Source organism: Aquimarina discodermiae, assembly GCF_040786235.1.
Lineage (GTDB): Bacteria > Bacteroidota > Bacteroidia > Flavobacteriales > Flavobacteriaceae > Aquimarina.
On record NZ_JBFMKP010000026.1, the window covers coordinates 1 to 57671 of the forward strand.

The 57671-nt window shown below is 31.6% G+C and carries 50 protein-coding genes (1 of these 50 running past the window's edge); 30 read left to right on the top strand and 20 right to left on the bottom strand.

Annotation, left to right across the window (positions count from 1 at the left end):
- Nucleotides 1-105 precede the first annotated feature (105 nt).
- The 3 genes from ABW636_RS16470 to ABW636_RS16480 are packed head-to-tail and all read left to right on the top strand — an operon-like array spanning nt 106 to nt 3936.
- A complete protein-coding gene (locus ABW636_RS16470) occupies nt 106-2091 on the top strand; it encodes a hypothetical protein (RefSeq protein WP_367591162.1) in 1986 nt (661 codons plus the stop codon).
- Nucleotides 2092-2096: 5 nt separating this feature from the next.
- Nucleotides 2097-3122 carry a hypothetical protein gene (locus tag ABW636_RS16475; RefSeq protein WP_367591163.1) on the top strand — a complete coding sequence of 342 codons (1026 nt, stop codon included), beginning with the start codon at nt 2097-2099 and terminating at the stop codon, nt 3120-3122.
- Nucleotides 3112-3936, top strand: coding sequence for a hypothetical protein (locus tag ABW636_RS16480; protein WP_367591164.1), 825 nt, complete (start codon nt 3112-3114; stop codon nt 3934-3936). The genes ABW636_RS16475 and ABW636_RS16480 overlap by 11 nt, the downstream gene beginning before the upstream one ends.
- Before the next feature lie 214 nt (nt 3937-4150).
- Here ABW636_RS16480 and ABW636_RS16485 read toward each other — a convergent pair whose 3' ends face one another.
- Both ABW636_RS16485 and ABW636_RS16490 read right to left on the bottom strand, forming a co-directional pair.
- Nucleotides 4151-5191 carry an alpha/beta fold hydrolase gene (locus ABW636_RS16485; RefSeq protein WP_367591165.1) on the bottom strand — a complete coding sequence of 347 codons (1041 nt, stop codon included), beginning with the start codon at nt 5189-5191 and terminating at the stop codon, nt 4151-4153.
- Nucleotides 5181-5804, bottom strand: a complete 624-nt coding sequence (locus ABW636_RS16490) for a hypothetical protein (RefSeq protein ID WP_367591166.1) — start codon at nt 5802-5804, stop codon at nt 5181-5183. Before ABW636_RS16490 ends, ABW636_RS16485 begins: the two co-directional genes overlap by 11 nt.
- Nucleotides 5805-5952: 148 nt before the next feature.
- On the opposite strand from ABW636_RS16490, the gene ABW636_RS16495 reads away from it, so the two are divergent.
- The 3 genes from ABW636_RS16495 (at nt 5953) to ABW636_RS16505 (ending at nt 11184) form a co-directional block, all read left to right on the top strand.
- Nucleotides 5953-6978 carry a sensor histidine kinase gene (locus ABW636_RS16495; RefSeq protein WP_367591167.1) on the top strand — a complete coding sequence of 342 codons (1026 nt, stop codon included), beginning with the start codon at nt 5953-5955 and terminating at the stop codon, nt 6976-6978.
- Between the two features lie 7 nt (nt 6979-6985).
- Entirely contained in the window at nt 6986-7663 is a 678-nt protein-coding gene (locus ABW636_RS16500; RefSeq protein WP_367591168.1) for a LytR/AlgR family response regulator transcription factor, read from the top strand.
- A 260-nt stretch (nt 7664-7923) separates the two neighbouring features.
- A complete protein-coding gene (locus ABW636_RS16505) occupies nt 7924-11184 on the top strand; it encodes a WD40/YVTN/BNR-like repeat-containing protein (protein WP_367591169.1) in 3261 nt (1086 codons plus the stop codon).
- Nucleotides 11185-11244: 60 nt separating this feature from the next.
- On the opposite strand, the gene ABW636_RS16510 is transcribed toward ABW636_RS16505, so the two are convergent.
- A complete protein-coding gene (locus ABW636_RS16510; RefSeq protein WP_367591170.1) occupies nt 11245-12003 on the bottom strand; it encodes a helix-turn-helix domain-containing protein in 759 nt (252 codons plus the stop codon).
- Between the two features lie 167 nt (nt 12004-12170).
- Between ABW636_RS16510 and ABW636_RS16515 the strand changes: the two genes are divergently transcribed.
- From ABW636_RS16515 to ABW636_RS16530, 4 genes are all read left to right on the top strand, one after another.
- Entirely contained in the window at nt 12171-12350 is a 180-nt protein-coding gene (locus tag ABW636_RS16515) for a hypothetical protein (protein WP_367591171.1), read from the top strand.
- A gap of 485 nt (nt 12351-12835) precedes the next feature.
- Entirely contained in the window at nt 12836-13663 is an 828-nt protein-coding gene (locus ABW636_RS16520) for a helix-turn-helix domain-containing protein (protein WP_367591172.1), read from the top strand.
- 158 nt (nt 13664-13821) lie between these two features.
- A complete protein-coding gene (locus ABW636_RS16525) occupies nt 13822-14664 on the top strand; it encodes a serine hydrolase domain-containing protein (RefSeq protein WP_367591173.1) in 843 nt (280 codons plus the stop codon).
- A 3-nt stretch (nt 14665-14667) separates the two neighbouring features.
- A complete protein-coding gene (locus tag ABW636_RS16530) occupies nt 14668-14895 on the top strand; it encodes a hypothetical protein (protein ID WP_367591174.1) in 228 nt (75 codons plus the stop codon).
- A gap of 84 nt (nt 14896-14979) precedes the next feature.
- On the opposite strand, the gene ABW636_RS16535 is transcribed toward ABW636_RS16530, so the two are convergent.
- Entirely contained in the window at nt 14980-15981 is a 1002-nt protein-coding gene (locus ABW636_RS16535; protein WP_367591175.1) for a CE1 family esterase, read from the bottom strand.
- A gap of 505 nt (nt 15982-16486) precedes the next feature.
- On the opposite strand from ABW636_RS16535, the gene ABW636_RS16540 reads away from it, so the two are divergent.
- Nucleotides 16487-19777 carry a VPS10 domain-containing protein gene (locus ABW636_RS16540; RefSeq protein WP_367591176.1) on the top strand — a complete coding sequence of 1097 codons (3291 nt, stop codon included), beginning with the start codon at nt 16487-16489 and terminating at the stop codon, nt 19775-19777.
- 14 nt (nt 19778-19791) lie between these two features.
- Nucleotides 19792-22572: a S9 family peptidase gene (locus tag ABW636_RS16545; protein WP_367591177.1), complete on the top strand. Its 2781-nt coding sequence runs from the start codon at nt 19792-19794 to the stop codon at nt 22570-22572.
- A 285-nt stretch (nt 22573-22857) separates the two neighbouring features.
- Here ABW636_RS16545 and ABW636_RS16550 read toward each other — a convergent pair whose 3' ends face one another.
- Nucleotides 22858-24258 (bottom strand): S41 family peptidase, encoded by a 1401-nt coding sequence (locus ABW636_RS16550; RefSeq protein WP_367591178.1) that lies wholly within the window; start codon nt 24256-24258, stop codon nt 22858-22860.
- 100 nt (nt 24259-24358) lie between these two features.
- Nucleotides 24359-25450 carry a helix-turn-helix domain-containing protein gene (locus tag ABW636_RS16555; protein ID WP_367591179.1) on the bottom strand — a complete coding sequence of 364 codons (1092 nt, stop codon included), beginning with the start codon at nt 25448-25450 and terminating at the stop codon, nt 24359-24361.
- Nucleotides 25451-26049: 599 nt separating this feature from the next.
- Here ABW636_RS16555 and ABW636_RS16560 point away from each other — a divergent pair.
- The gene (locus ABW636_RS16560; RefSeq protein ID WP_367591180.1) at nt 26050-26262 is read left to right on the top strand and encodes a hypothetical protein; all 213 of its coding nucleotides are present in this window, start codon (nt 26050-26052) and stop codon (nt 26260-26262) included.
- Nucleotides 26263-26406: 144 nt separating this feature from the next.
- On the opposite strand, the gene ABW636_RS16565 is transcribed toward ABW636_RS16560, so the two are convergent.
- Nucleotides 26407-27027, bottom strand: a complete 621-nt coding sequence (locus ABW636_RS16565) for an ISAs1 family transposase (RefSeq protein ID WP_367591181.1) — start codon at nt 27025-27027, stop codon at nt 26407-26409.
- A 235-nt stretch (nt 27028-27262) separates the two neighbouring features.
- On the opposite strand from ABW636_RS16565, the gene ABW636_RS16570 reads away from it, so the two are divergent.
- From ABW636_RS16570 to ABW636_RS16595, 6 genes are all read left to right on the top strand, one after another.
- The gene (locus ABW636_RS16570; RefSeq protein ID WP_367591182.1) at nt 27263-27679 is read left to right on the top strand and encodes an ABA4-like family protein; all 417 of its coding nucleotides are present in this window, start codon (nt 27263-27265) and stop codon (nt 27677-27679) included.
- A gap of 2 nt (nt 27680-27681) precedes the next feature.
- Nucleotides 27682-28485 (top strand): hypothetical protein, encoded by an 804-nt coding sequence (locus tag ABW636_RS16575; protein ID WP_367591183.1) that lies wholly within the window; start codon nt 27682-27684, stop codon nt 28483-28485.
- A 13-nt stretch (nt 28486-28498) separates the two neighbouring features.
- On the top strand, nt 28499-29581 hold the full coding sequence (locus ABW636_RS16580; protein ID WP_367591184.1) for a sensor histidine kinase: 1083 nt from the start codon (nt 28499-28501) through the stop codon (nt 29579-29581).
- Nucleotides 29582-29602: 21 nt separating this feature from the next.
- Nucleotides 29603-30349, top strand: coding sequence for a LytR/AlgR family response regulator transcription factor (locus ABW636_RS16585; protein WP_367591185.1), 747 nt, complete (start codon nt 29603-29605; stop codon nt 30347-30349).
- Between the two features lie 213 nt (nt 30350-30562).
- On the top strand, nt 30563-31513 hold the full coding sequence (locus ABW636_RS16590; protein ID WP_367591186.1) for a hypothetical protein: 951 nt from the start codon (nt 30563-30565) through the stop codon (nt 31511-31513).
- Between the two features lie 402 nt (nt 31514-31915).
- Nucleotides 31916-32695 carry an HNH endonuclease gene (locus tag ABW636_RS16595; RefSeq protein WP_367591187.1) on the top strand — a complete coding sequence of 260 codons (780 nt, stop codon included), beginning with the start codon at nt 31916-31918 and terminating at the stop codon, nt 32693-32695.
- Between the two features lie 73 nt (nt 32696-32768).
- Here ABW636_RS16595 and ABW636_RS16600 read toward each other — a convergent pair whose 3' ends face one another.
- Complete coding sequence (locus ABW636_RS16600) at nt 32769-33770, bottom strand: hypothetical protein (RefSeq protein ID WP_367591188.1); 1002 nt, start codon at nt 33768-33770, stop codon at nt 32769-32771.
- Between the two features lie 176 nt (nt 33771-33946).
- On the opposite strand from ABW636_RS16600, the gene lexA reads away from it, so the two are divergent.
- The 8 genes from lexA (at nt 33947) to ABW636_RS16640 (ending at nt 42102) form a co-directional block, all read left to right on the top strand.
- Nucleotides 33947-34588 carry a transcriptional repressor LexA gene (gene lexA, locus ABW636_RS16605; protein WP_367591189.1) on the top strand — a complete coding sequence of 214 codons (642 nt, stop codon included), beginning with the start codon at nt 33947-33949 and terminating at the stop codon, nt 34586-34588.
- Between the two features lie 141 nt (nt 34589-34729).
- Nucleotides 34730-35977, top strand: a complete 1248-nt coding sequence (locus ABW636_RS16610) for a nucleotidyltransferase domain-containing protein (protein WP_367591190.1) — start codon at nt 34730-34732, stop codon at nt 35975-35977.
- The gene (locus tag ABW636_RS16615) at nt 35970-36440 is read left to right on the top strand and encodes a type II CBASS E2 protein (protein WP_508093820.1); all 471 of its coding nucleotides are present in this window, start codon (nt 35970-35972) and stop codon (nt 36438-36440) included. Before ABW636_RS16610 ends, ABW636_RS16615 begins: the two co-directional genes overlap by 8 nt.
- Nucleotides 36441-36467: 27 nt before the next feature.
- Nucleotides 36468-37628 carry an SAVED domain-containing protein gene (locus ABW636_RS16620; RefSeq protein WP_367591192.1) on the top strand — a complete coding sequence of 387 codons (1161 nt, stop codon included), beginning with the start codon at nt 36468-36470 and terminating at the stop codon, nt 37626-37628.
- An 899-nt stretch (nt 37629-38527) separates the two neighbouring features.
- On the top strand, nt 38528-39187 hold the full coding sequence (locus tag ABW636_RS16625; RefSeq protein WP_367591193.1) for a sugar transferase: 660 nt from the start codon (nt 38528-38530) through the stop codon (nt 39185-39187).
- Between the two features lie 15 nt (nt 39188-39202).
- On the top strand, nt 39203-39952 hold the full coding sequence (locus ABW636_RS16630) for a phosphorylase family protein (protein ID WP_367591194.1): 750 nt from the start codon (nt 39203-39205) through the stop codon (nt 39950-39952).
- Nucleotides 39940-40977, top strand: a complete 1038-nt coding sequence (locus ABW636_RS16635; protein ID WP_367591195.1) for a glycosyltransferase family 2 protein — start codon at nt 39940-39942, stop codon at nt 40975-40977. Before ABW636_RS16630 ends, ABW636_RS16635 begins: the two co-directional genes overlap by 13 nt.
- Before the next feature lie 3 nt (nt 40978-40980).
- Nucleotides 40981-42102 carry a glycosyltransferase family 4 protein gene (locus tag ABW636_RS16640; RefSeq protein WP_367591196.1) on the top strand — a complete coding sequence of 374 codons (1122 nt, stop codon included), beginning with the start codon at nt 40981-40983 and terminating at the stop codon, nt 42100-42102.
- Here ABW636_RS16640 and ABW636_RS16645 read toward each other — a convergent pair.
- From ABW636_RS16645 to ABW636_RS16685, 9 genes are all read right to left on the bottom strand, one after another.
- A complete protein-coding gene (locus ABW636_RS16645) occupies nt 42088-43137 on the bottom strand; it encodes a glycosyltransferase (RefSeq protein WP_367591197.1) in 1050 nt (349 codons plus the stop codon). The two genes, ABW636_RS16640 and ABW636_RS16645, sit on opposite strands and share 15 nt — an antisense overlap.
- Entirely contained in the window at nt 43130-44809 is a 1680-nt protein-coding gene (locus tag ABW636_RS16650; RefSeq protein WP_367591198.1) for an ATP-binding cassette domain-containing protein, read from the bottom strand. Before ABW636_RS16650 ends, ABW636_RS16645 begins: the two co-directional genes overlap by 8 nt.
- Nucleotides 44810-45574: a class I SAM-dependent methyltransferase gene (locus ABW636_RS16655; protein WP_367591199.1), complete on the bottom strand. Its 765-nt coding sequence runs from the start codon at nt 45572-45574 to the stop codon at nt 44810-44812. It lies immediately after the preceding gene.
- A gap of 4 nt (nt 45575-45578) precedes the next feature.
- Nucleotides 45579-46964 (bottom strand): B12-binding domain-containing radical SAM protein, encoded by a 1386-nt coding sequence (locus ABW636_RS16660; RefSeq protein WP_367591200.1) that lies wholly within the window; start codon nt 46962-46964, stop codon nt 45579-45581.
- Complete coding sequence (locus ABW636_RS16665) at nt 46961-47776, bottom strand: class I SAM-dependent methyltransferase (protein WP_367591201.1); 816 nt, start codon at nt 47774-47776, stop codon at nt 46961-46963. The genes ABW636_RS16660 and ABW636_RS16665 overlap by 4 nt, the downstream gene beginning before the upstream one ends.
- A complete protein-coding gene (locus tag ABW636_RS16670; protein ID WP_367591202.1) occupies nt 47743-49209 on the bottom strand; it encodes a B12-binding domain-containing radical SAM protein in 1467 nt (488 codons plus the stop codon). The genes ABW636_RS16665 and ABW636_RS16670 overlap by 34 nt, the downstream gene beginning before the upstream one ends.
- Nucleotides 49202-50107 (bottom strand): nucleotidyltransferase domain-containing protein, encoded by a 906-nt coding sequence (locus ABW636_RS16675; protein ID WP_367591203.1) that lies wholly within the window; start codon nt 50105-50107, stop codon nt 49202-49204. The genes ABW636_RS16670 and ABW636_RS16675 overlap by 8 nt, the downstream gene beginning before the upstream one ends.
- Nucleotides 50104-51006, bottom strand: a complete 903-nt coding sequence (locus ABW636_RS16680; RefSeq protein ID WP_367591204.1) for a glycosyltransferase family 2 protein — start codon at nt 51004-51006, stop codon at nt 50104-50106. The genes ABW636_RS16675 and ABW636_RS16680 overlap by 4 nt, the downstream gene beginning before the upstream one ends.
- 291 nt (nt 51007-51297) lie before the next feature.
- Complete coding sequence (locus ABW636_RS16685; protein WP_367591205.1) at nt 51298-52179, bottom strand: M28 family metallopeptidase; 882 nt, start codon at nt 52177-52179, stop codon at nt 51298-51300.
- Nucleotides 52180-52277: 98 nt separating this feature from the next.
- Here ABW636_RS16685 and ABW636_RS16690 point away from each other — a divergent pair, with 98 nt between their 5' ends.
- From ABW636_RS16690 to ABW636_RS16700, 3 genes are all read left to right on the top strand, one after another.
- Nucleotides 52278-52829 carry a hypothetical protein gene (locus ABW636_RS16690; RefSeq protein ID WP_367591206.1) on the top strand — a complete coding sequence of 184 codons (552 nt, stop codon included), beginning with the start codon at nt 52278-52280 and terminating at the stop codon, nt 52827-52829.
- 410 nt (nt 52830-53239) lie between these two features.
- Nucleotides 53240-54322 carry a glycine cleavage system aminomethyltransferase GcvT gene (gene gcvT, locus ABW636_RS16695; RefSeq protein ID WP_367591207.1) on the top strand — a complete coding sequence of 361 codons (1083 nt, stop codon included), beginning with the start codon at nt 53240-53242 and terminating at the stop codon, nt 54320-54322.
- An 85-nt stretch (nt 54323-54407) separates the two neighbouring features.
- Nucleotides 54408-55223 carry a sugar nucleotide-binding protein gene (locus ABW636_RS16700; protein ID WP_367591208.1) on the top strand — a complete coding sequence of 272 codons (816 nt, stop codon included), beginning with the start codon at nt 54408-54410 and terminating at the stop codon, nt 55221-55223.
- Between the two features lie 18 nt (nt 55224-55241).
- Here the strand turns inward: ABW636_RS16700 and ABW636_RS16705 are convergent, their stop codons facing one another.
- The 3 genes from ABW636_RS16705 to ABW636_RS16715 all read right to left on the bottom strand — a co-directional run.
- Nucleotides 55242-56357: an AMP-binding protein gene (locus tag ABW636_RS16705; RefSeq protein ID WP_367591209.1), complete on the bottom strand. Its 1116-nt coding sequence runs from the start codon at nt 56355-56357 to the stop codon at nt 55242-55244.
- 77 nt (nt 56358-56434) lie between these two features.
- Nucleotides 56435-57328: a CPBP family intramembrane glutamic endopeptidase gene (locus ABW636_RS16710; RefSeq protein WP_367591210.1), complete on the bottom strand. Its 894-nt coding sequence runs from the start codon at nt 57326-57328 to the stop codon at nt 56435-56437.
- Between the two features lie 13 nt (nt 57329-57341).
- Nucleotides 57342-57671, bottom strand: partial view of an o-succinylbenzoate synthase gene (locus ABW636_RS16715; protein WP_367591211.1) — the final stretch only. 705 nt of this gene lie beyond the right edge of the window; 330 of the gene's 1035 nt are visible here — the last part of the coding sequence; its start codon lies off the right edge, out of view; its stop codon occupies nt 57342-57344.

Below are 57671 nucleotides of genomic sequence, written 5' to 3' on the forward strand. Positions count from 1 at the left end.
ATCTGTAAACACCTGCCTGTCAAGTGATTTTAATATCTTCATCTTTTGTGTATTTACATACAATTTACAAAATAACATACTCATTTACAATAATTTGAGACTTATATGGGTAACCCTATTAAACAAATAAAGTGTTTTGAAAATGAAGATTGGCTTGGGGATGATGAAATACGCTTAGAAATCAGAGCAGATGGTAATGCTACAGATACGCTATACAATGATGATTTTGATGATGGCGAAACATGGACATTAAATAAATCCTATAACTTCACTAATTCTATACAGCTAAAGATGATGGAAGGGGATTGGCCAGATCCAGATGATCATTTGGGTACACATGATATTAACGCAAATACTTCTCTTATTAATGCAGCGGTGTCCTTTACAAAAGACGATGCCGATTATGAATTACTATTTGATTTGATTGTTCAAAATACAAGCGATCCTCAGGATACCACAGATCCTGCAATAGGCCCTGTTAACATTCGTCCATTTTTTAGTAGAATGGGAAAAGGTCTAATAACACAAGGTCAATATGATAGCCATATCAATGATAATAGATTATATAGAGTCGGTAATGAGGTGATTAGCATACGAGATGATTTTCAACGTCATAGTGCTCAAGATGGTAATAAAAGTAATACAAGATCGGTACGTAATTGGATCCAGACACATTGTAACTTTAGAAGTCCTGATACCTATATAGATGATAAGCCAGAAGTATCCTTAGGGATAAGCATTTTTTTTACAGGAAAGAATTGGAAAACCGTAAATAATGAAAAAAGCATCCAACTTTCCGGTTTTCAGGATTATAGTAGGGTAACTTATACAGATAACCCATTTACACACGAAACTCGGGATTGGAACTGGGACATGGTTCCTGATCCTCAATTTATGTATTTATTAGGTGAAGGATACAAGGGTAAAGGGAGCGGAACCAATAGAGTACCTATTATTCATAACGAATGGGAAACAGGTTCGTTTCCCCTACAGTGGCGCCCATTTTGGGGAGAATATATTACCTGTTGGGGGCGTCATATATGGGATGTTGGACATGCACCAACCGTTACAGAAATTCATCCTGCACATACTATTATAAGAGAACATACTACTGCAGCTTCAATAGGAACCAATAATGCAGTAGTACCTGTAAACGAAGCTTATATTGGTATAGGTTTGTCTGGTGGATATCCAGGGCACAGTGATGGTAGGTGGAATGCAGAGTTTGGTGGTATTCCTAATGGTGTATGGGGAGACACAACAGATTGTTGGGCTACAAACCTAAAAAAACATCCTGTAAAATTTAAGTTTTACCCTCCTGTTAAACGTCCGAACAATAGCGCTACCTTAAAATTTAGGGTAAAACTCTGTCAACACATTCGGGTAGACGACAATGATGAATTAGATGAGTTTTTAGAGCTTACTCAAAATGATGATCCTGCAGATGGTGGAGCAGATCTGGCATTTAGAGATTGGAATACCACTGTTGGATTTAGTAGAGAAAATACTAGCAATCAGTTTAAGCCATCTTTTACAGTAAAAGATGGTCCAGACGGTTTACTTGCTTATTATGATGTTGAAATAGACTTGAGTGAAATGTCTAAAATTCCTGTAGGGTATTATGCAATCATTCAATGTGGATGGAATATCCCAGGAAATGTCACTTTACAGAAATATGAAGTTACTTTTAAAACTATTAAAGCATTATCAACAGACGAATGGTATGACGATTGGCATTTATACTATGGGGTTAATGGTTTATGGAGCGCCTGGTGGACAGATGATTTTATAGAAGAAGGACATACGTATACTCGTAATAAAAAATTCAGTTTTTGGACTGTAGATGATATGCCCCTTGCCATACGTGATACTGGTGTAGAATGGGATGGAACAGATTATGCCAACGAAAAACTGGACACTGTAGATCTGGTATTAAATGGACCCAATCATCTAGCTAGTTTACGAAACAAGGCGATTTCGGATAGTCATTTAACCATACTAACCGATACCACCAATAGTATCGAGTTTAATGTGACAGGAAAAGGTGGAGATACTTCACATCGATGGAAGATAAAAATTGAAAAAAAATAGATCGTATGATGAATATAATACCACAAACAGAATTGGCAATTACTCATGGAGAGTTACAAAAAAGGCCAAAAGACACAAAGGGTTCTCATTTTTATACGAATCCTATAGAATTAGCAATTCCTGCATTACTTTCTGTATCAGGAGGACCAAAAGAAACCGTTCCGTATTATCAAAATACTATTCAAAATATAAGCGATGTTAAAAGGGCTTTTAAAGGAACCCTATATCATACAGCCAATGCAATGCTAATGCATAACGAAAAATTAAGTGAGATGGCACTGAATCATCCTGCAATAAAGAGCAAACTTAATATTGGGCCATTAGCACGATTAGCGTATCATGAAAAAGTAACTCGAGCCTTAGGGTTATTACTAGTAGATATATCAACTTATCTTGGTTTAAGTACTAAAGGGTATATGGATTGGGATGATGGTACTTATGAAACTGCAATGGCAATAAGCTATGTATGGCGAAGAACAATGATTGATAAGTTTAAGTTAACACAATCACATACTCTAGTTCATTTTGAATCGAGAACATATCTTAAAAGCTTACTAAAAAAATATCCAAACCAACCTTTTGCTCGATTTGCAGAAGAACGATATAAAATGGCCTGGTATTTAAAAAATGAGGCTCAAAAAAAACAAGCAAAAGATTATTTCTCAACACTTTCTAAAACCAAAGGTACAGATGAAACATCTAGATTATGGCGTTTATTAGGAAACTCATCTCTTATTGACTTTGGTTTGCGTTACTCTAATCCAAAGGTACTACAACAAAGCTTTGAAAATTTGTCATCAGATTTAACACAAAAGGAAAAAGAACAACCTGCAATACAACTAGCCAAAGCAAAAATGTTTGTACAAATGAAAGATACAACTTCAGTCAAAAAAATTGCTTCAAAATTATCTAAGTACAATAGTATCTTCTATAAAAAAGAAGCTATAGATCTATATACTATAATTGGAGACACAAAAAAATCAACACTTTTAGAAAAACAACTTTTAAAAACACAAAATTATGGCAACTGATATCAGATTAGACAATACTGTAGTAGAAGTAATAGGTAATTTTACGAATTTCAAAAAAACAAAAACCAGTAATACTTCGGTACAAATTGATTCCAGGTATGGTAACATTACTTTGGGGGGCAATAATCAGGATGGTGATTTTGCGGTAAAGAGTAAGAACGGTGAAAATACGTTAACGATTAACGGTGATACTGCAAATATGGTGCTAGGAGGAGGAGGACAACATGGTGATTTTTATGTAAAAGATAAACAAGGAAAAAATACAATTCATATCAATGGCAGATATGGTAATATTGCCTTGGGAGGTAATGGGCAAGATGGTGATTTTGTGGCGCTCAACAGAGAAGGAAAGAATACAGTGAATATTAATGGTTTACATGGTAATATTATCTTAGGGGGTAATGGACAAGATGGCGATGTGCTGGTAAAAGATAAAAATGGAAATACAACTATTCACTTGGATGGAACATCCAAAAGTGCAAGAATAGACAACAACCTTACGGTAGGTAGTAATGGATCAGGAGGAGATATATATGTAAAAAATAATGAAGGTAAAAAGACTATTTCTTTAAACGGAGATCAACATAAAATTACCATAGGAGCAATAGCTAACAGCGGAAAATTAGATCTTAAAAATGCTGAGAATGCTAGCATAGTCTTTATGGATGCAGAAAATAAAGTAGTAAACATTGATGGTGAAATATTCCTAAAAACTGCAGATAATACGATGTTGGGAGTATTAGCAGAACTACAGGCATTACGTCAGGAGTTAGACGCTTTAAAAATTAGAGTTGATGACTTAGAAACACCTTAATCTAAAAATACACCTATAAAAGCTACTTTTAGTTTTTGGATTAAATTAATATCGAATAATCTGAATAATCCGAGTTAAATAATAATGGAAGAAACTATTAAATGCGTTACTGAGGATAAGTAAATTGACCAAAAACCTATGGGTATAATCTCACATAGGTTTTTCATTGTTAAAGACCTATAATTAATTTAGGTTAATCGTACACTTTTGGGTATTATTTATTCTGATTCATAAACTGAATAACTTCCTCTGCAAATTGATCTGGTTCACTTGCAATTGGAGAGTGTCCTGATCTTTCAAAAATCACCAAATTTTTGGAATTTGAACCTATATTTTCGAAGATCGAAGTCCCAAAGGTTACTGGCACTACCATATCATATTTTCCCCAAAGTAATAAAGTAGGTATCGTGATTTCTGAAAGCCTATTTGTATAATTTATGTCTCCAAAAAATCGTCGTTCTATCGATTGAATGGTATTTGTATTCCAATATGCTGTTAAAAGGTTATACTCAAAAGTAATATCAGATAAGTTATTTGCTCTGTTTATAATGCCATCGCTTGCAAGCCTGTTTTCAGCTTTAAAAGCTTCGATATTTAGTTTTCTACTATCATCATCATTTCTTGTAGTAGTATCCATACCAAGAACGAGATGGTTTACAGATTTCCAATAATCAATACTATTTCCTAATGCAATTTGTTCATTAGCAACAAGAGCATGATTTGTCAAGTTTGCAAAATATACTCCATATGGATTATTAGAGCTCCCTATTTCAATCCACCCTAAAAAATCATCTTGATTTTTTAATAGTGTAGCGGTACCTACAGTGCCCCCATAACTATGCCCTAATAAGAAAAAACGAGCATCACTACCGTATTTTGCCTTAAGCACTTTAACCAAAGCAAGAACATCTTCGGCAATGAGATCGATTGTTAATTCTTCTTCAGAATAACTTCCTTGGGACATTCCAGAACCTCGTTGATCAAAATAAACAACAGCGCAGGTTTTTTCTATACGATCAAAGGCTTTGCCTTTAAAACCTAAGCCTAAACCTCCAGGACCCCCGTGTAATGTAATTAGAAATATTTTTTCAGAACCATTCCCATGAATATATGCAGGCATATCGGCATTTTTATGGCGAACAAAAATGGTGTCACTTAAATTACCTAAATCATCATCGCTTGAACAGGAAGAAATACTAAAAAGCATTAGTAGTATATATACTATTCTTAATATATTGAAAATTCTATTTTGCATTATTTTTTATTTTAAAATTAAAACGATATCCGTATTGAAATGAAAGGGAAGGAAGCGTCCCAGAATTAAACGGTGTTCTAAGCATTAGATTCATGTTTAAATACCATGCAGTAAGCTTTTTACTATTTCTTTGTTTACCTATACCTACAGAGAGAGAAGGCGCATAATAGCCTCTGCTAGGTAAAAAAGATTTCTTTACATCATTTCCTTTTACCTTATAGGTTTCAGGTAAAAAAGAACGATAATATCCCAATGGATTCAGTTCTATACTAAATTGTTTTTTTTTCTTATTGGTTCTTCTCCAGATAAGCCCATAATAAGTATATACTCCTGTATCTGTTTTAGTAGTAAAATTAGTAGTAAAACCAAGGTTTCCATTTATAAGAAACTGATGTATGTTTGTTCTTTTACCTCTTTTTGGATTTTTAGTTTTTATAATTTCTTTCCATAGATATTCTGCGCCAAAATTCAATCCGTTATTCCATACAAAATTACCCGAATAACTAATCTTAAATTCTGTTTTGTTTAAGAAAGTAGAAGTACTCTCTTTTTTATCTTGTGCACAAATAGATATAGCAAAGAATAATAGAAGAATGGAAACATATTTTCTCATTTTTTACATTTATAATTCTGGTCAAATAAAAAGAAATGAAAGCTTTTAAAAATAATAATTTGATAACCGTTGAATAATTGATGATGAACGTAAAAAAACGCATTATCTCAAATAAATTATGCTTTCCTTTGTTTTTAAAATATTCAAGATGAATAGATCCAAAATAGTAGTAATTGTTGCAGGGCATATAGTGTTCTGGTTATTAAACTATTGGATTATTGCGATTGATTCACGACTTAATTGGAATGGTTTTACTTATGCTTCAGGTAGTTTTGCTCATGCCTATATCTACGGTCTTTTTTTTAATGTCTTTTTGTTTTATACACAGATTTTTTGGTTATTCCCCAAAATTTATGCTCATAATAAAAAAGTGAAGTTTTATATACTATCTATTTTTATAGTTATTATAATTTCTCTAATTGAAACCTATTGCGATTATGTACTGTATAATAAATATAACATAAATAATGAACGAATATCAGGAAGTTTCATTACTAATTCTATATTTCACATATTGTATAGTATAGCTGGTTTTTACTATATTCTTAAATTTGAACACAAAAAAGCTAAAATAGTTAATCAAAAACTTTTAGAGGAAACGTATAGAACAGAATTAAAATATCTAAAAGCACAGTTAAATCCTCATTTTTTATTTAACGGTTTAAATAGTATTTACCATCTGATTGGCAAAGATGATACTTTGGCTAAGCAAACATTACTTCAGTTTTCTGGATTATTACGCTATCAATTGTATGAAAGCAGTACTCATATTTCATTAGAAAAAGAATTGGATTACGTACTAAAATATATCAATATCGAAGAAACTAGAAAGGGCTCAGATATACAATTAGATTATGATATTAAGTTAGAAAATCCAACAATGAAAATAGCACCTTTGTTATTAATTCCTTTTGTAGAGAATGCTTTTAAACATTGCAGTAACTATGAGAATAGTAGTAAGAATACCATTGAAGTAATCATTGATGAAACAGGAGGAGAGCTTACCTTAAATATTGCAAATAGTTATGATGAGCTAATCAATCAAAAAGTTGCAGGAGGAATTGGATTGGTCAATGTGCAAAAAAGATTAACTTTATTGTATCCAGATGCCTATAAACTTAAAATTAATAAAGAAACATCCCAATATATAGTTAATCTATCTATTAGTTTATAAAGTTAAAATGAGACCACTTAACAGCTTAATTATTGATGATGAACCTATAGCACGAGAAGGTATAGCTGACTATTGCAAAGAGATATCGTTTTTAAATGTTGTCGCATTATGCAAAAATGCGTTGCAGGCAAATCATTATCTACATACATATCAAATAGATTTGATCTTTTTAGATATCAATATGCCCTTAATATCAGGTATCGATTGGTTAAAAGGTATAAAAGATTCTCCATCAATAATTATGACAACTGCATATGAAGAATATGCTTTAGAAAGCTTTTCGTATAATGTAATAGACTATTTGGTAAAGCCCATTTCGTTTGAACGTTTTTTACAATCTATTAATAAAGTAAGTAGATATTGTGGAAATGAAGCTTCAAAAAAAGTCATTTTTGTTAAAAGTGACAAACAGCTTAAAAAGATTACAATGGATAGTATTTTATTTATAGAAGCAATGCAAAATTACATCAAAATTGTAACTGTTTACCAATCAATAACCACTCAAATGTCTTTAAAAACAATAAAAGATATATTACCCGATGATTTTATACAAACTCATAAGTCATATATAGTATCTAAATATATGGTCGATGAAATTATAGGAAATCAAGTTGTTATTAAAAAACACAAAATTCCAATAAGTGTTCGTCTTAAAAAAACAGTATTAAGTAACCTAAATATGTAGTTTTGTATTGTTTATAAAACACATTTTGAAGTTAGCTCACAGGGTATTTAAACAAAAATAGTTTTAAGAGTTTCTGAGCAATTCTCAATATGTTAAAACCCATATCCAACTAAAAACGGGATTAATCCAATTAACAGTAATAGATTTTTCTTTTCATGTGCTATCATTGTAAGTTCATAGGATATTTTAGCTTTTTTTTATAATAAAAGGACACATGATTAATTAAATTACAATGCGAATTAATTAAAAAAAACTCTTCTATGAAAATATTCTCTTCTCACACTTTAACCATCTTATTTTCACTATTTTTTTTATATACAGGTATTGCTCAAGATAAAGATACAAAGGAAAATATCTATGGGGGGCTTGCATTTAGAAGCCTAGGACCTGCACTTACCTCTGGGCGAATAGCAGATATTGCCATACATCCAAAAAATGAAAATGTTTGGTATATAGCGGTAGGCTCTGGTGGAGTTTGGAAAACTGTAAATGCAGGGACTACTTTCAAACCGATTTTTGATGGACAATCAAGTTACTCTATAGGATGTATTACTATAGATCCCAATAATTCTAGTACAATTTGGGTAGGAACAGGCGAAAATGTTGGAGGGCGTCATGTTGGTTTTGGGGATGGTATTTATGTGAGTCATGATGAGGGAAAGAGTTGGAAGAATATGGGTTTAAAAGCTTCAGAACACATTTCAAAAATTATAGTACACCCAGAAAATTCTAATATCATATATGTAGCTTCACAAGGACCATTATGGAGCAAAGGCGGTCAACGAGGTTTTTACTTATCAGAAGATGGTGGAAAAACATGGACCAAAACCTTGGGTAATGAAGAATGGACAGGAGTAACCGATATCGTCATGGATCCAAAAAACCCCTCAATTATCTATGCAGCTACATGGGACAGACACAGAACTGTTGCTGCTTATATGGGTGGTGGACCCGGTTCTGGTATACATAAATCAACAGATGGAGGAAAAACCTGGTCAAAATTAACGTCAGGAATTCCAACATCGAACTTGGGTAAAATCGGTTTGGCTATTTCGCCTTTTGATAATGAGACCATCTATGCAGCAATAGAACTGGACAGAAAAAAAGGAGGAGTTTTTATATCTACAAATGCCGGGGCTTCATGGTCTAAGCAATCAGGTGCTGTTTCTGGGGGTACAGGACCTCATTATTACCAAGAGTTGTACGCTTCACCACATCAAGAGGGTAAACTGTATTTAATGAGCAATTATGTACAAGAATCTAATGATCATGGTAAGACCTTTACCACAATGAATGAAAAGAAAAAACACGTGGATAGTCATGCTATGGCTTTTAAGAAAAATGATCCTAATTATGTACTTTTTGGTACCGATGGTGGATTGTATGAGTCTTATGACCTTACAAAGACCTGGCGTTATTTTGATAATCTTCCTATAACTCAATACTATAAAGTAGCTGTAGATGATGCTACTCCTTTTTACCATATTTATGGAGGTACCCAGGATAATGGATCCCATGGTGGTCCTTCAAGAACTATACGCGCCAATGGTATATTAAACCAAGATTGGTGGATTACTTTGGGTGCAGACGGGCATCAATCTGCTACAGAACCAGGTAATCCTGATATTACCTATGGTGAGTTTCAGCAAGGCTGGTTATGGCGTATTGATCAGACCACTGGTGAAACCGTATTTATACAACCACAACCTGTGGCAGGTGATCCACACGAGCGTTTTAATTGGGATGCTCCCATTTTGGTAAGCCCTCATAATCCAAAACGTTTGTATTTTGCTTCTTATAGAGTTTGGAGATCAGAAAACAGGGGAGATGACTGGACTTCCATTTCAGGGGATTTAACACGTAATGAAGAACGATTTACACTTCCTATTTTAGGAAATCAACAAAGTTGGGATAATCCTTGGGATGTGGTGGCAATGAGTAATTATAACACTATTACGTCATTAGCAGAATCTCCTATCCAAGAAGGGTTATTATATGCAGGTACCGATGATGGGATTCTTCAGGTATCAGAAGATGGAGGTACTAATTGGCGTAAAATAATGCTAAACAGCATCAAAGGAGTACCTTCCAGGGCATTTGTTAATGATGTTCGTGCCGATTTATTCGATGCCAATACGGTGTATTTGGTATTAGATAATCATAAAGAAGGGGATTATAAACCTTATTTACTTAAGAGTACAGACAAGGGTGTAAACTGGAGCTTTATAAATGGTAATCTACCTAAAAAATTATTGACCTGGCGTATAGTGCAAGATCATAAAAAGAAAGGATTGTTATTTACTGCTACAGAGTTTGGTATCTATTTTACTGTAAATGGTGGCGGTAAATGGACACAGCTAAAAGCTGGTTTACCTACCATATCTTTTCGTGATCTTACCATCCAACGACAAGAAGACGATTTGGTGGCGGCTTCTTTCGGAAGAGGGTTTTATGTACTCGATAATATAGCTCCAATACGTAATTATGATGCTTCTAAGTCCAATGAAGCTCAGTTTTTTGATGTAAAACCTGCATATAGATACATTCAGAAAGGCGAAGTTTATGGGCAGGGAAATAATAGTTATGCAGCAAAAAACCCTGATTATGGAGCAGTTTTCACGTATTACTTACCCAAAAAACTGAGTTCATTAAAAGAAACACGTACTAAAAAAGAAAAAGAGTTGACCAAACAAAAGGCTAGCATTTCTTTTCCTGGTTGGAAAGCATTGGCTGCCGAAAAAAATCAGGAAAAAGCCGAGCTAATTCTTTTTATTAAAGATAGTAAAGGTGATGTTGTTAATACCATAACCGGAACCCATAATAAAGGGTTTAATAGAGTAGCCTGGAATCTTAAACATGCCAACAGATCGGGTGTTCCTTTAAAAGCTCCTAAACCTAATCCTGAAGAAGGTTTTTTTGGATCCCCTTATTTGGCAACATCAGGTACTTACACGGTAATATTATATAAAAATACAGACGGTATTTTGACTGCATTGTCTACTGCAAAATCATTCGAGGTAAAACCTCTTAAAAAAGGAGCATTGCCTGCTAAGCCTTCTGCAGAAATAGATTCGTTTAGAGATTCGTTTCAAAAATTCCAACAAGATTTGAAAGCAACCGGTAGTAGTATTTCCAAAACTAAAGAGCAATTAAATGCAATGCAACGTGCTTATAAAGAAGCAAAACGCCCATCGAATGACCTATATACAAAGATAACCAAAGCCAAATCCGAACTATTAACAATAGAAACTATTATGAATGGTAATAGTGCTAAGAATGAAGTAGGAGAGAAGAATGCTCCGTCACCTCAAGATGGTGCATTTGTTGGGTTTGTAGCGCTAAATAATACATATGGCCCCACAGGTAATCATCTAAAAGCTTTTAGTAGAGCACAAAATCAATTGAAACAGTTAAAAATTAATTTAAGTAGATTGATGAAAACTGATATCCCGGCCTTAGAATCTCAATTACAATCAGCGGGCGCACCATGGATCGAGGGACAAGGCCTTATAGACAATTAGATCATTCTAAATCCCTAGTTAGTTAAGGATTATTTGAATTCAAATTTAGGTAATCCTTAACTATAATAATTTGTTGATGGTTGCATAAGAAATAGCTTCATTTATATTGGCTACATCAAGTTTTTCAAAAAGTTTTTTTCTGTGAAATTTCACGGTGTCCGGAGAAATATTAATTTTTTCAGAAATTTCACTTATTGCATATCCTCGAATGGCATATTGTAAAATTTCTTTTTCACGTGTAGAGAGTTCAATATTTTTTAAAGTTTTCCAGCAGTCAGTCTCTAAATCATACATCACCTTTTTTGTACCGTCTTTTTTAGTTATAATAATGTTTCCAGAATTTTGTTGTGTTGATAATGAAACGAAACAAATTGATTTCCATATTTTTCCACTTTCTGTTAAAAATAGTGGGGTTAATTTTTGATTGATTAAAATGGTTTTTCCTTCTTCATTTTTTAAGTGAAAATCATATGAAATACTATACTCCTTTCGTTCTTCGAAAGGTATTTTTTCATAAAAATCAAAACCGATTGTATTTATTCTTAAAAGTAACTGTAAATCACTTTCGGGAACATATTTAAAATAAAAATCATATCCCATTTCCTTAACTTCTTGGGCAGAATGACCGCATAAAAACAGAGGATTGTCAGAGACATATTCAAAACCTTTTAATTGATAATCAATTACATATATGCTTTTGTAGGTGGTTCGGGTAAAAGCTTCTATTACCTCCAGATAGTTTGCCGTTTGATTAACATCATTATCGGTTAAGTTATTAACCGTATTTTTTAAAGAAAAAAAAGAATTTACATTACTCATAATTATCTAAATAGGTAACCAATTTTATAACTACTCTAGCGTGTAGTCATAAACATTTAAATAAGTGTTATGAACAAATATAAGTTTTTAAAACTACTCCAGAGTGTAGCTATATGATGGTTCATGCTTGCTAGTTTTGTAGAAGTAAACACTAAAAACAAAATCTCATGATAAAATTAATTTGGACGCTAATCGTATATATAGTTCTTTATTTTCTAAATATAACAGGACAAGCCACAACAGATAATTACATAGATTATAGAACAATAAAACTAAAAAAGAATGAGATCTTAAATAATAACTTGTGTAACCCAAGATATTTTTACCATTATGAAGAAGTGTATTAAAAAGAGTAAAACACCATATAAATATCCTATATAATTATTTTTAATCTATTGATTAATAAGCTAAATTAATTCAGTAAACCTATGTTAATACCTGTAGCATATAATGTAGACTAAACAAACCATCAACCAATTTTGGTGATCTATTCTTTCACTAACAAATTAAGATAGTTTTAAAAAAATTACTCATTATATTTGGCGTAAAAAAAGTGAAGTTAGTATATGATTTTCTATATATTATAGGTATGCTTTTTTCAAGCATATTTGTATATATATTGTTTAAGTCCAAAGAACGTAATCTATCAAAATCTATATTAATTGTATTTTTTGTGTTGTTGATTTTTGTGTTACTTGAGTCTTATGGTGTTATTCATAATATAAGAACTTTACTATATTCAAGTTTTATTGTTGCACATGGGGCAAAATTATTAATTGGCCCTTTATTATTAACGTATATTCAAGCTTTATTTTTTGATGATCAAAAAGTCTTGAAAAAGAATACAATCTTATTCATTCCATATATTGTATTTCTGTTATGTATTAGTCTACCATATGCAATTGCCAGATTATTTGATGGTTATTTTGTTGATTATATATATATTATCGAAAATTATAACCAGTACTTAAGGCTTAGCCAGGGAATTATACTATTAGTATTTATGTCTTTTGGGTTTATTCAATTTCTTAAGTTCAAAAAAATATTGAAATGTAACTATTCTACTATAGAACATAATAATTTTATTTGGGTACGATATCTATTACTTTCAGTAATCATTATTATATCTATAGATCTTCTCATGGCTATAAGTCAACTCCTTTTTGATGCTTTACCTATACGGTCACAAAACATTAGTATGGCGTTGATAGCTATCGCTTTAATTTATGGCGCTTATTTTGGAATAAATCAAACCAAAGTATTAGTACCCTATTTTTTGTTAGAAAAAGAATCTCATACACAAAACGCAACAAACAAAACCATAGATAAATTAAAGGAAACCGAATTTATAGACTTAAAAATATCTTTGTTAGCATATATTCAAAATGAAAAACCATATTTGGATGAAGAACTTACACTAAACAAACTAGCCAAGGCAATAAAAACGACAGATAAAAAATTATCATTTCTACTGAATCAATATATGAAAACTACTTTTTACAGCTTTATCAATTCCTATCGTGTTGATGAGTTTAAAGAATATATTGCTTCTTCTTCCTATAAAGAGTATACAATAGAGGCTATTGCCTATGAATGCGGTTTTAAATCAAAGGCCAGCTTCTACAGGCTTTTTAAACAAGAAACAGGATTATCCCGTTAGCCTATAAAAAAACATTAAATTGACCTTCCTTTTGTCTCTATGGATACAATGAGACTCTAATTCCTCTTCTTTTTATTTGTTTTGCTTTAAAATTAGTAATCATTTAAAGTAAAATAAAAATGCAATTATCATCGTCAATCAAAAAAAACAAAATTCTTATGAGTTTACTTCTTGTAGTAATGCTACAAGCCTGTGGACCCCATAAGCCACAATTTATGGGAACTCCTTTTGAAAAACACACTGATTTAAAAGAAACCGGATTTACACAAAAAAAACTGGATTCGATGAGAAGTTATATCAGCAAAAACTTAACCACAGAAGGAATGATAATTCTAAAAAATGGAAAACTTCTTTTTGAATATGGGAATGTAGAAGATTTAGGTTATTTAGCTTCTGTAAGAAAGAGTATATTAAGTATGTTATACGGTAAATATGTAGAAAATGGCACTATTATTCTAGATGAAACCATAGGTGAGATAGGAGTGGAGGAAGATGGTGGATTAACCGATTTAGAAAAAACGGCTACTGTACATGATATTATAAATTCTCGTTCTGGAGTATTTTATACTCCCGTAAATGGAGGAAGTGATAATAAAAATATCCTGAAACGAGGTTCGAAAAAGCCAGGAGAATACTTCGTATATAATAATTGGGACTATAATGTGGCTGGTTATATTTTTGAGAAAAAAACTGGAAAAGATATTTATCAGGAATTAGAAGACCAGCTAGCGATTCCTCTTGGTTTTCAAGATTGGAATATTAAAAATCAAAAGAAACAGTACAAAAAAAGTAAATCACGATATCCAGCCTATCACATGTATATCTCGGTTAGAGATATGGCAAAAATAGGGCAATTAATGCTTAATGATGGAAAATGGAACGGGAAACAGCTTATTTCAAAAGAATGGATTAAAAAAACAACATCTACAATAACTTCTACAGAAGAAATTAATAACCGTAAAGGGCTAAACGAATCAAGCCCTTACCAATTATCTTATTGATATATGTGGTGGATTATAGATAATATTAAACATCATCCTGATTTTGAAGGAGCATATCATGCTAGTGGGTATGGAGGGCAATACATAACTATTATCCCCAAATTAAACATTGTTGTAGCTCATAAATACAAACTAACTCCTCTGGTAAAATTAGGTGTAAAGCTAGTAAAGGATGTCCCATACTGGGAATACTTTGGTCTATTAAACGATTATATTGCTACAAAGAAATAATATAAGTATACTATAAATTAGAAAATCCTGTATTTGATATCATATCAAATACAGGATTTAAAACTATATTATATTAACATGGTTTTAAAATGAATTAAACCATTCTGGAACTGCAGTAAGGAAAAAATCAGGTGGTTGATGACCAGGCTGTGACCCTCCACCAGAATATTGACCTGGAGAATACAAGGTGAATCGAACCGTAGTTGAACAACTCTGGTATTCCTTGCTTTGACCATTAACTCCTCCTACATTTAATGTAGTAGATGTAGTACTGCAACCATATTTATTAAGCCAATAATCGTTTTGTTCTTTTCCAAAATCACCAGGACTATCTTGTTGGCTAGCATAGTGTTCATCATCTAATCCAAAGAATGTCCATACAGCGGTGTTACCTGAGCATCCTAAAACTTCATCACTTAAGAAACTACCATTGTTTTCGAACCAATAAGGTCTATTAGCAGCATTTGGTGCTACAGCTCTAAACTTATCTCCCATAAAACAAGCTACAATCGCTGCCATATCACCTCCCCAGGACTGACCTGTTGCAAAAATTCTATCAGAATCAATATTGTATTCTTTTTCTATTAAATCTAATAATTCTTTGATAAAATTAATGTCTTCGACACCATTAGCATTACCCGCTTGAGGTCCTAATTGCCATCCTCCTAAAGTACCCCAATTAGGGAAATTTCTAAATTTAGGATCTGGGTATACAAAAATAGTATTTGTCATTTTTTGTTCTAAACCAGTGACACTACCACTCCATCCATCTCCCATCCAATCCTTCGAACCTTTACCAGTACCATTGGTTCCAGGGAATACTACAACCAATTTATGTGCAGTAGCACTAGAATAGTCATTAGGAACGGATATATAAAAACTTCTTTCACCACCAGCACTCGAAGAAAAGTCTGTCGTTATTTGCTTTTCACCTTTATCCGGTAAAGCTAATGTATTATCAGGTGTTGGGTCAGGGTCTGGTGTTGTTACAGGGTCTGGGGTGTCTTCACTATCATCACCACTACTACAGGCTACCATACCCATCATAAGTAGCATAAAAATAAATGGGGCATATTTTTTCATCATAACAAAAATTTATTTATAAACTCGCAATTTAATGTTTTTTTATTTATGTTAAAAAAAACTTTATTATTTTAACATATTATCAAAAATCGTACCTAAATATGTGCATAATTGTAAACTATTATTTATTGGGTTTGGGATAGAAGGCTAAACTAATTTTGGAATACTGTAACAACCATATTGAAACTTTGATGACTAAATTCGGTTGATTTCTTTTTTTTGTTTGTAACAAGACAAAGTATAAAAATCAGATTTTCATTTATATAAAAGATGTAAGTAGCATGACAAAATCATTATTGACTTAGATATAAGATGAACTGAACTCTTCTATCAAGGAGATAGAGATCATACATTTTATAGTTTCATAAAAAAGAACCTCTATTTTTGGTGAAGTTTACATTCCAGATGAATGATATATGAATTAGTGTTATAATATTCGTAATACTTAAAAAAAACAATATAATGTTTTGTATGTTTGAGAATTCAACAAGTCATCAAATTATTACAAATGAAAAAATCATTTATCCTGGTACTTGGCTTTGTATTTAGTTTTAGCCAAATTTGTAATGCCCAGAAAAAATCTAAAAATAATTCAGAAGAAAAAACTCCATTAGAATCCATAAATATTTCAGGACTTAGTTGGAGAAATGTCGGGCCGGCGTTGACCTCTGGTCGTATTTCAGATTTTGCTTTTAATCCTAACAACCCTTACGAATATTATGTAGCTACTGCATCTGGAGGGGTATGGAAAACGGTTAATTCTGGTGTAACATACACACCTATTTTCGATGCACAAGGATCTTATTCTATAGGATGTGTTACTATGGATCCAAACAACTCTAATGTGATTTGGGTTGGAACAGGAGAAAATAATAATCAACGCTCTGTAGCCTATGGTGATGGTGTATATAAATCAAATGATGGAGGGAAATCATGGAAAAACATGGGCCTTAAAAATTCCGAACATATAGGAAAAATTATTGTGCATCCAGAAAACTCTAATATAGTTTATGTGGCTGCCATTGGTCCTTTATGGAATAAAGGAGGGGATCGAGGACTCTATAAAACAGAAGATGGGGGAAAAACGTGGAATGCGATTCTAACTATAGACGAACATACAGGTGTTAACGATATAGTTATGGATCCAAGAGATCCTAATGTATTATATGTTTCAACCTTGCAAAGAAGACGTCATGTATATACTTATGTTGGTAGTGGACCAGGATCTGCCATGCATAAAAGTGTCGATGGTGGAACTACATGGTCAAAAATAAATAACGGATTACCTAGTGAAGAACTGGGGCGTATAGGATTAGCTATTTCACCAGCTAATCCAGAAATTATTTATGCTATTGTTGAAGCGGCTAATGATAAAGGAGGTTTTTTTGCTTCAACAAATAGAGGAGCTAGTTGGGAAAAACGAGGTTCTCATGCAACCAGTGGTAATTACTATCAGGAAATTATTGCCGATCCGATTGATGAAAATACCGTATACTCTATGGATACATGGATGTCTGTGACTCATAATGGAGGCAAAAGTTTTGAATTGGTTGGTGAAGACACTAAACATGTAGACAATCATGCTATGTGGATAAACCCGAATAATAATCAGCATTGGATTGTGGGTTGTGATGGTGGAATTTATGAAACATTTGATGCAGCAAAAAACTGGGATTTTAAAAAGAACTTACCGGTGACTCAATTTTATAAAGTTGCAGTAGATAACGACTATCCTTTCTATAATATTTATGGAGGTACCCAGGATAACTTTAGTTTAGGAGGTCCCTCTAGAGTTTTAACAGAACATGGTATACGAAATTCTGAATGGTTTATTACTAATGGAGGCGATGGATTTGAATCGCAAATAGATCCTAATAATACAAATATTGTCTATGCCCAATCACAATATGGTGGATTGGTACGATATGATAAAAAGAGTGGAGAGAAAGTAGGAATTAAACCTAAGGCACGAAAAGGAGAAAATGCCTACAGGTTTAATTGGGATGCTCCTTTGGTAGTAAGTAGGCATTCACCAGGAAGATTATATTTTGCAGCGAATAAGGTGTTTAGATCTGATGATTATGGTAATAGCTGGAAAGTTATTAGTGAAGATCTCTCACAACAAATTGATAGAAATATCTTAAAAGTGTATGATCGTGTGGTAAGTATAGATGCAGTAATGAAAAATGGAGCTACCTCGCTTTACGGAAGCGTAGTGGCCTTTTCAGAATCGCCAATAAATAAAAGTTTATTAGCTGCCGGAACCGATGATGGTTTAGTCCATATTTCTGAAGATGGTGGACAAAACTGGAAAAAAATTTCAAACATTCCTGGAGCTCCAAATCAATCTTATGTCAATAGTATTTATTTATCAAAACATGATGAAAACGTATTATATGTAGCTTTTAATCATCATAAATATGGTGATTTTAAACCTTATCTCTTTAAATCTATCAACAAAGGAGTAAGCTGGAAGGCTATCCAATCCAATCTTCCAGAAAGAGGTAGTATTTATGCTATCGAAGAGGATCATATAAACAAAAACTTACTTTTTGTAGGTACAGAGTTCGGTGTATTCTTTTCTCCAGATCAGGGACAAAACTGGAAACAATTAAAAAATGGACTTCCTACCATTGCAGTAAGGGACATAGCAATTCAGGAGCGCGAAAATGACTTGATACTAGGGACCTTTGGTCGTGGTTTTTATGTAATGGATGATTATAGTGTGTTAAGAAACCTTGAAAATTCAGAGCCAAGTGAAAAGGCTAAGATTTACCCTATTAGAACGGCTTTAACCTGGGAACAAAGCAGCCCTTTAGGGTTACCGGGAAAATCGTTCCAGGGAGATAATTTTTACACCGCAACTAATCTTGGTCCAGAAGCGATGATTACTTATTATTATAATTCAGATTATAAATCAATTAAAGATCGCCGTCAGGAAAAAGAGAAGGAACGTATTAAATCTGAAGCTGATACTTTTTATCCGAATTACAGTAATTTAAAAGCAGAAATAGATGAAGACAAGGAAGAATTGGTATTTACTATCAAAGATCCTAATGGTAAGGTGGTAAAAAAAGAGTTTAAACCTGCAAAAAAGGGCGTACAGCGTTTTCATTGGAATCTCAGATATACACTTCCAAATCCAATTAACCTGAATAAACCTAAATTTTATAATCCCTTTGGAGGAAAGGATGAAGGAACGCTGGTTGCTCCAGGAATATATACTGTAGAAATGGGGCTATTAAAAAATGGCGAGTTAAATTCGCTAACGAACCCGGTAACCTTTGAAGTAAAAGCATTAAACAATGTCGAAATGCCGGCTAAAGATCGTGCAGAGAAAGTAGCTTTTCAAAAAGATTTGGCTAGACTACAAGCCAATATGGGAATTACTCAAAAGTTAATGTCAGAGTCTAAAAACAAGCTGAAATATATGAAGGCTGCTATAAAACGTGCGGAGCAACCCTTAGCTACTTTATATAAAGAGGTGATTGCTATTGAAGATCAATTAAACGAAGTAGAACTGGCCATGTATGGTGATCCAGTAAAACGTCGATTAGATATAGATCAACCTTTGGCTCCTGCTTACCGTCTGGGTAGTATTGGTTATGAGCAAAAATACTCAACAGCAACACCAACGCAGACACATCGTGATAGTTATACGATAGCAAAAGAAGAGGTTACCGTACTCAAAGCTAAAATGGAAAGTATTTATAATAAAGACCTTAAAACGTTAGAACAAAAATTAATCAATGCGGGCGTTCCATATACGCCTGGTAGAGGTTATCATTATAAAGACTAAATTTTAGATAATTTATGAGAATAGTATTAATATTTGTTTTTCTAAGCTTTACAACAATGATAACTGCGCAGAAAAAAGAAATGCGACAGGAAGATAAAGCGTTATGGAACAGCATAAAAAATGTAAATATCTCCAACTCGGGAGACTACGTACTTTATACATTAGAAAAAGGAGAGAAAGATCAAACTATAATGCTCCATCATACCTCGGGAGAGAAAATAATGTCTCATCATAGAAGTAAAGGAGGGGAAATTTCTCATGATTCAAAGTATGTAGTATTTACTGTAAATGCATGGAAAGATAGTATTATAGAAATGAAGCGTAGAAAAGTAAAGAAGGAAGATTTGCCCAAGGATACGCTGGTTATTTATAATATTAAAAGTAAGTTGACACAAAAGATTTCTAAAGTAAAATCCTTCAAAATACCAGAGAAATGGTCGGGAATTATAGCGTATCAAGTAGCGCTCAAAAAAAATGTAAATAAAGATTCTACAAAGACAAAAAAGAAACTAAAAGAAGTAGTCAAAGATACTATTTTTAATTTGGTTATAAGAGAGTTAGGTGAAGGGAAGGAAGACACTTTAAAGAACGTGATTAACTATGCGTTAGCCAAAAAAGGAAGGTTTTTAACATATGCAACCTCGGGGGAAAAAGAAAATACCCAAGCAGGAGTATATCATTATGATGTAGATAAACGAAAGAGTACACTATTGCTTACAAGTCATAAAAAAACAAAGTACCCACAATTGAATATATCAGCATCTGGTAAACGCGTTGGATTTGTTGTACATGTTGATACCACCAAAAGTTTGATAAAAAAACCGAACTTGTATACCTGGAGTCAGGGTCAAAATAAAGCACAAAAAATTGCTGTTTCAGAACAGAGTTTTTCAAAATTATTGATTTCTGAGGACAAAACCCTTCGGTTTTCAAAAAATGAAGAACGTCTATTTTTTGGGTTAAAAACAAATCCTATTGTACAAGATACCACTTTGTTAGAAGAAGAAATCGTTAATGTAGAGGTATGGACATATGACGAACCACAATTATATACAGTTCAGGAATTAAATGTCAAAAAAGACAAGAAAAAGGCATATTTATCCTTGTATGATTTTAATCAAAATACTGTGGTTCAAATTGCAAACCCTACCTATGATATAGTACACCATGATGATGAAGGCAATAGTCCATATGCCATTATTGGAAATCGTACACCCTACGAGCTTCAAAGTCAATGGACCGCACAATTACCTATGGATATAAAACGTGTAGACTTGACTACTGGAACCCATATGGATTTGGGGGCTAAAATATACGGTAGTTCTTCTTTAAGTCCCAAAGGTAAATATCTTTATGGCTATAGCAGAAAGGATAGTACATGGTTTACTTATAACTTAAACACTTTAAAATATAAAGCCTTAACTAAAGGAAAGCAGTTTTATAATGAACTACATGATTATCCTGATGACCCTTATAGCTATGGTGCTGCGGGATGGACAGAAGATGATGCACAATTTTTGATTTATGATCGCTATGATATTTGGGCGTTTAATCCAGATACTGGCCAATCTGAAAATCTTACCAAAGGTCGATCCAAAAAAATGCGCTATCGCTATCTTACATTAAATAAAGACGAAAAAAGTATTTCTTATAAAAAAACATGGCTATTAAGCACGTTTAATGTAGAAACCAAATATGGTGGGTTTTCACGTTATAATCCCCAAAAGAAATCTTTAAAATTTCTATTGTCTGGCCCTAATAAGTATGGTAATCCTTTGTTAGCTCAAGAAGATAAGGAACAACGTATCGTGTTTACTAAAGAATCGTTTACAGAATTTCCAAATCTGTGGAGTTCGAATTTGTTATTGAAATCTCCTCAACTACTTAGTGATGCTAACCCTCAACAGAAAAACTATAATTGGGGAACAGCAGAATTAGTAACATGGGTATCTCTTGACGGTAGGCAAGTAAAGGGAATGCTTATAAAACCTGAAAATTTTGACCCTAGTAAGAAATACCCCATGATCGTAAATTTTTATGAGAAGAGTTCGAATGACTTATACAATCATCACGCTCCTTCTTATGGAAGAAGTACTATTAACTATTCCTTTTATGCAAATCGCGGGTATTTGATTTTTAATCCTGATGTGCATTATCGTGATGGATATCCAGGAGAGAGTGCTTTTAACTGTGTGATTCCCGGAATTAAATCCTTGATTGACAAAGGGTTTGTTGACAAAGAAAATATAGGTGTTCAAGGACATAGTTGGGGCGGGTATCAAATTGCTTATTTGGTTGCAAAAACAAATATTTTTAAAGCAGCCGAATCTGGAGCTCCGGTACCTAACATGATTAGTGCTTACGGTGGTATTCGTTGGGAGACAGGTTTGAGTAGGCAATTTCAGTACGAACATACTCAAAGTAGGATAGGAGGTACTCCCTGGAAATATCCACAACGTTATATAGAAAACTCACCTATTTTTAATATCGACAAAATCAATACGCCACTACTAATTATGCATAATGATGCTGATGGACATGTTCCTTGGTATCAAGGAATTGAATTCTTCGTAGGCTTACGACGTTTAGGTAAACCATCTTGGTTTTTGAATTATAATGGTGAGCCTCATTGGCCCTTAAAATTGCAGAACCGCATTGATTTTAATATTAGAATGGAACAATTTTTTGACCACTATCTTAAAGAAAAACCTAAACCTATGTGGATGGAACGCGGTGTACCAGCGATTGAAAAAGGGATAAATCAAGGATATGAGTATATAGAAAAGGGGCAATAGTTATCAGAAATTTAAGTGTTTTTACTAAATTATGCCATACTAAATAGTAAGTACAGAATATGCTTAAAATGCTTATAGATAATTTAAAACACAGCTAATAGTCTGTTTTTTTATGCACTTATGAATATATTAGTTCTTATAGAGTTCTATTGCAATAAACTAGACTTCCTTTAAACGCAAAACAAATAATCTTATGCCATTTTTTATAATAATATCCAGAAGGTTTAAAAACTTTCTGGATATTAAAAGCAGGGTAGTGTATGAAATGTGATTAAAACCTATTTTTTAATTATTTAAAATTTCCAATGCACGTTCTATTCCACCATCTTTTTCTTCTAGAAAATCTTGAGTTAATAAAAAGGGAACTTGATTTTCTTTTGTGTTGGGGCCAATACCAACAATTTCAAAAACCGCTCCCTGAGCATCACTATATATTTCATTAGATAATCCTATTTCTGTTCCATTGGGTAACACATGCTCTAGAATAGTTGAAAAAGCACCACTAGTATTTTCTCCAACAATAGTTACATATGGTAGATCTTTTACACATAATGCAAAAAGTTCGGCTGCACTTACGGTGTAAGGGCTAGTTAGTAAAATAATATCGTCGGTAAATTGGAAATTCCCTTTAGGTGATACAGAAAAGGATTTGTTTTCAGTATAGCTATCTCCTAATCTTGCCTTTTTAAAATAAGAAATACGTTCCTCATCCATAAAACGAGATACCATATCCAAGGCTACGGTATCATAACCACCACTATTAAAGCGTATATCTATAATTAGTTTTGAAACTCCAGAGTTCTTAAGGTCATTCATCACTGTGTCTAAAAGAACATTTAAGGCTGAGATTTCATCGTTAAAATCAGTTCCATACCCTTCCATATTTAAAATATTAATGTATCCAACATTATTAATTACCCCCCACACCATATTTTCTCGTTCATCTAATTCAAAATTACCATTCAAATATTCTGTAATTATGGTAATTAGTTTTTGATTGCTTAGATTAATAAAGTCTTCCTCATTTTCAAGAATTAGATCTCCACTTAAATAGGCATTTAATCTTTCTAATAATTTAGGGTTTCCAGATTCGATTTGTATGTTTTTATCATCATTTATAATACTTACATGGCTATCTTCTAATACATAGGCTAACTCTTCTAAAGTACTATAAAAGTTTTCTGTAGTAACTTGGTTTCGTAAGTTTTCATATCTTGACCAATCAATATTTCTTGCTTCAAAAAAAGCATAGTAGTCGTTAAAAATATTCCAGAAATGATCAAAATTAATTATAGGATCTTCTGTATTCGAAACTTGATCAGGTAAGCAATTTGGGTTTTGATTTGGCAACCGAACAAATTTTATTTCAGAATCTGATAGTTCTGAAGAGGCTATGAGTTCATTTTTGCGGATCATATCAAATTTAAATCCGTAAAAATCTTTAAGTATAAAATCATCGTTTTGAATTGCACACCCAGCTGTATTTATGTTGTAAAATATATCATTTCCATCGGTAAATTCGAAAATCCACCCCTTGTCTTCTATTTGCCAAAACCCATTGATTGAATCTTGTGGTAGAGTAGTGCTATCATCAATTTCACAGGCAGTAAAACTTAGAATAATCCATAGTAATGAAAACGCTTTAAGAAGCTTTATTATTTCTTTTTTGATATCGGTATTAGTCATTTTTATATTTTTTGATTTGTGAGGTAAAAGTATCAGCATCAAAAAAATAAAAAGGTAATTTTGAGATTGAAGAAGTGCTAAAACGTTAGTATTTTACGAATCAGGACGTTTTTTGAAGTTTTCTAAAAGCCCCTGGTGACATCCCCAAACTTTTTTTAAATGTACTATAGAAAGTACTCTTGGATTTAAAACCTGCTTCCATACCAATGGCTTCTAAAGAATATTTATTAAACATTGGATTATGTAATAAGTTTTTTGCAGCTTCAATTCGATATTCATTTACAAACGAAATGATACTTTTATTCAGTTCCTGATTTACAATCTGCGATAAATACATTTCGTTAGTACCTAATCGATTTGCTAAATCTAACCTACTTAAAAGAGGATTTTTATAAAGTTCCTCTTCATCCATTATTTTATAAAATTGAGCAATAATTTTTGAAGCAGTAGCTTCGTTTATTTTTCTTTTGGATTTAGTGTTTTTTATGTTTTTTGAAACTAAATATTGGTGTATTTCGTCTTTTTGAGTTACAATTTGTAATCGGAACACACCATAATATAAAATCCACCATGACAAACAGGAAACCAGTATCCATAGAAGGTTTGTTGCATATACAGAATCAAAAATGGACACTTCAAGTTGAGACAAAAGCCAAATTATAATAATGCATATAATAAAGAGGTTTAATCGTAATAACCAACGTTTTTTTACTTCAGAAATAGTATGAGAACGTTTTACTAAATTCCTCCCCCAAAAGATTAAAAACACATTATAGGCATATGATATACCACTCTTTAGGTCAAATAAAAGATCATCTAAATTTTCATCATATTCGTAAAAAATAAAATATATCCAAGTAACACTATCAATAATCACTGAGCAAAAGAAAGGAACGTACAACCATTTATACCACTTTGTTTTAAGATAGACATGATTAATTTGAATTAGAAAATATGTGAATAAAGTAACAGCCAATAACAAATCTAACATGATATCGAATAAAAATATCAAGAAGATATTTTCTGCCTCATACCAATCTAAAATGGTCAAACTTGTTAGCAAGAACAATGATAAAGAAAGGTAATTGTTAGCGCGGCTTTTATAAAAAGAAGTAGTAACTAAGGAGAAGCTTATAAAATACCCTATAATTCCACTCGCAATAATGGCAAAATCTAATATGGTTGTATTCAATCTTTGTAGAAATTAATTAGGCAAAAGTTATTGCTTATAACATAGTTGGTTTTAAGTGTTGAATATACAAGAAAAAGTACATTCTAGAGAAATACTGAGCAAAGTTACTTAACATTATTTTTACAATCTCATATTAGGAGGAAGCATAATTTATAAGAAACGAAGAGCTGGAATGAATAAATAACATTTTATTTAGGGAGAGTTAATACCTTTGGTATCAAAAGATATAAACTATTTTTATGACATAAACGTGTTATTAAAAGTTGGTAGTAAAAAATATACAGTTGTACAACTTCGATGAATAACTTTAAAATATAAATTACAAAATGTTGACTACCGGTGTCATCTTAATTCTTGCCTCTGTTGGTCTGGTACAAGGGGTATTCTTAAGTTTAAAACAAATTAAAAGTAAGTAAGAACCTATTTGGTTGGTACCAAAAGATTCTACTAGGAGCAACACTTATTTGGATTCATTACATCGGAAACTTATTAGATTTTACCTACTATTACATTAGAATTATTATAATAACCATAATTATGACTAATTCATAAAGCTTTATCACACCAATGTAGCAATTTATACCTATCCAGATAAGCTATTGGGTGAAGGTGCAGATGGATTAGCTTCAATTTTTAAAGAAAGTTTTGAAAACAAATCAATATCGGTAAAGATTGCAAATCAGATGGATAATGGCCCCTATGTTATCAATCATGAAATAGTAACCAAAGAAGGAAAAGAAACGAAATACATTTCTATTTATAAAGTTGAAAAAGGGCTTATTCCTAGTGTAAGCTTTGTTCGAGAATTTTAAATAGACTTGATATTTATCTATCAACTTAAAGAATTTCTTTAAAAATGTAACTATTCGAGCTACTATATAGTCTAATCGGTATCAATCAAAACTAAATTAATGGCAAATAACGCATTATCAACTACTGCTCTAGGGCAATTTCATTTAAAACCCTAAGATTTTTTCTCTGTATTTTGTATTCAACAATGCTTTGAGTCGTTTTTTATTTTTACTTTTCTTGAATGTTTGTTCTTGATTTAGAAGAGTTAATACAATTTTCATGATCACACTCATATTTTCAGGGGTGTTTTCTGTTCTTTTTCTTGAATAGTCCTCTCCAAAAATCACATCTAAAGACCAATGTAATTTGTTTTCTATACTCCAGTGACTTCTTACTATATCATTGGCTTTTTGTGCATTTAGATTTAGGTTTGATATATAGTATCGAGTTTCACAAGCTGTTTTTTTTGTGCTTTTTGAGTAACTTTCTTTCTCTATGACTATGAAAGAATAAAGACCTTTCCATTGCTTTACCTTTTCAAAATGGGTAAGATTGTTGAATACTTTTGCTGTACGTTTCTCTACCCTTCCATAATCAACATTCTCTGTGATATCAACACTATAAGGTTTCTCTAACTGATCAGTATCCTTGATTGCTTCTAATAATTCCTTTTGATTTGCTTTAGCGGCAATAAGATAGTTGGCTTTTTGGTCTATAGCAGTGAAACCAGAAATATTCAACTTTAGTATTGTTTTGTAGGTATTACTTATCAATTTAAAATTCATCAAAATAAATGGAATGTTCATCAATCAAAAAATGGTCAATAAGAATATCATAGATGAAGCCAAAAAACAAGATATTTCTGTAACAAGACATTTACCTATTGATATAATAATGATACTTAAAATATAACAACAATTCAAAAGCGTATTACGATGATTCAAAAGAATATGATTTCGTATTCTCTTTATGATTGACATATTTGGCTATATATTAACATAATAATTAAATAGCCAAAATATGACTCCAGCAGCAGTTTTTTCAATAGCAAATATGATTACGATTCCTATGTGGGCTTTAATGATCCTACTACCAAAATGGAAGGTCACAAAATTTTTAATGGATTATAAAGTAATTCCGTTACTATTATCCTTGATATATGCAATTTATATTCTATATGCTATATATATGGGAGGAATGATGGATTTTGGAAGCCTTAAATCTGTTATGAAATTGTTTACAGAAGAAAGTGCGGTATTGGCTGGCTGGGTACATTACCTCGCCTTTGACCTTATAGTTGGGATGTGGATTTTAGATCAAAACAAGAAGTATAAAATTCATTCATTACTTATGGCTCCTTGCTTATTTGCGACATTTATGTTTGGCCCTATAGGTTTTCTTATTTTCATTATTATTAAAACATTTAAAAAGAAGTAATCATGACCAATCTAGAGAAAGTACTTAGTATTGTAAAAAAGGAAAGTCCTATACTTTATCGAATAGTAATAGTCCATTTATTTTTGACTATTATATCCATATTTGGTCTTCTTATTGATGATAGAACCTTGATGGGAGTTAATGTATGGATTAAACCATTAAAATTTTTAATTTCTGGTGGTATTTATATTTTAACGGTAGGATTTCTTATGACTTTATATCCTTATTCCAAAACAAAGAAAAATGTTCTTAATGCTATTGTTTCCTGGACATTACTAGTAGAAACAGGTATTATTATTTATCAAGCTTCTCGAGGTGTACAATCACATTATAATAACTCTAGTTTGTTTGATGGGTTGCTCTTTGCTGCTATGGGTATTTTGATTGCAATCAATGTTATAATTATGATTTTATTCATTATTGATACCATTAGATTAAAATTAAAAACAAGTAGACCTATTCAATGGGCTATAGTATTAGGTTGGATAATTATTGTTGCTGGTAGTTGGATAGGCGGACAAATGATTGGTCAGATGTCTCATAATGTTGGTGTAACAGATGGAGGAGCTGGATTACCATTGGTTAATTGGAGCACTGTGGGAGGAGATTTGAGAGTAGCACACTTTTTTGGGTTGCATGCCATACAAATAATTCCGTTATTCGCTCTGTGGCTATCTAATCGATGTAAAAATACAACAAGTAAAAATCGAATTATTGTTGTAACTATTTTTGGTCTAGTGTATGCTTCATGGATCGGGTTTACATTCTATCAAGCTAAACAAGGCATACCATTAATAAGTTTATAATTATGCATATAATATGTTAATCAACAAAAAGAAACGTTTACAGTATTTAGGCTTTAACGATCTTTGGTTTACGATTATTGGTATTCTTATTATAAGTTTTATTGCAGATTACCTTATTAGTAGATCATTTTCACGCTATTCGCTGGATATAGCATTGATTAGTTGGAGTTTTTCTTTATTCTTTTCTATTTGTGATTGGTTTATTATAAGAGGTATTTTGATTTTTTTACGGAAAAAATATCCAAACTTTCGTGATGATATAAAACGTATTGTAATCTTTCTTATAGCTATTATAGCTACTGTGATATCTGTTGATTTTATAGGGGGGGTATTGATCGTTAAAATATTTCGTCTCTTTGGTCAGAGTGTCAATCACTCTGCACAATTGAAAGTATTATTGCCTGTAACGATAATTACTATAATGATCATGGCTATCTATGAAGTTATCTATTATTATGTGCGATTAAAAAAATCAATTAGAGAAGAAGAACAAATAAAACAAGTAATGATTCAGGCACAATTAGATACCTTAAGAAATCAGGCACAACCACATTTTTTATTCAATAGTTTAAATACACTACGTGATATTATTGACCAAAATACTAAAGAAGATGCTAAAGATTTTGTAGATAGCTTATCTGAAGTATATCGTTTTATTATCGAGTCTGGAAATTCAAATTTAGTTTCCCTAGAAAAAGAGTTGAAATTTGCCAAAGCATATATTCATATCCAATCAGAAAGATTTGGAGGTAACTTACGGCTACATTGGAATATTCCTGAAGATAAACTTTTAGCAATGGTAATACCTATGAGTTTACAACTTTTACTAGAAAATGCTATAAAACATAATATCGTATCCAAAGCCAAACCTTTACTTATTACGGTAGCAATTAAGGCCGATAACTTGTTGGTTAGCAACAAAATTCAAGTAAAATCAACCCAAATGCCGTCCACAAAAATTGGATTAAAGAATATTGAAAAACGATATCAACTCATATCAAATAAAACACCTGTTATCTATAATGATGGAGCGTATTTTACCGTTTCTCTTCCATTACTAATCTCATTAAAAGAGAAACGTCATGCCGACCAATAAAAAAATAATCCATATAAACAGATGAAAATAGTAATAGTTGAAGATGAGCCTCGTGCAGCAAGTCAATTACAAAACTTATTAGACAAAAGTGTTTTTGATTTTGAAATACTAACTATTATAGATTCTGTTGAAGATGCAATCTTATGGTTCAGAAAAAATATGATGCCAGATTTAGTTTTCATGGATATTCAGCTAGCAGACGGCTTAAGTTTTGAGATTTTTCAGAAAATAGAAGTCACTGCACCTATTATTTTCACTACAGCCTTTGATCAATACGCTATTCAAGCATTTAAAGTAAATAGTATTGACTATTTACTAAAACCCATTAAGCAAGATGACTTAGACACAGCCTTAAGCAAATTTTCAAAATCCAGAAATCTAATAGCTCCTACTATTTTAAAAGAACTTTTGGATAGTATGCAAGTCCCACAAAAACGCTCTGGAATATTGGTAAAAGAGGGGAGTGGGTTTGTACAAATAAAAGTATCAGAGCTTTTATATATGTACTCGCAGGATAGTATCACTTTTGGTATTACTCATAACAAACGTTACATTATAGATGAGACTATAGACCAATTGTTTGATTCTCTAGAAGACACTCAATTTTACAGAATTAATCGAGGTCAAATTATTTCCAAAATATCAGTTCAGAAAATAGAACCCTATTTTAATCATCGAGTAAAGTTATTACTATCAAATCCTCGTGACCAAGAATTTATTGTAAGCAGACAAAAAACCAGCGATTTTAAAAATTGGATGAATAAATAGGGGGGGGGTGAAGTTTTTAAAATCGGATGATTGGTATCGAAAAATACTTTTAACAAGAGTCTAGTTTCTACTTTTTTCGTTATTGTACGGATTCCCATAAAAAGTTTACTGTAAAAACATCTAAATTCACAAAAAGGACTGAAATACAATGATTTATGTATACCTCTTCCTTTTGTTAAAGTTTTGTTTCACATATAATCAAAAATCAAACAAATGAAATTTTTTTATTTATTCTTTTTAACCTCGATAAGCCTATTTTCACAAAATTCTCAAAAAGGGACACCCACTAATGCAAAAAATCAATTTCATATTGATTTTGTAGGAACAGCAAATTTACAACAAAACATAAATGAAGCTAATGAAGATGTTCAAGGTTCTGCTGGCCTGGGCGTAATATTTGAACGTTATTTTCTGCAAACCGATGAAAAAGGAAAATTGAAAACTGATGATAAAAATAAACTCATTGAGAGTTTAGACATGGAAGCATATATAAATGTGGCATCTAGTATTGATTCTCTAAGGGCTGAAGTAGTTTCAAATGAAATTATTAATCAAAGATTATTTGGAACTTATATCTTAAACCCCGTAAGTCCTAAACAATCAATTTTCATTAACACGAATATTTTTTTTAACCCTGAATTAGAATGGAGAAAAGGTAGTTGGTTAACTAAGTTATTTAGTGGAGCCAATGTACGGATTAATGCATCAAATGTTTTATGGAACCTCAATGATGGAACAACTAATTTAAGCCGATTTGCAGGGGCAATTAATTTTAGGTTTGGTCTATTTCATGAGTTTCTTCCTAATGATATGATTAGAGACGATAAGTTTAAAAGGAAGTATAGTGTTCGACTTGGTTTACATTATAGCTCAAGACATATCACTGGTGATATTTCATCTGAGAGTAATGATGAATTAAGAAATAGATTTTTAGGAACAAAGGACAAGAATTTTAGTGGTTTGGAGCCCTCATTTGGTTTTAGATTAAATAATATAATAGCCGAATTTACTATGCCAAGGATTGGCGGATCATCAAAAAGCGATATAGAAGGCTTGACCGATACTCAATTTCAGTTTTCAATTCGATTTGTTGGAGGATTCAGTCTAAAAATCGAAGGAAAAGAAAAAAAGAGTAATGAAGAAGCTGAAGATGAGGGTAATTGAGTTTAAACATTATAGCTACGCTACGAATAAGCTAAACGTTTTGCAAATTGGCTTTTACATAATTGCTGACGATATAAAACACCTGACGGTGTTGCTATATCTGTAATTATGTAAAATACTACGTATGCGCCAGTTTGCTACAATATACATTTGTACTATAATGTACTTGCGTTATGTCACTTTGCTTTGGGAAAAGCAAAGTTTTATTGTTCTACCGTTTATTTTAAAAGTTTTCTAACGAAATGTTCCTTTAAAAAAGGTAATGGAACACTTATTATACGAGCCGACGGCAGGAGGGGAGTGTAATGTGTGTGGAATGGCTATTATAACCATAAAATTAGTCATTAAATAAATATCATATCAAGTGATTTATTATGTTTGTTTGTATAAATATTTAAAATTATGGACATTAGAAAATTTGCCTCTTTTAATTTTGCATTGACTTATCAAATGGCTGGAGCTATAAGAGAATTTATATTGAGCAATGAACCAGAAGAGCATGTGATGGATTTCATAATTTTGGATGATTTTATACAAAAAGCTTTAAAACCATCAAAAACCCCAATGCTATATAATACAATTGAAAGCTGTCTTCATACTTGGATAGAATCATGGACTGACCACTATGAAGAAGAGCATTGGAAAGAGCTTTTGATTAGCTTTAATATAGATTATGAAGATATATTAGAGAATAAAAGATTGGTTAATGATGAAGAAGAAGAGGAAGAAGATTGTTCCTATGAAATGTACAAAAGATTTATCACAAAAGGACTTAATAAATTATCGTTAGAAGTTTTTACTCTTCTTTTTGGAGATAGATTATTTCTTATGGAGTATCACAAACTAGTTGCTAACTACATACGAACATTAAAAGTAGCTGAGGATGATTTTAATCTATTAGAAAAGGACGGAATTGTTAATCGATCCACATATTGGCCAGTATGGTTAACAAATGCTTTGATTCACAGGGAAAAAGGGAAGTGTGCTATTTGTAACAAAGACCTAACAGCTTTATTTTCTACTGTTGATATTTCTCTTCATATCGATCATATTGTTCCTTTAAAATTAGGAGGAACTAATGATACAACTAATCTCCAAGTATTATGTGAAACACATAATCTTGAGAAAGGAGGACATACTGTCAAAACAACTGGAAACACTCCATTATATTGGGAGTTTTAAAATTTCTTCTTTATTTCTTTTTATTGAAGTATTGTAATATCTGCATAAAGTGGTAATAAATTAACGCCGCTTTTTAAGGAATAAGTGTTTGATTTCGTTTATAAATAGCCAAATCCTCACGACCATTCGCTTCTGTTTGTAATTCCCTAATATATCTTAACAAAGCTGGTCTTTCCCTTTTTATAATTTCCAAAATTTTGGCAGAGTTATCTGTTCCTATAAAATCTTTTTCAAGATTAATTGATTCATAAAAGACATTCATGAATATTGTTTCAAAATGAATATCTACTCCTTTTTTATGCCATGCATCTTTTAGATAAGTACAAAATGTCATCAGCGAATATAATAACCGTATTGCAGGATGTGGATGTAAACGCTCTTTATAATAAAGATCATCAACGTCATTTATAAAAGTTAATAAATATTGACATATTACTGTACCCGACAGAATTGTTAATGCTTCAATAACTTCTTTGTCTAAATCGCCCTGAAATAGACGTTCATAATAACTTACTGTGTGATTTGCAAGGCAAAGGACACTATAACAATCTGCATCATACTCAAGAATATGACTTTCTAAATTAAAAGCTCCATGATTAGCTAAGGATCTTTCTTGAATACCAGGATTGAGCAAAGGGGAACGTTGGATTAAATGTCCGAGTTCATGATAAAAAGTAAAATGAGAAGCCAATTGATAATAGAATTCATTAATTCCAATATCTAGTTTATTATCAAGTTTTTCTAAAGCCTTTAAATCAGCATTTACCATAATTTTGGTTCCTAATTGGAATTTCGTAATCAACCAATTCACCAATCCTACATTTAATCTAATAACATATCTTGTTCCTATATTCCCTGCAGCGGCATTTTTGCTTGTATCTGAGGAGATAAAAATATAAGGTTGGACAATGCCATAATGAGCACATTCTCTAACCAACGTTTTATAATAAAAATCAAATGATTTTAAAATTTCCACAAGCAAAGGACTTCCTTCTGGATCAAATATATCAGCTTCTGTAAATGGCAAATCAGCGATTGTATTTGCTTTAATGGCATTGTATTCTTCTAAAGTCATAGTTCTTATTAAAAGTATCAAGAAAGATATTAAAACAAAATGTTTTTCTCTAGAGATAATCAGAATAAAAGAAAATTGTTCATAATTAACATCATATTGTTAATATATAATATCTCAAATAATGAGATATTAAAACACTACTTTTTATATTTTATGCTGTAAATCAATTCATTACAATGAATCGTATAAAAGAAGTTTTAGAAGATAAAGGTATTAAGCAAACTTGGTTAGCTGAAAGGTTAGAAAAGAGCTACAATATGGTTAACTCATATGTGCAAAATAGGAGACAACCAAGTCTTGAAGATTTATTCAAGATTGCAAAAATATTAGATGTTGCAGTAGCTGAATTATTAGAAACCAATACTAGTAAAAAAAAATATAGCTCCATTCAGTCGACAATTTTTCAAACTTCGGAAAGTGAAGGTGAATATGAAAAAATGGTAAGTATTCCTGTATTAGGTAATGTAGCATGTGGGCATCCTCTTTTTGCAGAAGAAAACATTGAAACTGAAATTTCTGTTTCGACAAAACTTATAAGAAAGGGTAAAAATTATTTTATTCTTCGAGCTTCTGGAGATTCAATGAACAAAGCTAATATTGATGATGGAGATTTAGTTTTAATAAGACAAGAACAAACTGCCGAAGATGGTGATAAAGTAGTTGCTCTAATAGATGATGAAGCAACAATAAAAGAGTTTTGTAACCAAGGAAATATGATTGTCTTAAAACCACAATCTAGTAATAAAGAACATCAGCCCATAATATTAACTAGGAATTTTAAAATACAAGGGATTGTAGAAAGTATTATAAAAATTTAAAATAAATAACATGGCTAGAAAAAGTAAAAGAGGTAGAGATGCTAGTACTGGTAAATTTATTTCCATAGAAGATGCTAAAAGAAGGCCGAAGACAACAACTATTGAAACAGTTAAAGTTTGACCTACTAAAAAAAGAAAGAAATGAGAATAGAACATAAAGATTTATTAAATAAGATATTAGAGTTTTTAGGAGGAGAGCTAGATATTACTAAAACTCAATTCGAATCGGCAGTTAAAAGTTATCAAGCTGTAGCGGAACAGCTTACTAAAGATAATTCAGCCCTATTACCTTATAAGCCAAAAATTTTACCTCAAGGCTCATTTATGCTCGGAACGATGGTCAAACCAGTAGTAGAAGGTAGCAAATTAGACGTTGATTTAGTTTGTCAGTTAATAAACAAAAATGCGAGTTGGACACAATATGATTTAAAGCAAAAGGTTGGAAATCAAATAAAAGACAACAAGACATATGAGAAAATGATTAAAAAGCCCGAAGGAAGAAGATGTTGGACTTTAGTTTATGCTGAAGATTCTAATTATCATATGGACATTTTACCTTGTATTGTGGATTCAAATTATAATGTTGTATTCGAAAAATCATTTACTAATACTGAATTAAAAGATGCTGATGAATTAGCAATAAGAATTACAGATAAAGAAGATTTTGGATATAATTTCACAACAAATCATCATGATTGGTTAAAAAGTAATCCTTTTGGTTATGCAAAATGGTTTTTTAGAAGAGCAATAATTAATTCCACTAGATCCATATCTTTAAAAGCGGCAATTGAACCAATAAGAGACTTTGATAAAGAAAAGTTTCCATTACAAAGAGTCGTCCAGATTTTGAAAAGACATAGAGATATAATGTTTTCAGAGGATAGTGAGTATAATTTGGACCATAAGCCAATATCTATAATTATTACAACATTGGCTGCCAAATCATATGATAAAGAGGATAATATTTTAGATGCTCTAGTTAATGCAGTTGGCAACATGAGAGGTGAAATCAAAGAAAAGTATAACTCAAAAACAGGTAAAATCGAAAAATTCATCGAAAATCCTGTAAATAGTGAAGAAAACTTTGCTGATAAATGGATTGATGAGGATAAAAAAAGAAAATATTTCTATGAATGGCTTGATAAATTAGAAGAAGATATTGCATCTATTATTAGTAGTGATGGCATTGGTTTAAATAATCTTCAAAAGTCAATGTCAAGTCAGTTTGGAAATTCTGTTACAGAAAAAGCATTTGTAAATTATGGTAATCAAAGTAGAATTTTAACTGAAACTGGAAAACGTAAAATGGAGGCAGGAACAGGACTTTTAGGAGCTACTGTTTCAGGACCTATAATCAAAAAACATGATTTTGAGGGATTAAATGGGTAGTAGTTATATAAAAAGTTCAAAACAGGCTAGAAAAAAAGGTTTTTCCGCTAATAAACAACTCGAGAAAATAAGAGAGTTGTTTCCAAACATGAAAGTGATTAAAACCAAAGGAAATTTATTTGAAGTTGTTATTAAATTAAAGCCAACACCTGTAAGTAAAGTTTATGATGTAAAAATATGCTTTGATAAGTATTCTGGAGTAGATATTTATGTCATTAATGAAAAATTAGAAGTGGCTTCAAATAGAAAAACATTGCCACATGTTTATTCACATATAGAACAAAAACTTTGTTTGTATTCTTGGAAAAAGCGACAGTGGACAAAAGAGAAACTTATATCATCTACAGTAATTCCTTGGGCGAGCGAATGGTTAGAATTTTATGAGCTTTGGTTAATTTCTGGTAAGTGGTTAGGCGGAGGTCATGATGAATATGGTGAGTACGAAGAAAAAAAATCGGATTAAGTCAATATGCTAGAAATTACATAAACTGTGAAAGAAGTAACACGTTATATAAAAAATACAACAGAGAGAGAACTTTGGGCCAGAGCAGGAGGTAGGTGTCAATTTAGTGGATGTAATACTCTACTATATAAATCTTCAATAACTAATGAAACTGTTAATTTAGCGCAAAAGGCTCATATTTATTCTTTTTCTGAGAAAGGCCCTAGAGGCTGGGGAATTTTTAAATTAAATCTTAATGGTTTAAATGATATCAGTAACCTAATGTTGATGTGTCATGGTTGTCATAAAAAAATTGACCAAGACATAAAAGGAGTTAGATATAGTGCCGGTTTATTAATAGGTTGGAAAAATGAACATGAACAGAGGATTGAAATTGTAACTGGAATTAAACCGGAAAAAAAATCTCACGTACTTATGTATGGAGCTAATATTGGTTCTGAAAAATCTTTGATAAACAATTCAAGTTGTGTAGAAGCCATGTTTCCTGATTTATATCCTGCTTCCGAAAGACCGCAAATTCTATCAATGACATCAAATTTAATGGATAGTAGTAAAGAATATTGGGTAGCAGAATCTATGAATTTAAAAAATGCTTTTACCCAAAAGATAGTTCCAATAATTGAACAGGACAAATGCCAATCTTATTCCTTATTCTGCCTAGCACCACAACCATTATTAATACAATTAGGAGCCCTGTTGACTGATAAAATTAAGGTCGAGACATTTCAATTACATCGAGAGCCCGTTAATTGGAAATGGAGAGATACCCCCAAAAATTTTAAATATATAATTAATCGGCCAAATGAAAACCACAATAAATCTGTATTAATTATATCATTAAGCGACCACGTATCTAGAGATAGAATATTTGAGATTCTTGGCGACAATTTAAATATTTGGGAAATAACTATTGATAGTCCTAACAATGACTTTATGAAATCGAAGAGTCAGCTTTCAAAATTCAGAGAATTAGTTCGTCATTTAATGGTTGAGATAAAAGAAAAACAAGGAAACAAAACACCATTGCATATATTTCCAGTAATGCCCGTTTCTTGTGCTGTAGAATTTGGTCGAGTAAGAATGCCAAAAGCTGATATGCCATGGTTAATTTACGATCAAGATTATAAAACCAAGAAATTCATAAAGTCTATTGAATTAGATGGAGATATACATGCATCTATTATGTAAAATAGAGTTTCGATGTTAAACTCGGCCTCAGAAAACTTTGGAGAAAACAATAGGTAAAGGAGCGTCAATATTTTAGAGGTCTAGTACTAAGGTTTAATGAGAGTTCTGCATATTCATTTTAGTTCTAAATAATCCTATGAGTCAGAATGTTTTCTAAAATATAGCGACTGCGCCACGTGACAAAAGAAATTATCCAGTGGATGATTGCTTTTGGCGGCGAGATGATGCGGCTGGCATTCCAAAGTTTTGGGAAGCCTTGATTTTTTGTTTCTTTTTCATCAAGGAAAAAGATAATGCAAAGAATGTTTAATCGGAGTTCTACATATAGCATGTGCATAGAAATTATCTCGTTAGAGTAATTTTATGCTTATGCGGGAACCTTCACGAGAATCGCGTAAAAACTTTTTTCACGTATATTTTATCAAATACGCGATTTATAATGCATCTAAAAGTTTTGCTTTTTTTGGCGTGGGCTATGCGGTTGGATATTGTGTGTAAAAATAAATGCCATATCAGGCATTTAAATTTTTATAAAACAATCGAGCGCATAGGCAGCGGCAATTTTACATAACGGCAAATTATAGCTACAAATATGAAAAGATCCGCAAATTGGCTTTTACATAATTGCTGACGATATAAAACACCTGACGCTGTCGTTATATCTGCAACTATGCAAAATGCAAGCATCCGCCAATTTGCTACAATATACATTTGTACTATAATTTATATTATGTAAAATAGAATATTTTAAAACTACTCTATCAAACCTGTTTGATTTAAAGTCTCTATACCAGCATACTAATTATCCACTCTAATACTTACTACCATTTCAATATAAAATCCTTATATTTAAAAAAGAAAAAATTGCTTGTAAAATTATATAGCTCCTACTAATAGAAATGCTACTAAAGGAAAATTCAATTGCTTTATCGTCTCAAGATGATTCTAATTGCCAAAATCAGACGTCATCTATCAAATTAAAAAGTCAAGCATTCGGTTATAAACGATTTTTAGACATACTTTTTGTGAGCATACTTATACCTATAGCTATTCCATTAATGCTTATTGCTTGCCTCTTAATGAAACTTACTTCTAAAGGGTCTATTTTCTTTTCTCAAATAAGAATCGGTAAATATGGTAAAGAATTCGTCATGTATAAAATACGTACCATGACCGATGGTTATCAAGAATATTTGCAGGATCAAGATAAAGATTCTAGAATCACAGTACTTGGTAAGTTCTTAAGAGTTACAAAAATCGACGAACTCCCCCAATTATATAATATTCTTAAAGGTGATATGAGTCTAATTGGCCCAAGACCCGAACAACCTCGTTATGTACGAAAAAATCAAGAAGAAAATCCGCTTTTTAATCTAAGACATGTTATCAAACCAGGAATTACAGGCTGGGCACAAATTCATATTCCAAAGGCAACCCCTGCAGATAATCTTAAAAAACTCACTTACGATTTATATTATATAGAGAAATATTCATGGAGACTTGATTTTATTATTCTCTTAAAAACCGTTAAGATAATTTTGACACTAAATAGTCGTTGATCAAACATTTTAAAATTGCTTACACACATTATTAATTTATTAAAAACGAAAGATGATGCTATACTTACAATGGACGCCCTTGTAAGATGGAAAAAGTCTAAAAATAGTTATAGTTTTGATTCATTACCCAAGACGGCCATTATTACGGTATTTAATACTAAAAAAGCATTCTTCTCTACCTCTAAAAAGAAAAAAATAAAAGGGTTCAAAGGGCAGAATTTTATCGTAGAAAATAAATTTGTGTTATGTACAGGCTGTGGGTATGGTGCACCACATGTTATTAGTCTATGCGAAGAGTTAAAAGCTTTGGGGGTTTCCGAATTTATATTTATAGGCTTGGCAGGTATGTTGGATGAACAACTAAATGAAGGTGAATTATTCTATCTAGACAAAGTTTTTTCTGGAACAGGCACTTCTTATTATTATGATAAGCAGGAAATGGTCATTCCTCACAATTTGAATTGGATACACACGCTGTCAAAAAAAATGGGAATCTCCCCTATTTGTGGCTGGAGTACCGATGCTCCGTTTAGAGAAACCATAACGCTAAAAAACCATTATATAAAACAAGGAGCCAAAATAGTCGAAATGGAATGTGCAGCCATATACGCTTTTGCCAATTTCTACAAACTAAATGCTGCTTGTTATGTAATTACTTCTGATAGACTAACCAATGACTGGCAACCACCACAAAACATATCAAAATTGATAGAAAAAGAGCAAGAGTTGATAACAACTATAAAAGAGACCTTATGGAACCATTAGTAAGTATTATCATTCCATTTTATAATGAGGAAAACTACATAGAAAGATCTATTATTTCTGCTATCGATCAAAGCTATCCCCATACCGAAATTATACTGGTAAATGATGGCTCTACAGATACTTCTGCCAGTATTGTAAACACCTATGTAGAAAAATATGCCAATGTAACTTGTATTACTACAGCAAATTTTGGGTTGGGAAATGCAAGAAATGTGGGTATTGAAAGAGCCATTGGCCAATTTATTACTTTTTTAGATAGCGATGATGCTTTAGAATCCAATGCTGTAAAATTAATGGTAGACAATATGATGTATTATAAAAGTGATATTGTAGTATCTATGTTTACCTTATATAGTAAAGCACAAAAGAGTTTTAAAACCACAGGCTGGAAAAAAGAAAACAACCATCCTATAAAAGGAATGGAAGGAGTAGAAAAAATGTATACCTCAGGTATTGCTTCCACCGTATGGGCAAAACTCTATAAAACAGAAATAGTAAAGAAAATTCAGTTTCCAACAGGAGTTTGGTTTGAAGATCGTCCATTTTTGATGGAATATCTCCTTCAGACAGATACCATTAGTTTTGTAGAGGAAAGTTTACTACGTATTTATGCAAGAGAAGATTCTATTACTAGAAGAACAGTAACCAAAAGACGAATCATAGATTTATATAAGATTTATGAAGTCGAAATGAATACCTTAAAAAAATACCAGGCTAATGCAAGATTACATGAAATTGTAGTGTATCACCATATCAATGTAAAGCTAGATACTTTCTTTTTATTAATGATTGACAAAGAAGATATTAAGAAAAAAAGTAAAGAGTTTAGAGCAACCTATCTTACGTATATGTCTAAGTTCAAAAAGAATTACCAATCTTTTTCGGTTTCTTTAGGTTTAAAAAAACGAATATTGATAAAACTATTAAATTTACCAAGGGTATTACCCTGGAGCTGGACCGGTTTTATAGTTCGTTCTATTTTTAATAGTAGATATGAAGGAATTCGAATTCTAAAAAAGACTTAGCCTATGAAGATCGTTGATATATCCTATCATAGTAGTCATTGGGGCCTTTCTACTTCTGAGTATTTAAAAATATCACAACCCAATATCGGATACGCTTCTCAACTACCCAATAACTATACAACTTCCTTTGTTTTTCATTCTAAAAATAGTGAAACGATAGTAATAGATGAAGTTACTTATATCTTTAAACAAAAAAGTACTAACTCCAAAATAAGATTTCCGTTTAGACTATCTTCAGAAATTAGAAAGTTACAACCTGATGCTATACTGGTACACTCCTTAACTTATCTACATTTTGCAGCATTTTTAAGATTATTTCTTCCTAAAAAAATAATTATTCTAGTACAACATCATGGAGAACTACCTACCACTCACCCTCTAAAAAAGAAAATAATACAATGGAGCGATCACTTTATAGATGGATATTTGTTTACTGCTAAATCGCTCGGTTTACAATGGGTACATCAAAAATTAATATCCTCACCATCTAAGATTTTCGAGGTTATGGAAGGCTCTAGTCATTTTAAGTATCAAGAAGAAATAGCTAGCCCCGATGTAGTAGAACTTGGCAAAAAGGAACTAACAACTTTTCTTTGGGTAGGAAGATTAGATACTAATAAAGACCCTATTTGTACATTAAAAGCTTTTAGGCAGTATCGTGATAATGGTAATCATTTTAGATTATATATGTTTTATCATACCACCGAATTATTAGAAGAGATATCTAATTTTATCAAAAAAAATGAGCTACAGGATGTTGTTTTCTTAAAAGGAAAAATTACTCATCACCAACTCGAACAATGGTATAACTGGGCAGATTATTTTATTTTGGCTTCTCATCGAGAAGCTGGAGGTTATGCCCTATGCGAAGCAATGGCATGTGGTTGTATTCCTATCGTAACCCATATTCCTTCATTTGCATATATGGTTAAAGATAACTACTCTGGTTTATTATTCGAACCTGGTAACAGTGATGATTTGTATCAAAAACTGAAAATGACCAATGGTCAGGATAAAACGGTCTGGCAACACAGAGTACTAGAAACTTTTAATGAACGATTATCATTTCAAGCCATTGCCAATGGTATCGTCTTTACTATCGAAACATTGTTAGCCAAAAAATAAATCATGTACTATTTTGGTAGTACTTTTATGATCACTACTACAGAACCTTTTAACAGGCATCCCCTCCTCTAGTAACATTTTTACTTTATGAACGATCTCTTTTTTAGATGTTATGTTATAAAAAGGAATATTTTCTCCCTCTATAATAGGTAGTGTACTAATAACCTGGCAACCCGAATACAAGGCTTCATGAAGAACTGTTGCGCCTCCTTCAAAATAAGAAGTATGGATAAATATTTTTGTGTTATTCATATACTCAAGTACTTTTTGATGAGGCAATAGTCCTGGTAACGTAATGATATTGGTTAGTTTTTCTTCTCTTATTGTTCTTTGTAAATTTTCTTCTAATGACCCGTTACCTATTAATACCACACGAATATTAGGAAGTGTTTTGTGTAGTTCTGAAATGATATTCAAAAACAAATCATAGTTTTTTAACGGAATTAATGCACCCACTCCCAAAATATCTATATTTCTGGAATATTCATTAAGTTTTGGAAAAAATGAAGGTGTAACTGCAATCGGAATGGTTGTTTTTGCTTTAAAACCAAAAGCGCTATAAAGGTGTTTATTCTGAAAGTTAGAAATTGCGATCAAATTGTCTGGATTGGGGCGAAAGTATTTCATAAATCGATTAGATTCTTTTACATCCTGCCCTTGCAACCACACAAAGTGTTTTTTCTGAAATACAAAAGATAATATATTTCCTAGCATAGCCGTTTCTGAATACCAAAAGCTTAAAATGCCATCCACTTTATGTCTTCTAAGATGATTTCCTATCTTAAAAAGAGATTTCACCAATGAAAAAAGCTTTAAAAACCAAGTTTTTTGTGGGATATTAAGAGGTATCACCCTAATAGATCTCCAAGTATATGGTTTGCCCTTAGGAATGTATAATGAATAGATAATGATATCTAGTTCTTTATAATTCTCTAATAACGATACTAAGAATTGCTGTATAAAAGGCGTTGTAAAAGTATCTCTCCCATCATGAGGAAATCCAGGAATCAAAATAAGTAACCTCTTTTTAGTCAATTCGAATTAGTTTTTTGTTATCTAATTTAAAGGTTTTATCATAATAACCCTGTAATGCTGTATTATGAGATACTGATAATACACTCATTTTTTCTTCTTTCACCATTTCTTTTAAAAAATCAAAAATGGTCAACTCCAATGCACTATTTTGTTGATTGGTTGCTTCGTCTAATATTAACAGTTTAGGTCTTGAGTAAAGAGCTCTCACTAAGGATAGTCTTTGTTTTTGTCCCCCCGAAAATCTAAGACTATTATGCTCGATGACAGTTTCATATGTATTAGGTAAACTATCAATAAGCGTTGATAATTCTAGTTTCTCACATAAATAATCAATGTACTCATGATCGATTTTACTTCTCTCCTGTCCCATAACAATGTTTTCTAATACCGTTCCGCTAAAAAGAAAGGGTTGCTGAGGAACATATCCTATAAATGGTGAGAATGAATTGCTTTCTCTTGGTATATTATCAATAATAATACTACCATTAGCCGGCTTTATCAATCCCATGGTAAGGTATAAAAGTGTTGTTTTTCCTACTCCAGAAATCCCTGTAACTCCCAGGAATTCTCCCAGTGTGATTTGTAAGTTAACGTCCTTTAAAATAGGCTCGTTCTCAGAATAACTAAAGCCAACATTCTTAAACATTATAGAAGAAAAAGTAGAACTATCGGTTACTGTATCGATATTAGCAACTGTAAAATCTTTCAATAAATTAATAGTATAAAAATGAGATTTTATATGAGTTATGGTATTTAAAATTTTACTGATAGAAGGAATAATACGAATTCCTAATGCAGCTAATGTAGATAAAAATATAATATTATTTCCTTTGTCTCCAAGGCTTAAAAAAGTCAATAAACCCAATGTGATAATCAATGCCGTTTCTAAATGTTTTGAATAGTTAAAACTAGAACTCACCAACATTGCAGTAACATGATTAAGCTTCTCATTTTCTCTTTTAAAATTGTTTATAAAGTAAGACTCATTTTTAGAGCTTTTTATTTCGAGGTATCCATCTAGTATATTGAGTAGTTCAGAGTTGGCGGCTGTTTGTGACTTTTTATAAGTTGTATTGATAATCTCAAAATCTGATTTCCTTTTAAAATAAATAAAAAGACTAAAAAATGAGAGTATTACCAAAATTGTTAGGGTAAATTTTGGGTAGAAATACAATAAAAAACCTAATATCACAATCAAAACTGTTATTTCTGAAAATAGTAAAATGATTGAGTGCAGTAGTTTACAAGAAAAATCAGAACTTACTTTTGTTACTACATTGATCATTTTACCCTTATTTTGTTTTTGATAGGATAAAAAATCTTTGGTAAGAAAAGAATTAACGGCACGTATAGAAATTGTATTGGACAGATTGTACAAAAAACCAAAAAAACGCTTATTAAATTGTATGTGAATACTGTTTTTAATCACATAAAAAAGAATTAAAACAATAATCCCTAGTTGGATTTTTTGAGCCGTCAAAACAAAAGATGTAACCCCCATTTGACCAATCATTTCATCAAACTTACCTTTATCCATCAAAAGAACTAAGACCGGAATGAGGTATGCAATCGAAATTAAATCCAAAAAATTGATAACCACAGATTTAATAAAATACTGTACCAGATTTTTATACTCTTTTGGAGATACTATGTTACGTATTTGTTTAAACATCTATGCAGATTTCAAAATTTTTATCCAATAAAATGGATTTTCTCTTTTTCTTATCAATTTATTGAATATTGAAAATTTGGGTTGATAAACAATTTCAAAACTCTTCTCTTTTATAGTCGATAAGGAATGATGAAAATAGTGGTCAATCATCTCTGGAACTCCAATTTCTCGATAATATGTTGTTGTTCTATTTTTTGCAGCTATCACTTTAGTACGATCATAAAAAGGACTATCTATAATATGAAGTTCGCCTCTAGCAGTTAATTTTTGAGTTAAAACATCAACAATTACCTCTAAATCACTAAAATATTGAATGCAACTATTAACCGTAACAATATCAAAACCTTCTAAAATTTTTGCTTGCGAAGAAAAAATATCGGCATAGATAAAATAAAGATTTTGTTTATCGAAAATCCGAACAGCTTGCTCTAATTCCAATTGGTTTAAATCAACAGCAAATACTTCAGAATTAGGAATCAATGATAATTGATTGCTAAACCATCCATTACCACAACCTAAATCCAGTATTTTAAGAGTTTGCTTTTTTCTTTCTAAATAGCTTATAATTCGTTTCGTAGACTGTTGACGTAGCTTCCATTCATGATAATACCGATGTGTTTTTGTTACATTTGGTAATTTTGAAACGATATTGTCTTCGTATATTCTTTGCTCCTTTTTCCTCACTTCGATATAGGCAGAAGAAAAATTTTCTTGTGGCTCATTGATATAAAAAACCCCATTATTTCTTTCTAAATGTGATACCATAAAATTATTGGTGTTTATAATATTTCATTGCTGCCAATGCTAAGATAGATTTTAATTTTAATCGATAGGTTTGCATCCTACTTGTGCCTAACTTTTTATTTTTATGATAATTCACTTCGCTTACTATTCTACTTACCGCATAATCATAATATTTACGGTTATAAGTTCTTTTAAAATCAATTTCTCTATCGGTTGATGTTTCCCATTGGGGTTGTATAGTAATCTTATCTTCTATTTCATTATATAAAGAAGTTCCTTTTATAGGATAAGCCACTGTAATGGTAAAAAGTGTAGGGTTTGCCTCTTTTAAGTAGGTAACCGTTTGTGTTATATCCTGTTCATCTTCACCTGGATATCCAACCATGATAAAAGTACCGGTTTCGATCCCCAACGCATTGGTTTTCTGTATGGCTTCTTTTACGGTTCCTACATCCACCCTCCTATCCATAGCATTAATGATCTTTTGCGAACCACTCTCTGCTCCTATCCAAATCCTAAAGCAACCCACTTCTTTTAATAGTTGTAGTACTTCATCATTCAGTCGTTCAGCACGAGTAATACATTCGAACGGAATTACAGCATCTTGTTCTAATACTTCTTTATGAAAGCTCTTGAGCCATTTGTGACTTACAGTAAAAACATCATCTACAAACCAGACACTATCAGGCTGGTATTTGGTTTTTAGCATTTTTAACTCTTTGGCAACCATATCGGCGGGTCTACGCCTGTAACTTTGTCCATATACCGCAGTACTACACCATTTACAAGTATAAGGACAACCACGCTGTGTACTTACTGTCATAGAGCTTTTACCATGGTATTTTTTCCAGGTATCTAAGTATTTATGAATAGGTATTGCTTCACGATTTGGTAACGGTAAATGCACCAACTCTTTCATTTTAGTTCTAGCAGGTGTTTTAACTATTTCTTCATTTGATAGATATGCTATGCCTTGTATTTCTTTATAACTCGTATTGTTTAGAATCGCATTCGAAAGTTCGAAAGTAGTTTGTTCTCCTTCGCCAATGATTAAAAAATCTACCCCAGTTCTCAAATAATTTTCACAGTTATAAGTAATATCGGGACCACCAAGAATAATTTTTGGGTTTCCAAAGGTACTATCAGATTTTAAAATTTTTACCAGTTTAATCACATTAACCTTTGTCATTAAATTAGTATAAATAGCAACAATTTTTGGTTGTTCCTTTTTTATAAACTCTAACTGCTCTTTGAACGAATAGAAAGTACTATCAAAAACACTATTTTGTAATTTTTTTTCATTTAGATATCCAGAAATATATAATAAACCCAATGGTGGGTATGGGCGCATAATTTTTTGCTCCTTTTCATCTTCAAATAAGTAATATGCATGGGTTAAAACAACACTCATCTTTTCTGTAATTCTATTAAAAAATGATCTGCATACTTTGCCAAAAATCCAAAATGGATATATTTCTCTACCGTATATATTATATTCCAAATAGGAAATTTGGTGATAAATGATTTTTCTAGGTACGACGGTGGCACCGATATTCCTATAGGAATGTATTTGACCAGAGAAAACTTTTTATTTTTCATTAGCATAATATCCTTAGGATTATAGTACCAAGTAGGTACCTTGGTACCGTCTACATTTACAGATACAGCATCATTTGTATTTCTTCTGGTAGCATTTTTAAAATTTCCTTTTATAGAAAAATACAAACGTTCCCAAAAACAATTTTTAGGCATTAAAACCATGATTAATTTTCCTGAAGGTTTTAATAACCCGGCAGTAGCTTGTATAAAATCTTGCATTTCTTTATAAGAAAGACAGTTAAGTCCACCAAAATTCGAGAAAATAATATCATACTTACTTTTACTAACTGGGTGCTCGCTAAGTGCATTACAATCCAACACATGAAAGTCTACATGGGTATTTTTGCCTTTATGTTTGGCTATTTCTACCATATTTTCTGAAATATCTGTCGCAACAACCTTATGATTTCTTTTATCAAATTCTAAAGCATCCTCTCCTGTTCCACAATTTACTTCTAGAATAGTTAGTTTTTCTGAAGTCAAAAATATAGACTGAAGGTTGCGGTACACCTTTTCTCTTTGTGCCTTTCCTATTTTTGTATTTGTAAATGTATTATCATAGGTAGTAGCTGCTATATCAAAAAAACTACTCATACGGTATTTTGCATATTTTTTAACTGCCATCCATTTATGATGGATGCTGGTGTATAATACACCAATGAAAAAATCTGTCGCCATTCAAAATATCGTAGCCTAAATGGGTTTTTAAGGCCTTTTTTAAGTTTATCAAATCCTTGACTTCTTCTAAAAACCTTATGAATATATCGGTGTAATTTTTTATAAAACTTAGAGTTAAAAGTACCCCTAAACATCATGGCCAAATCATCAGAATCGGTCCAGTTCGCCTTTAGTTGTAAATCATCTTTTACTTTGTCATAAAACTTCGTTCCGGGAAGCGGATAAGAAACAGAAACTCCAATATTATCAGGTATTAACTCTTTTACCATAGCAATGGTCTTATAAATATCTTCCTGGTTTTCTGATAGGTATCCAAACTGCAAAAAGAATGCTACTTTAATGTTTTTTGCCTTTAATAATCGCGTTGCTTCATAAATTTGATCAACGGTAATCCCTTTATCCATAGCATCCAAAATCTTTTGTGATGCGCTTTCTGCACCAACCCAAACTTCTTCCAAACCAGATTCTGCTAGGCAATCTATGGTATCTTCTTTTAGCAATAGATCTACTCTACTTTGTATATAATAAGAGATTTTTAAATCTTTTTCTTTTAAGCACTCGTTAAACTCTTGCACCCAACCTGGTTTTAGGCCAAAAATATCATCACACATCCAAAATTTACGTACTCCATAGTTATCTTGTAAAAGCTGAATATGTTTACTAATATACTCTGGTGAATGTGAATTGTACCTGTTTCCATAAATAGGCTTGGCACACCAGTTGCACTTATATGGGCATCCTCTAGTAGTAGCCATGTTTAACGTAAATTCTTTACCACTTTGTTTCCATATATTTTTATATGCCTGAACATCTATTAAATCCCAAGCTGGTAGAGGGAAATCGTCTAAATCTTTATAAACAGGTCTTTTGGGATTTTTAGTGATTGTACCTTCATCATTTTTATAGACCAATCCATTTAACAAGTAAGGGTCTTGTTTATCTTTTATAGTATCGACTAACTCTTTCAAAGTAACTTCTCCTTCTCCTTGAATTACATAATCGGCTCCAGCATCCAAATATTTTTCATAATGATCTGTTGAGTCCGAACTACATACTACTACTTTACATTTTTTACTTTTAGCAAAAGCAATCATTTCAAAAGCAGCTTCTCGCATTGTAGTTAGGCACATTTTTGTAAGATAATTGAAACCGTCATCATAAATTACGAAAACATCTGGAGTGTTATTTTTATCAAAAAAAGAATCAAGGGTACTAACATCTTCTAATAACCCGGTGTCAAACAACGATACTTTATAACCATTCTCTCTTAAATAAGAAGCAGCATAGATAGTTCCCAAAGGAGGGAACGGTGTTTTGTTTTTCCATTGTTTTTTATCAAAACGATAAAAAAATGAGTGTGAGAAAGCTACTTTAAGCATATTCTTTATCTAGTTTAATTCCGTACGTTTTTTCTATTTCACTATATCTTTCATTTAATCGATGTAATACCTTTGTTTGAAAGTTTTGAGGGTGATGTTTTGACATATTTTCAGAAGATTTAAAAGCAATTTTAAATTCTTCATCTGATAAATGATTAAACATTTTATTCCACCTCTTAATCGTTTTTTTCATAAAAAAACGTTCAAAAAAATCACCTATTCTTGAGTTTAACCCCCACTCTATTAGCTTAGATAAAGTCGATTTACGAATCTCTTTTGCATTGTTACCAATGTCTTTTTCTAAGTTTGGAAAGAAAGAATATACCCATTCATTTCTCTTTGTAAATGCTGTATAAATCTCTTTTCCGTACAAGGGAGCGAGTGTAGCAACTTCGGTAGCAGTAAATCTATTTTCTTCATCAACTTTTAAGTATCCACTACTCATGAAGTAATTTACACAAAAAAACTCTTTAGAGTTTAGTAAAAACATTTTTTTATAAAGTACTAAGAAGGTTCTTGTAATCCATAATCTGTTTTTTTCTGAGATAATAAAAAAATCTATGTCACTATCTTTATCAAAATATCCTTTGGAAAGTGATCCAGAAATACATACCCCTCTCACATAAGGAAACTTAGAAATGAACTTTCCTACTTCCCAAGCTTTAGGCATAATTTCTTCTGCCGCTTTATTTCCGTTAATTCGTTTTTGGAGCGTTTTTCCATTAGGCTCAAAAAAATAATGATCCTTTACATTATATATTATTTGTTTATACTCTAGTTCCTCCAATCGTTCTATAAATTCTTCTTTATTTGTGTATTTACAAAACCTAAATATTTCCTCTTTGGTAAGAGGATGGTTAAACAATGAAAAATATGTTATAGTTTTTAGAATAGTCATTTTTTATATTCAGAAAATTGAAGAAGCGTTTTTTTATTTATAATTTTTCTTTCTCTATCAACAAGCCAACCCCATTTATTAAAGTATTTAATTGATGATACAATATGATGCATAAATACCTTATTATTTGTATAAGATTCTTTATTGTATTTGTGATAAACAGCTGTTTCTGAAAAAAAAACTGTTTTGGATATTCTGCCAATACGTCTAGTAAGATCCAAATCTTCAAAATATAAGAAGAAACGTTCGTCAAATCCACTTACTTGTTTAAGAATGTCAGTTCTTGTGAACATAAAACATCCGGATACGTAAGGAATCTCTATATTTTTATCATGCTCAAAAAAACGTAATTCATATGTTTTATTATTCTTTTGAATCCACCGTTTAATCGGAGAAAAACGTCTTATAATTAAGTTTTTAGGACTTGGTATCAGCTTACATAAAAACTGTTGTTTGCCAGAAGGGTATAGTATTTTTGGCATTAGCAGCCCTATTTCTCCATTTTGATCCATAAAACCAATAAGCTTATTGATAACTTCCTTACTAAAGCTAATATCAGGATTCATAATCACATGATATTTTGATTTTAAGGTAATAGCTTTTTTAATGGCAATATTATGTGCCATACCAAAGCCTAGATTTTTACCGTTAAAAATATAAGTAACATTTTTATAGTTCTTAAAATGAAATTCTCTACTTTTTGAAGAGTTATCTACAATAAATAAATTGGCGTTTGGGTAAGAAGAAAAAAGACTGTGTACTACCTTATTAACGTCATCGACATTATTATTATAAAGAACTAAAGAGGCAGTTAAATGAATCAAAGATACTTGTGTTATGTAAACAAATATAATTGATATTTTATTGAAAGAAGTATAAGTAATAATAAAATTTGACAATATTATTATTACTTTTTTTTAATATTTATAATAAATTTGATAATAAAATATTGATTATATAATCATATTCATAAACGCTCGAAAAGACTATGTTTTTTTCACAAAACACTGTTTTGAAAGCAAAGAAAAACACAGATAAGATATTACAATTCAACATGGTATAAGTATATTTTTAGATTGTAAATATCACAATACGAAGAAAAAAATGTAAACAATAAAACCCATTTTCGCATCACTAAGAATTAAATTAATAACACTTAAATAGAAAAGAAAATGGGCTTAATAATATTTTTATTTGGCCAGTGATTTCATCACTTTATATATAATATTGGTGGTAGAAGCCAAGTATTTAAAATTCACCGTAGTATATTTATCTTCACTTTTACGAACAAAGGGAGAATTATCAGCATTTCTTAATTCTGCTGTCAATGTTACCGTATCAAAACCAAAATTGGCAAAGAATCTGCTCTCTGGTGTTGCTACAATTCTTTTGTAAATAGGCACAGGTGATTCTATACGATATAATGACTCCAAACTTATATTAGAAGCTAGTAATTCAATAGCTCTATCTTCATCATTATCCCAACCCATATAGTCAGCTCGATGCATAGAGTGTATAGTATAGTTTTCTTCTTTCAACTTTTTAGTAAATAATCTGGTTCCGATTAAATTACTTTTCCAATGATCAAAAAAGACCACAATAAAACTCTTGTTACGTTCTTTTAATTCTGCTATTTTTTTTGCTACATAAAAAGCAATAGCCACACCTGTAGCATTATGCACAGCACCTGGGCTATTCTCTACAGTATCAAAGTGCGAGGCTATAATAACATATTCTTTGCTACCATTCGTTGCGGGAATCTCTGCATACACATTCATTCCTTTAAAAATATCCCCTTTTTTATTCTTTACATTATACTCATGTTTTTGAGCTTTAAGACCTATGTCTTTTAGAGAATTATACAAAAAATCCGCAGTAACCTTACGTTCAGAGTCAGAAGCTCTGCTGCTTAATTTTTTTCTTCCTTTAATGGGCTCATGTCCCGTAAGTTTGGCCACAATTGTTTTTTCAACATTAATAATTTCGGCCTCCAGTCGATCATAATCAGTTTGCGAAAAACCATTCTGAATCAACATAATAACAAGTAGTAAAAATATTCTATACGTATTCATTTTATTTATTTTGTATTCTTTTTTCCCAGTCTACAAATTTATTAAAAACTTATCATTGTACAATTTTGTACATTTAGCATTTAAATAGACTTTCACACATGTTTAGTACAAAAACCGTACCTTTTATTATGTATGCATTGTTTTTTATACAATGTAACACTTATAGTCCAGAAAATAAACTACTTGCTCCAGAAAATTGGAAAAGTGAGATAATTAAATTTCCTCTTGGGTTTGCTCCCAATTTAAAATACTCTGGTGAAGAATATGTACGTTTTGCACCAGGTTGGGGAGATATAACTGCTTTGGACTATTTTTCTTATGCATTTTTATGGGATATTAATGAAGATCCAAAATTATCTTCTAAGAAATTAGAAGGTGAAATGGAAGCTTATTTCAATGGCCTTGTCAAAAAAGATGATTTTAAATCTAAAGCATTTTTTGAAAAAATAAACGATACCCATTTTATAGGAAAAGTAATTACACATGATTCGTTTACCGCTAACAAAGAAGTACAATTAAACATCATTGTAACTCAACAATATTGTGATCAAACCAAAAGACATCTTGTTTTGTTTAACATATCACCGCAAAACCTTGAACATCAGGTTTGGAAACAACTTAAAAAGATTGAGATTGCTATAGATTGCTAATAAATATGGCTCCCCATTAATAATTTTGGCACGTTAATTAATCTTTATTTTTATACATTTTGAACCATTGTAGCTCTATAATAGATTTAGCATCAAAAATAGAGTTACTATATTAGTATATTTCTTTTAGCTATTAGTAATTCATTCACAAAGCTTGTAATGACTCAAAAAAGAGAAAATTTGTAATGATCGCCTTCTAAATTGAAAGTTAAAAATAACCGCACATTTTTTAGGCATACGGCAATATTATTTAAGTTCATAATTACAAAATGTAGCTATAAAAAGTCATTTTATTATCAATTTGAAAAAAGTTTAAACCGCTTCTATATGATTATAACAAAAAAGCGTTGTATACCTACATAAAGTTTGTTACTTTCGGCCTCAATTTGATATTATTAAATCACATTATTATGCAAAATACTGCCTTAACAGAAACTCATATTGCATTAGGAGCAAAAATGGTTCCTTTTGCTGGTTATAATATGCCTGTATCCTATGAAGGTGTCAACATAGAACACGAAACTGTCCGTAAAGGAGTGGGTGTTTTTGATGTATCTCATATGGGAGAATTTTTAATCACTGGTCCAAACGCGTTAGACCTTATTCAAAGAGTAACTTCTAACGATGCATCTAAATTAGTAGACGGAAAAGCACAATACAGTTGTTTACCGAATGATAAAGGTGGAATTGTAGATGATCTTATTGTTTACAAATTAGAAGATGAAAAATACTTATTGGTTGTAAATGCGTCAAACATTCAGAAAGATTGGGATTGGATTAGTAGTCACAATACTATGAATGCAGAAATGCGTAATTTATCAGACGAATATTCTTTATTAGCTATTCAAGGACCAAAGGCGGTAGATGCAATGCAATCGTTAACTTCTGTTAATCTTGCCGAAATGAAGTTCTACACATTCGAAGTTGCAGAATTTGCAGGTGTCGAGAATGTTATCATTTCTGCAACAGGATATACAGGTAGCGGTGGTTTTGAGATCTATTGTAAAAACTCTGAAGTACAGCAAATATGGGATAAAGCTTTTGAAGCAGGAGCAGATTTTGGTATCAAACCGATCGGTCTTGCAGCTAGAGATACTTTACGATTAGAAATGGGATATTGTTTGTACGGAAATGATATAAACGATACAACCTCTCCTATAGAAGCAGGTTTGGGTTGGATCACAAAATTCACCAAAGACTTTATCAATGCTGATGATTTGGCAGCTCAGAAGGAAAAAGGAGTAGAAAGAAAGTTAATCGCCTTCGAATTTGATGAGCGTGGTATTCCTCGTCAGGGTTATGATATTGTTGATGGAAATGGAGTTAAAATTGGTGAAGTAACCTCTGGTACTATGTCTCCTTCCTTAGGAAAAGGAATTGGTTTGGGTTATGTACCAACTATCCTTTCTAAACAAGGTAGTAAAATAAATGTACAAGTTCGTAAAAATGCCGTTGCTGCTACAGTTGTTAAATTACCCTTTTATAAAGGTTAATTAGCATCGTAAAAATAATTATAGTTAAGTTTCGGGGTTATATTTTATTATATTCTGAAACTTAACTTTTTTTATACCGTATATTTTGGAAAAAATTTTAATCATAGGTGCCAGTGGGTTTATAGGAAATGCGCTCTACAAAGAGCTCAATTCTTATTTTGATACATATGGAACGTATCGAACTGACAATGCATTTTATGAAAAAAATCAAAAGTTTTTTCAATATGACATGGAACTAGAAGATATTTCTATCCTTCTTGACAATCTAAAACCAACAATTATCATTTCTGCGTTTAGAGGTAATTTTACTTCACAACTTGATGCACACTACCGTATTATAAAATGGATCAGTGCAAATTCATGTCGTCTAATATTTCTCTCTAGTGCCAATGTATTTGACTATTTTAGTAATTTCCCATCATACGAGTATGATAAAACTTTAAGCGAAAGTATTTTTGGTAGATTTAAAATTAAGATAGAAAATGCCTTGATGAGGCTTCCTGCTCACAAATATGTAATTGCTCGAATACCTATGATTTTTGGAGCAACTACACCTAGAGTACAAGAAATAAAAACCCTGTACGAACTAAACGCTCCTATAGAAGTGTTTCCTAATGTAATTATTAATGCTACTTCTATATCCAAACTAACACAACAAATACATTATATCATTAATCAGAAAAAAAAGGGAGTTTTTCATTTGGGAAGTACTGATTTGATATATCATCTTGATCTCATTAAAGAGATTTGCGATGCTCTTAACTTTGATAAACCGATCTTTAAAAAGGTATATAATTCTAATAACGATCGATACCTTGCTGTATTACCTAAAGATAATATACTACCCAAAAACTTACAAATAAAAACAACCCAAGTAATTGAATCAGTGGCAATTAAGTAGCTTCATGTAAACTTTTGCTTAGTATTTAAAATCAATCACTATTTGCAGTGTTTTTTGACGTTGTAACTTACCATTTTCTGTCACAATAAATTGTGGAAGAAAAAATATTTCCTTAGGAACTTCATACTTTCCTAGAGTTTTTAAATTGCTTATACTTTCTTGCAAAGACAAATGAGTAATTTTATCATAAACCTGTTCTACAAGAAGTATCAGCTTATTTCCTAAAGCGTCATCTGGTAATGAAGAAATAAAAAAACGATGTCCAATCAAAGGCTGTAACTTAGCTTCTATTTCTTCTGGAAACAATTTAATCCCTCCACTATTTACAACATTATCATATCTTCCTTTCCAAATAAACTTTTTATAAGTCTTTAATTCGACTACATCATTAGTTGTAATAATGTCATTGTTTAAAAGAGGAGCCTTTATTATCAAACAATCCCTATCATCTAGATTAATAGAAATATTTGGTAATGCCTTAAAATATCTTGTTTCTCTTTTTTCCTTTTTTTTAGGATTAATCCTTCTGGCAGCAATATGAGAAACAGTTTCTGTCATCCCATAAGTTTCATATACTTTGGTTTTAATACCTTGTACTAAATTTTTTAAGTTTTCTGAAATAGTACCACCACCCACAATTAATTTTCTAATTAAATGTAAACGGTTTAGAGAATTATCTAATTGCAACGGCACCATTGCACAAAAATCGTATTGTTTATAAATATTATCCAAAGGATTTGTTACAGGAGGTGCCAGGTCAAGTTTCCATCCTAATACCATGGCTCTTACCAACATCATCTTACCTGCGATATAAGTTGCGGATAAACATAATAATGCAGTAGTGCTTGCTTCGACCTTAAAAAAACTACCTGAAGCACGAGCACTGTTGATCATATGCTGTTTAAGAACCCTAATTTTTTTAGGTTTGCCCGTAGAGCCAGAGGTTTGCACAACAATGTAATCTTTATCATTTAGCCAGTTTAGCAAAAAATTACCTATATCTTGTTGATAAACTTCACCGTCTTTAATAAAGTTATATGCCAAATATTTTAAACCTTCTCTATCCAGCGTATTCTTATTAACAGAAAACTCTGGATGTACTTCGAATTTAAAAAAGGTTTTACTTGTTTGCATATTCAAATTTCAAATTTATAATGTACCCGTGGGTTAACAAAAAGTAAAGAGTACATTATGGTTTTATTATCTGATATTTACGGTACAATATTTCCAAAAAGCTTATTTTTCCATCCAGACCAGCCATATTTTTTAGACAGTACCATAAAAATAATAGGAAAAACAATCAACAATGGTAAAAAAACATCAAATCCAGCACTTGGTTCTGATATATCCAAGAATATAGAATCTGTTTGTAGTGCAGTCCAATCTGCTGTTATCAAAAGTACGGTAACTAGGTTATTCGCAGCATGAAAACCTAGAGCAAGTTCTAATCCCTCATCCATTAGTGTTATAATTCCTAAAAATAAGCCAGTACCTATGTAATAAAACATAATAATATAGCCAATTTTCTCGACTTCGGGATTCGCTATATGCATAAGACCAAAAAGCACAGAGGTTACCAAAAGAGGAATCCATTTATTTTTAAACGCCAACCCTAATCCCTGCATTAAATATCCTCTAAAAAAATATTCTTCGAAACTGGTCTGTATAGGAACTAATAACAACGAAATAATAGCTAATATGAAAAATGAAGCAGGTTCAAAATTAATCTGATAGATTTCGGGGCTTACATAGTAAGAGATTATAGTAGAAATCGCAATAAAGAGTCCCACTATCATAAAATTAAAGAACACTCTACCCCAGTCTACTTTTTTTCTGCTAGTGGTAAGAGATAATAACGATTGTTGATGTACATAGCGCACCCAAAAAAACAATCCTCCTAGCAGAAATACGAATGGTATCATGTTTTCTGCAAAAAACTGATTTTTTCCTTTAGCACTGATTTGTTGTTTTATAATCTCAGTAACATCTGCTCCAAGCATATCAGTAACAAAGTAGTTAGCAGCCATTAATAATATAAAGGCTATGGGTAATGGCAAGTATTTCCACATTCCTAATTGTCCTTGTCTTCCTTGTGTGATATACATACTATTTTTTATATTAAAAATTAACTTCCCATTCCTTTTTAGGGTCATATTTCAATGTTCCGTTGTGAACATATAATGGAGACTCAAAATTATTGGTATATAGGCCTCCGGTACCTAAACCTTGTGGCATCTTATTATTTAAGGTATATGTAAACTGTGCTATTGCATTCAAACCAATATTACTTTCTAAAGCGCTGGTAATCCACCATCCTATCTGTAAAGACTCTGCAATATCAATCCACTCTTTGGTTCCTTTAAAACCTCCTATCAAACTAGGTTTTAGAATAATATATTGCGGTTTTATACGCTGCAACAATTCCTTTTTCTGATTTAGTTCAAAAAC

Bases quoted from the DNA above. Each gene is read 5' to 3' on its own strand.
- ABW636_RS16470 (WP_367591162.1), top strand. From the start codon at position 106: ATGGGTAACCCTATTAAACAAATAAAGTGTTTTGAAAATGAAGATTGG.
- ABW636_RS16475 (WP_367591163.1), top strand. From the start codon at position 2,097: ATGATGAATATAATACCACAAACAGAATTGGCAATTACTCATGGAGAG.
- ABW636_RS16480 (WP_367591164.1), top strand. From the start codon at position 3,112: ATGGCAACTGATATCAGATTAGACAATACTGTAGTAGAAGTAATAGGT.
- ABW636_RS16485 (WP_367591165.1), bottom strand. From the start codon at position 5,191: ATGCAAAATAGAATTTTCAATATATTAAGAATAGTATATATACTACTA.
- ABW636_RS16490 (WP_367591166.1), bottom strand. From the start codon at position 5,804: ATGAGAAAATATGTTTCCATTCTTCTATTATTCTTTGCTATATCTATT.
- ABW636_RS16495 (WP_367591167.1), top strand. From the start codon at position 5,953: ATGAATAGATCCAAAATAGTAGTAATTGTTGCAGGGCATATAGTGTTC.
- ABW636_RS16500 (WP_367591168.1), top strand. From the start codon at position 6,986: ATGAGACCACTTAACAGCTTAATTATTGATGATGAACCTATAGCACGA.
- ABW636_RS16505 (WP_367591169.1), top strand. From the start codon at position 7,924: ATGAAAATATTCTCTTCTCACACTTTAACCATCTTATTTTCACTATTT.
- ABW636_RS16510 (WP_367591170.1), bottom strand. From the start codon at position 12,003: ATGAGTAATGTAAATTCTTTTTTTTCTTTAAAAAATACGGTTAATAAC.
- ABW636_RS16515 (WP_367591171.1), top strand. From the start codon at position 12,171: ATGATAAAATTAATTTGGACGCTAATCGTATATATAGTTCTTTATTTT.
- ABW636_RS16525 (WP_367591173.1), top strand. From the start codon at position 13,822: ATGAGTTTACTTCTTGTAGTAATGCTACAAGCCTGTGGACCCCATAAG.
- ABW636_RS16530 (WP_367591174.1), top strand. From the start codon at position 14,668: ATGTGGTGGATTATAGATAATATTAAACATCATCCTGATTTTGAAGGA.
- ABW636_RS16535 (WP_367591175.1), bottom strand. From the start codon at position 15,981: ATGATGAAAAAATATGCCCCATTTATTTTTATGCTACTTATGATGGGT.
- ABW636_RS16540 (WP_367591176.1), top strand. From the start codon at position 16,487: ATGAAAAAATCATTTATCCTGGTACTTGGCTTTGTATTTAGTTTTAGC.
- ABW636_RS16545 (WP_367591177.1), top strand. From the start codon at position 19,792: ATGAGAATAGTATTAATATTTGTTTTTCTAAGCTTTACAACAATGATA.
- ABW636_RS16550 (WP_367591178.1), bottom strand. From the start codon at position 24,258: ATGACTAATACCGATATCAAAAAAGAAATAATAAAGCTTCTTAAAGCG.
- ABW636_RS16565 (WP_367591181.1), bottom strand. From the start codon at position 27,027: ATGAATTTTAAATTGATAAGTAATACCTACAAAACAATACTAAAGTTG.
- ABW636_RS16570 (WP_367591182.1), top strand. From the start codon at position 27,263: ATGACTCCAGCAGCAGTTTTTTCAATAGCAAATATGATTACGATTCCT.
- ABW636_RS16575 (WP_367591183.1), top strand. From the start codon at position 27,682: ATGACCAATCTAGAGAAAGTACTTAGTATTGTAAAAAAGGAAAGTCCT.
- ABW636_RS16580 (WP_367591184.1), top strand. From the start codon at position 28,499: ATGTTAATCAACAAAAAGAAACGTTTACAGTATTTAGGCTTTAACGAT.
- ABW636_RS16585 (WP_367591185.1), top strand. From the start codon at position 29,603: ATGAAAATAGTAATAGTTGAAGATGAGCCTCGTGCAGCAAGTCAATTA.
- ABW636_RS16590 (WP_367591186.1), top strand. From the start codon at position 30,563: ATGAAATTTTTTTATTTATTCTTTTTAACCTCGATAAGCCTATTTTCA.
- ABW636_RS16595 (WP_367591187.1), top strand. From the start codon at position 31,916: ATGGACATTAGAAAATTTGCCTCTTTTAATTTTGCATTGACTTATCAA.
- ABW636_RS16600 (WP_367591188.1), bottom strand. From the start codon at position 33,770: ATGACTTTAGAAGAATACAATGCCATTAAAGCAAATACAATCGCTGAT.
- lexA (WP_367591189.1), top strand. From the start codon at position 33,947: ATGAATCGTATAAAAGAAGTTTTAGAAGATAAAGGTATTAAGCAAACT.
- ABW636_RS16610 (WP_367591190.1), top strand. From the start codon at position 34,730: ATGAGAATAGAACATAAAGATTTATTAAATAAGATATTAGAGTTTTTA.
- ABW636_RS16615 (WP_508093820.1), top strand. From the start codon at position 35,970: ATGGGTAGTAGTTATATAAAAAGTTCAAAACAGGCTAGAAAAAAAGGT.
- ABW636_RS16625 (WP_367591193.1), top strand. From the start codon at position 38,528: ATGCTACTAAAGGAAAATTCAATTGCTTTATCGTCTCAAGATGATTCT.
- ABW636_RS16635 (WP_367591195.1), top strand. From the start codon at position 39,940: ATGGAACCATTAGTAAGTATTATCATTCCATTTTATAATGAGGAAAAC.
- ABW636_RS16640 (WP_367591196.1), top strand. From the start codon at position 40,981: ATGAAGATCGTTGATATATCCTATCATAGTAGTCATTGGGGCCTTTCT.
- ABW636_RS16650 (WP_367591198.1), bottom strand. From the start codon at position 44,809: ATGTTTAAACAAATACGTAACATAGTATCTCCAAAAGAGTATAAAAAT.
- ABW636_RS16655 (WP_367591199.1), bottom strand. From the start codon at position 45,574: ATGGTATCACATTTAGAAAGAAATAATGGGGTTTTTTATATCAATGAG.
- ABW636_RS16660 (WP_367591200.1), bottom strand. From the start codon at position 46,964: ATGAGTGTTGTTTTAACCCATGCATATTACTTATTTGAAGATGAAAAG.
- ABW636_RS16665 (WP_367591201.1), bottom strand. From the start codon at position 47,776: ATGGCAGTTAAAAAATATGCAAAATACCGTATGAGTAGTTTTTTTGAT.
- ABW636_RS16670 (WP_367591202.1), bottom strand. From the start codon at position 49,209: ATGCTTAAAGTAGCTTTCTCACACTCATTTTTTTATCGTTTTGATAAA.
- ABW636_RS16675 (WP_367591203.1), bottom strand. From the start codon at position 50,107: ATGACTATTCTAAAAACTATAACATATTTTTCATTGTTTAACCATCCT.
- ABW636_RS16685 (WP_367591205.1), bottom strand. From the start codon at position 52,179: ATGAATACGTATAGAATATTTTTACTACTTGTTATTATGTTGATTCAG.
- ABW636_RS16690 (WP_367591206.1), top strand. From the start codon at position 52,278: ATGTTTAGTACAAAAACCGTACCTTTTATTATGTATGCATTGTTTTTT.
- gcvT (WP_367591207.1), top strand. From the start codon at position 53,240: ATGCAAAATACTGCCTTAACAGAAACTCATATTGCATTAGGAGCAAAA.
- ABW636_RS16705 (WP_367591209.1), bottom strand. From the start codon at position 56,357: ATGCAAACAAGTAAAACCTTTTTTAAATTCGAAGTACATCCAGAGTTT.
- ABW636_RS16710 (WP_367591210.1), bottom strand. From the start codon at position 57,328: ATGTATATCACACAAGGAAGACAAGGACAATTAGGAATGTGGAAATAC.